The organism is Methylibium rhizosphaerae (assembly GCF_006386545.1).
Lineage (GTDB): Bacteria > Pseudomonadota > Gammaproteobacteria > Burkholderiales > Burkholderiaceae_C > Pseudorivibacter > Pseudorivibacter rhizosphaerae.
Genome location: NZ_SWAR01000041.1, coordinates 1 through 48,729, shown reverse-complemented (window position 1 = coordinate 48,729; position 48,729 = coordinate 1). Strand labels below are relative to the sequence as shown.

Annotated in this window: 34 protein-coding genes and 2 pseudogenes; 16 read left to right on the top strand and 20 right to left on the bottom strand. The window is 66.2% G+C overall.

The features are described 5' to 3' along the window. Positions 1-350: 350 nt before the first annotated feature. On the top strand, positions 351-1,229 hold the full coding sequence (locus E8D38_RS22860; protein WP_140635981.1) for a tyrosine-type recombinase/integrase: 879 nt from the start codon (positions 351-353) through the stop codon (positions 1,227-1,229). A 9-nt stretch (positions 1,230-1,238) separates the two neighbouring features. Then, positions 1,239-2,429, top strand: a complete 1,191-nt coding sequence (locus tag E8D38_RS22855) for an IS91 family transposase (RefSeq protein WP_140635978.1) — start codon at positions 1,239-1,241, stop codon at positions 2,427-2,429. A 571-nt stretch (positions 2,430-3,000) separates the two neighbouring features. On the opposite strand, the gene E8D38_RS22850 is transcribed toward E8D38_RS22855, so the two are convergent. Then, positions 3,001-3,303, bottom strand: a complete 303-nt coding sequence (locus E8D38_RS22850) for a hypothetical protein (protein WP_140635976.1) — start codon at positions 3,301-3,303, stop codon at positions 3,001-3,003. An 82-nt stretch (positions 3,304-3,385) separates the two neighbouring features. Here E8D38_RS22850 and E8D38_RS22845 point away from each other — a divergent pair, with 82 nt between their 5' ends. Further along, positions 3,386-3,622, top strand: coding sequence for a DEAD/DEAH box helicase family protein (locus E8D38_RS22845; RefSeq protein WP_140635974.1), 237 nt, complete (start codon positions 3,386-3,388; stop codon positions 3,620-3,622). Positions 3,623-3,712: 90 nt separating this feature from the next. On the opposite strand, the gene E8D38_RS28430 is transcribed toward E8D38_RS22845, so the two are convergent. Genes E8D38_RS28430 through E8D38_RS22830 form a run of 3 tightly spaced genes read right to left on the bottom strand, consistent with a single transcriptional unit; the run spans position 3,713 to position 6,445 of the window. Continuing rightward, positions 3,713-4,075, bottom strand: coding sequence for an MPN domain-containing protein (locus E8D38_RS28430; protein ID WP_181179371.1), 363 nt, complete (start codon positions 4,073-4,075; stop codon positions 3,713-3,715). Beyond that, positions 4,066-4,944, bottom strand: a complete 879-nt coding sequence (locus E8D38_RS22835; protein WP_140635972.1) for a hypothetical protein — start codon at positions 4,942-4,944, stop codon at positions 4,066-4,068. Before E8D38_RS22835 ends, E8D38_RS28430 begins: the two co-directional genes overlap by 10 nt. 31 nt (positions 4,945-4,975) lie before the next feature. Next, entirely contained in the window at positions 4,976-6,445 is a 1,470-nt protein-coding gene (locus E8D38_RS22830) for a hypothetical protein (RefSeq protein WP_140635970.1), read from the bottom strand. A gap of 115 nt (positions 6,446-6,560) precedes the next feature. On the opposite strand from E8D38_RS22830, the pseudogene E8D38_RS29115 reads away from it, so the two are divergent. Continuing rightward, a pseudogene (locus E8D38_RS29115) lies at positions 6,561-7,115 on the top strand (ECF-type sigma factor). A 468-nt stretch (positions 7,116-7,583) separates the two neighbouring features. On the opposite strand, the gene E8D38_RS22815 reads toward E8D38_RS29115, so the two are convergent. Continuing rightward, a complete protein-coding gene (locus E8D38_RS22815; protein WP_140635964.1) occupies positions 7,584-8,882 on the bottom strand; it encodes a choice-of-anchor tandem repeat GloVer-containing protein in 1,299 nt (432 codons plus the stop codon). A 233-nt stretch (positions 8,883-9,115) separates the two neighbouring features. Between E8D38_RS22815 and E8D38_RS22810 the strand changes: the two genes are divergently transcribed. Beyond that, the gene (locus E8D38_RS22810; protein WP_140635962.1) at positions 9,116-9,679 is read left to right on the top strand and encodes an ECF-type sigma factor; all 564 of its coding nucleotides are present in this window, start codon (positions 9,116-9,118) and stop codon (positions 9,677-9,679) included. Positions 9,680-9,688: 9 nt separating this feature from the next. Here E8D38_RS22810 and E8D38_RS22805 read toward each other — a convergent pair whose 3' ends face one another. Together E8D38_RS22805 and E8D38_RS22800 are read right to left on the bottom strand one after the other, a co-directional pair. Further along, entirely contained in the window at positions 9,689-11,332 is a 1,644-nt protein-coding gene (locus E8D38_RS22805) for a hypothetical protein (protein ID WP_140635960.1), read from the bottom strand. Positions 11,333-11,359: 27 nt separating this feature from the next. Further along, a complete protein-coding gene (locus tag E8D38_RS22800) occupies positions 11,360-13,678 on the bottom strand; it encodes a C1 family peptidase (RefSeq protein WP_181179369.1) in 2,319 nt (772 codons plus the stop codon). Between the two features lie 215 nt (positions 13,679-13,893). On the opposite strand from E8D38_RS22800, the gene E8D38_RS22795 reads away from it, so the two are divergent. Next, positions 13,894-16,917 (top strand): serine/threonine-protein kinase, encoded by a 3,024-nt coding sequence (locus E8D38_RS22795; RefSeq protein WP_181179367.1) that lies wholly within the window; start codon positions 13,894-13,896, stop codon positions 16,915-16,917. Between the two features lie 92 nt (positions 16,918-17,009). Continuing rightward, a complete protein-coding gene (locus E8D38_RS22790) occupies positions 17,010-17,369 on the top strand; it encodes a hypothetical protein (RefSeq protein WP_140635954.1) in 360 nt (119 codons plus the stop codon). A gap of 345 nt (positions 17,370-17,714) precedes the next feature. Here E8D38_RS22790 and E8D38_RS22785 read toward each other — a convergent pair whose 3' ends face one another. From E8D38_RS22785 to E8D38_RS22760, 6 genes and pseudogenes are all read right to left on the bottom strand, one after another. Continuing rightward, positions 17,715-21,314: a phospholipase D-like domain-containing protein gene (locus E8D38_RS22785; protein WP_140635952.1), complete on the bottom strand. Its 3,600-nt coding sequence runs from the start codon at positions 21,312-21,314 to the stop codon at positions 17,715-17,717. 7 nt (positions 21,315-21,321) lie between these two features. After that, positions 21,322-24,618: a hypothetical protein gene (locus E8D38_RS22780; protein ID WP_140635950.1), complete on the bottom strand. Its 3,297-nt coding sequence runs from the start codon at positions 24,616-24,618 to the stop codon at positions 21,322-21,324. A gap of 18 nt (positions 24,619-24,636) precedes the next feature. Beyond that, entirely contained in the window at positions 24,637-32,265 is a 7,629-nt protein-coding gene (locus tag E8D38_RS22775) for an OmpA family protein (RefSeq protein WP_140635948.1), read from the bottom strand. 718 nt (positions 32,266-32,983) lie between these two features. Further along, the gene (locus tag E8D38_RS29435) at positions 32,984-33,109 is read right to left on the bottom strand and encodes an AlpA family phage regulatory protein (protein WP_140635946.1); all 126 of its coding nucleotides are present in this window, start codon (positions 33,107-33,109) and stop codon (positions 32,984-32,986) included. Positions 33,110-33,750: 641 nt separating this feature from the next. Further along, positions 33,751-35,140, bottom strand: a pseudogene (locus E8D38_RS22765) (IS1182 family transposase). A gap of 246 nt (positions 35,141-35,386) precedes the next feature. Continuing rightward, a complete protein-coding gene (locus tag E8D38_RS22760; protein WP_181179365.1) occupies positions 35,387-36,565 on the bottom strand; it encodes a HEPN/Toprim-associated domain-containing protein in 1,179 nt (392 codons plus the stop codon). 684 nt (positions 36,566-37,249) lie between these two features. Here E8D38_RS22760 and E8D38_RS22755 point away from each other — a divergent pair. Then, positions 37,250-38,017 carry a hypothetical protein gene (locus tag E8D38_RS22755; RefSeq protein WP_140635942.1) on the top strand — a complete coding sequence of 256 codons (768 nt, stop codon included), beginning with the start codon at positions 37,250-37,252 and terminating at the stop codon, positions 38,015-38,017. Positions 38,018-38,064: 47 nt separating this feature from the next. After that, complete coding sequence (locus tag E8D38_RS22750) at positions 38,065-39,051, top strand: hypothetical protein (RefSeq protein ID WP_140635940.1); 987 nt, start codon at positions 38,065-38,067, stop codon at positions 39,049-39,051. Between the two features lie 646 nt (positions 39,052-39,697). Here the strand turns inward: E8D38_RS22750 and E8D38_RS22745 are convergent. Next, complete coding sequence (locus tag E8D38_RS22745) at positions 39,698-40,135, bottom strand: hypothetical protein (protein WP_181179363.1); 438 nt, start codon at positions 40,133-40,135, stop codon at positions 39,698-39,700. A 420-nt stretch (positions 40,136-40,555) separates the two neighbouring features. Here E8D38_RS22745 and E8D38_RS28425 point away from each other — a divergent pair, with 420 nt between their 5' ends. From E8D38_RS28425 to E8D38_RS22730, 3 genes are all read left to right on the top strand, one after another. Next, positions 40,556-40,732 carry a hypothetical protein gene (locus E8D38_RS28425; protein WP_181179361.1) on the top strand — a complete coding sequence of 59 codons (177 nt, stop codon included), beginning with the start codon at positions 40,556-40,558 and terminating at the stop codon, positions 40,730-40,732. A 51-nt stretch (positions 40,733-40,783) separates the two neighbouring features. Beyond that, positions 40,784-41,098, top strand: coding sequence for a hypothetical protein (locus tag E8D38_RS22735; RefSeq protein ID WP_140635933.1), 315 nt, complete (start codon positions 40,784-40,786; stop codon positions 41,096-41,098). A 292-nt stretch (positions 41,099-41,390) separates the two neighbouring features. Next, complete coding sequence (locus E8D38_RS22730; RefSeq protein WP_140635931.1) at positions 41,391-42,704, top strand: cation:proton antiporter; 1,314 nt, start codon at positions 41,391-41,393, stop codon at positions 42,702-42,704. A 4-nt stretch (positions 42,705-42,708) separates the two neighbouring features. On the opposite strand, the gene E8D38_RS22725 is transcribed toward E8D38_RS22730, so the two are convergent. Further along, positions 42,709-43,002 (bottom strand): hypothetical protein, encoded by a 294-nt coding sequence (locus tag E8D38_RS22725; protein ID WP_140635928.1) that lies wholly within the window; start codon positions 43,000-43,002, stop codon positions 42,709-42,711. Between the two features lie 130 nt (positions 43,003-43,132). Between E8D38_RS22725 and E8D38_RS22720 the strand changes: the two genes are divergently transcribed. Then, on the top strand, positions 43,133-43,870 hold the full coding sequence (locus tag E8D38_RS22720) for a Crp/Fnr family transcriptional regulator (RefSeq protein ID WP_140635985.1): 738 nt from the start codon (positions 43,133-43,135) through the stop codon (positions 43,868-43,870). Between the two features lie 75 nt (positions 43,871-43,945). Here the strand turns inward: E8D38_RS22720 and E8D38_RS22715 are convergent, their stop codons facing one another. Together E8D38_RS22715 and E8D38_RS22710 are read right to left on the bottom strand one after the other, a co-directional pair. Then, a complete protein-coding gene (locus tag E8D38_RS22715; protein WP_140635926.1) occupies positions 43,946-44,809 on the bottom strand; it encodes a transglutaminase-like domain-containing protein in 864 nt (287 codons plus the stop codon). Between the two features lies 1 nt (position 44,810). After that, entirely contained in the window at positions 44,811-45,128 is a 318-nt protein-coding gene (locus E8D38_RS22710) for a hypothetical protein (protein ID WP_246099617.1), read from the bottom strand. Between the two features lie 218 nt (positions 45,129-45,346). Here E8D38_RS22710 and E8D38_RS22705 point away from each other — a divergent pair, with 218 nt between their 5' ends. Continuing rightward, entirely contained in the window at positions 45,347-45,700 is a 354-nt protein-coding gene (locus E8D38_RS22705; RefSeq protein ID WP_140635924.1) for a hypothetical protein, read from the top strand. Between the two features lie 35 nt (positions 45,701-45,735). On the opposite strand, the gene E8D38_RS22700 is transcribed toward E8D38_RS22705, so the two are convergent. From E8D38_RS22700 to E8D38_RS22690, 3 genes are all read right to left on the bottom strand, one after another. Beyond that, the gene (locus tag E8D38_RS22700; RefSeq protein WP_140635921.1) at positions 45,736-46,137 is read right to left on the bottom strand and encodes a response regulator; all 402 of its coding nucleotides are present in this window, start codon (positions 46,135-46,137) and stop codon (positions 45,736-45,738) included. After that, positions 46,137-46,364, bottom strand: a complete 228-nt coding sequence (locus tag E8D38_RS22695; RefSeq protein ID WP_140635919.1) for a CsbD family protein — start codon at positions 46,362-46,364, stop codon at positions 46,137-46,139. The genes E8D38_RS22700 and E8D38_RS22695 overlap by 1 nt, the downstream gene beginning before the upstream one ends. Positions 46,365-46,614: 250 nt before the next feature. Continuing rightward, the gene (locus E8D38_RS22690) at positions 46,615-46,773 is read right to left on the bottom strand and encodes a DUF3309 family protein (protein ID WP_140635917.1); all 159 of its coding nucleotides are present in this window, start codon (positions 46,771-46,773) and stop codon (positions 46,615-46,617) included. A 159-nt stretch (positions 46,774-46,932) separates the two neighbouring features. Here E8D38_RS22690 and E8D38_RS22685 point away from each other — a divergent pair, with 159 nt between their 5' ends. Further along, positions 46,933-47,355 (top strand): hypothetical protein, encoded by a 423-nt coding sequence (locus E8D38_RS22685; protein ID WP_140635915.1) that lies wholly within the window; start codon positions 46,933-46,935, stop codon positions 47,353-47,355. 129 nt (positions 47,356-47,484) lie between these two features. Continuing rightward, entirely contained in the window at positions 47,485-48,180 is a 696-nt protein-coding gene (locus E8D38_RS22680; protein WP_140635913.1) for a Crp/Fnr family transcriptional regulator, read from the top strand. Positions 48,181-48,729 lie beyond the last annotated feature (549 nt).

Below are 48,729 nucleotides of genomic sequence, written 5' to 3'. Positions count from 1 at the left end.
GAGTACAACGAGCAGCGCCCTCACGACGCCCTGGGCGGCCTGCCTCCAAGGCTGTTCATGCCCAGGCTCACAACCGCCGCAGACTCCAGTTCCGGGATGTCTACTTGACGGGGGAGCTTACGGCCGGGCCTGAAAATTCGACGAGTTCGTCGAGAGCTGCCGTTGGCCGTCGCGGGCAGGACGTCGAAGGTCCGCTCGCGGGTGTGACTACGGAATAGCGGTCGCGGCCAGAGGACTAAACCGCTCGCGCGGTAGCCGCTTGAGTGAGGCCGTGGCGTCGCGTGGCGCCGTGGGTTCTGCCAAGTTGAAGGGTGAGGCAATCCGCCTCGCTCTTCGACTGGAGCAGAGCCATGAACCCATCGACGACATCGACCGTCTCGCCGCTGCGCCAGCGCATGCTGGACGACATGCGCCTGCGCAAGCTCGACGCCAAGACGCAGAGCACCTACATCCGCGCCGTGCGCCGCCTGGCCATGTTCCTCGGGCGCTCACCCGACACGGTGAGCGGCGAGGACTTGCGCAGCTTCCAATTGCACCTGGTCGACACCGGCATCTCGGCCATCACGATCAACGCCACCATCACGGGGCTGAAGTTCTTCTGCGAGGCGACGCTGCGTCGCCCCGAACTGATGACCCACATGCAGTCGGTGCGCGAGCCGCGCACGCTGCCGGTGGTGCTCAGCCGCAATGAAGTCGCGCGCCTGATCGCTGCAGCGTCGAACCTGAAGCACCGCACGGCGCTGTGCGTGGCGTACGGCGCGGGGCTACGCGCGAGCGAGGTCATCGCGCTGAAGGTCGGCGATGTCGACTCCCAGCGCATGACGCTGCGCGTGGAACAGGGCAAGGGCCGCAAGGACCGCTACGCGATGCTGTCGCCCGAGCTGCTGCAGCGGCTGCGCAGCTGGTACCGGGTGGCGCATGCCAAGGGCAAGATCTTGCCCAATGGATGGCTGTTCCCGGGGCTCGATCCGATGGATCCGATGAGCGCGCGCCAGCTCAACCGCGCCATCCATGCCGCGGCTGACGCCGCGCAGATCGACAAGCATGTGTCGATGCACACGCTGCGCCACAGCTTCGCCACGCACTTGCTGGAGCAGAAGGTCGATATCCGCGTGATCCAGGTGCTGCTGGGCCACAAGAAGCTGGAGACCACCTCGATGTACACGCACGTGGCCACGCAGCTGCTGCGCGAGGTCGTGGGTCCCTTGGAGCGACTGCCCGCGCCGTAGCCGGCTGCCGTGGGGCGAGCCGCCCTGGAGCTCGCCGACATCTTCCGCGCCCACGGCTCGGCGTGGCGTGAGCAGCAGCACGGCCACCTGAGCCTCGCGCAGCTCAAGGTGATGTCGGCCATCGAACAGTGCCGCACCGCGGCGCTGGGCGGACATCTGTTGCGCTGCGAAGGTTGCGGGACTGACCAGATCTCCTACAACTCTTGCCGCAGCCGGCATTGCCCGAAGTGCCAGAGCAGCGCGGCGCAGCGCTGGCTGGAGGCACGCCAAGCCGACCTGCTGCCGGTGGAGTATTACCACGTGGTGTTCACGCTGCCGGCGCCCATCGCCGACATCGCGTACCAGAACAAGGCGGTGCTCTACGGGCTGCTGTTCGACATGGCCGCCGAGACCCTGCTCACCATCGCCGGCGATCCCAAGCATCTCGGCGCGCGCATCGGCGCCACGCTGGTGCTGCACACATGGGGCTCGGCGCTCACGCACCATCCCCATGTGCACGGCATCGTTCCCGGCGGTGGCGTCGCGCCTGACGGGCCTCGCTGGGTCGCGTGTCGACCAGGCTTCTTCTTGCCCGTGCGTGTGCTGTCACGGTTGTTCCGACGGCGCTTCCTCGAAGCGCTGCTGGAGCTGCACCGCAACGGGCGACTGCAGTTCTTCGGCGAGCACGCCGCCCTGATCGACGCCCGCGCCTTCGCCCAGTGGCTCGCGCCCCTGCGCCAGTGCGAGTGGGTCGTTTACGCCAAGCGGCCGTTCGCAGGACCCGAGGCGGTGCTGGCCTATCTGTCGCGCTACACGCACCGCGTGGCGATCTCCAACAGCCGGCTGCTCGCCCTCGATGAGCACGGGGTGACCTTCCGCTGGAAGGACTACCGCGCCAAGGGGCGTACGCGGCACAAGACGATGACGCTCAGCGCCGGCGAGTTCATGCGGCGCTTCCTGCTGCACGTGCTGCCCACGGGCTTCCACCGCATTCGCCACTACGGGCTGCTGGCCAATGGCAGCCGCACATCGAGTCTGACGCTCGTGCGCACGCTGCTGCACGCGCCGGCGCCTGTGCAGCAGGTCGAGCACAGCGACGAGCACGACGCCGCAGCGCGCTCCACGTTCTTCTGCCCGCACTGCGGTCGGCCGATGCTCATTCTCGAGACCTTCGCGCCTGACCACACCATCCGCGCGCCGCCCGCTGAACAACGTCGATGAAGCCGTCCACCCTGCATGCCAGACCATCGACCCCAGCGCTTCGCGCTCGATCGACAGAGCGCCGTGCGTCCAGCGGCCTTCACCGCCTTGGGGCTCCCATCGCCGCACCGCTTCACTGCAGCGTCTCGCGCTTGCCACCAGACGCAGCTACGCCAGGTTCCCTCAGCTCACGAGTGCGCTCGGCAGCGTCAGGTCGCCTCGCAGCGCTGCAATCTCCATAGGCCGGCGCCACAACCACCACGGCGGCACGCGCCGCGGTTTCCTCCCCTGGGGCTTGTCCAACACCTGCCCTCACGCCAGCGTGGATCGTCACGTCGTCAACGTGCACGGGCAGGTATCGGACAACCCTAAACACTTCCAGACACTGACGACGGGCAGCTTTCTAGCAGGCTCGTACGGCTTCCTTTTGCCTCGTCCAGGACGCAGCGCTAAGCCAGATGCGGCGTATACCTTGAGGAAGGGCTCGACGTTGGTTCAGCTGTAGCCGGAGTCGCCGCCGCCCGTGCAGACCTCGGCGCGCTCCGGGGCCACCAGGGCGGTCAGGCTGCAGGTCGATCCGCTGCAGCTCTTGTCAGCCACCCAGACGGCCGTCCGGATGGGCTGGCCGTCGATCACCGAGTAGGTGGGTTTCGAGGACCGACACGATCTGCGGGAAGACGACCGGCGTCGTCATGTCCACGTCGAAGAAGCTGAGCGGATTGCCGTCCTGGGTGACGCGGAAGTGCTGCGCGGTGACGGCGCGGTCGGGCAGGCACTGCACATCCAGGCCCGTGCGGCCGGAGGACGCTGTACGTCGTCGCCGATCGCGGCGGTGCGCGCGCGGCTTCGTGCAACTCAAGTTCGATCCGAAGACGAGCACATCGATCGCCGGCACTTCGAGCCGAGTCGGTCGTATCCTCCGCGCGACCCGGCCGAACTCGTGAGCTTGGCTGAGGACGGTCCTCGGCTGGAGTCCGATGGACGCCGGCGTTTTCCGCGCGACGGCGTATCGGCTGCGGGCGGCGACGGACGTGTCGCTTTTCGTCGACGAGGTCCCCTGGCAGGCGCAGCCTCAGGGCCTCAAGCCGAACTCGGCGGCGATGGCGTCGCCGCGCATTGGGCGCTCGACGCGGCTGCGTCCAATTTTGTGCAACCCGCTGGGGGCGCAGCTGGGCTGGTTGGCGCGCAGCTTCCACCGCGTGCATCACGCATAGCCTCGGCGACCTGGCTGGAGCACGATGTGGGCGTGCCGGCAGGTCGCCGAGGGTCTGGTTCAGGCGGGCGCTGGCGGTGTCAGACGCGTGTCATGAGGGCGGCGGCGCGTGGACCGCGTAGTCGATGCCGCCCGGCCCCGCCGCCACGATGATCCACGGCAGTGTGCTGCGCTCCAGCCCCTTGCGATCGGCGCGGCTCAGCCCGGTCCCGCGTGGGTGCGAATGCACCAGGGCGGCGATGCGCAGCCGCCGGTCGGCCGCATGGGTCCGCACCAGCTGCCAGCCGGCGCGGCTCACGATGAACGCATCGGTCCGGGCCGACAGGTTCGGCAGCGACGCCAGCGATTGCCGGCCGGACGCATCGATCAGTAAGGCGGCCCAGACCTCGCCGCCCGCCTCGCCGAGCATCTCGGACAGCCGCGCCAGCGTCCCCGGCTGCAGGCTCAGGCACACAGCGCACCGCACTTGGAGGCAGGGATCAGCAGTGTCACGATGCACGCCGGCGCCGAGGCCGCGCAGGCCAGCACGGCGAAGATCGCCGCCAGTGCGCCGGCCACCACAGCAACCCAGAACGCGGGCGTGCCCGGCGCCGGCGAGGTCCCGCCGAAGCCGAGCGCGATGATCCCGAACAGCACGGCGAGCGCAAACAGCACAAACACGATCTCTGCCCCGAACGACCCCCGGAACACGGCGTCGGGCAGAGCCTCCTGCTCGCAGCGATCGGCGTGTAGCTGCTGCAGCGCCAGCCGCGCCGCAGCCGCGATGTGGTCGTGCGCATTGATCTCTTCGGCGGCAACTGTCGGCGCCCGCCACATCGACGCGACCAGGTCCGGCAACGACTGTGAACCGAAAACCGACTCCGGCGCCGCGTGCGCGACAGTCGGGCCACGGTCGACGAGGCGATGCTCGCCGTCGAGCCGGCCGACGTCCTTCAGCTGCAGCCGGATTTGCGCGTCATCCGCGCGCACCGTGCAATTGATCGGCGCGACGGCGTCCTTTGCGAACGCCCAGTCGCCATCGTTCAGGCCGAGCGCGCTGGACTCGGGCAGCTCGGATAGCCGCTGCCGCAGCAGCGCGACCAACTCGCCGAGGCGCAGCGGGCCGACGTCGGCGAGCGCCTTTGCGGCGCCCGGGACGTCGACGCGAAAGTCCGCGTCCGCAAGGCACTCGAGCCCGGCGAACAGGCCCAGGCGCGCTGCCGTCTCGGCACGGCGGGCGTGCTTGTCGGGTTGCCGGTGCACGAGCCCGGCTTGGCGCAGCGACGCCAGCACGAGCTCGAAGGGCTGGAGGAGCGAGCCCTCCGGGTACAGGGTCGTACTCATCGTGTTTCTCCGTGAAGGGTGGTGATGGGGCTCAGTCGGCGAATCGACCGGCGAACAGCGCGCGGCCGCGCACGCCATCGATGCGGATCGCTTCGATGTTCGGCGCCGTGGCCGCGGTCCAGTGCTCCAGCGGCCGCATCAGGCTTTCAAGGGCGCGGTGAAGTAGGCGCTGCAGCCCCGCGATCGCAGCTGCCGGTGACCACGGCGCGGCCACCGACGGCTGGCCTGACAGGTCGTAGTGGAATGCGCGCGTCGGCAGCTCAAGGCCGGGCGGCGGCAGGCTGCCATCGATGCCGCGCACCGATACGCCGGCCAGCGTTCCGCGCCCGCGAAAGCGCAAGCAGCCGCCGCGCGTCACCGAATCGACGGTGCAGGCGGCGACGTCCGGCGCATCCAGCGCGACGCGCACCGCCGTCGAATAGCGAGTCGGGGTTCCGGACGGGTCCGGCCGCTCCTCGACGACGTCCACCTCGAACGACCGGCCGAACTCCGGGCGAGACCACAGGTTGCGCACGACGGCCTGCACTGACGGCGTCGAATGGAGCACGGCGAAGGCGTGCGGCCCGACAAAGTGCTGCATGCGCGACATCGCCGCGGGCCGCGTCGCGGAGAAGTTCCAGCCGACCGCGAACGCCTCGCGCCCGCGTCGCCCGACCACGCCAACCTCCACCGCCGACACCAGCGAGTGCGCCGACTCGTGCGCCGGCGCGCGTCCGGCGATCGACAGCGCCGGCGTCAGCGGCACCACGCGGCGCCCGGCGAAGTTAGACACGAGCAGCGCGTGCTCCTCGGCCGCCACGACGCTTCGGTGGAACGGCAGGAAGTCGCCGGTCGCCCAACTGCTGCGCAGCACCAGCGACGCGGTCTCCATGACTATCGCGACGCGGACGTTGCCTGGCTCGATGCGAGCCACCCAGCGGGCGTCGACCATCGCTTCGTAGTCGCCGAGCGTCGCCGACGCAAAGAACACCGGCGGGCCCGGGACTGGCACGCCCTCGCCCTCAATGCGCACAACGTTCAGGATCCGGCCGAGCATCGCGCGGCCGCGAAGGCGCAGGCTCAACGTCCCGTCGGCCGATAGCCGTACTTGGTCGGCCTCGAGCCGCACCTCGACGACCGCCTCGTCGAGCGACCAGCCTGGATCGTTGAGATGCGGATTGGCGAACGGACGGCCGACCGCTAGCACGCTCTCTAGCTCCGACGAAGACAGGCCGCGGCGCAGTGCGAGCGGACTCCATCTGTTGAAACGGCGAAGACATTCGGCCGCCGAGACCTGGACCGCGGCGTCGAAGCCGCCGCTTGCCGCCTCAAGGTCCACGCGCCCGATGTCCCATGGGGTCTCAGCGCGTTCGAACGCTTCGGGCGGCGGGACCCTTAGGCCGGTTGCGTGCGAAGCCGCCGGTGCCGCGATCGGCAGGGCACCGGCCTCGATAGCTCGGGCCAGCAGGAACGCGGCGTCGGCGGCGGCAGGCGCCGTGAACGCGGTGATGTCACTTGGCATGGGAAGACTCCTTGCAGCAATCGGTGAAGGGGATGAAGCGATGCGGTCGCACCGCCACACCGGGGAATACGCGATCGCAGACAGATTTCCGCCATGACCTCATACTTCGCAGCCGATGAGCGTTATCAGCGCCCTCACTGCGTTGATAAGCGCCGCGTGCCACGGCGATGCGGGCGCGCTCGATCAGCTGTTCGAGACGCTCTATCTCGACCTGCGCCGGATCGCGCGCGCGAAGATGCGGCAGACGGACGAGCGGCTGCCGCTCGACACCACCGCGCTGGTACACGAGTGCTATCTGCGGCTGCTGAAGCTGTAGCGACTCGGCACGACCGACCGCGCCCACTTCCTCGCCTACGCCGCCCGGGTGATGCGCACGGTCGTGGTTGACATCGCGCGAGAGCAGCAGGCGCTGCGCCGCGGCGGCAATCAGCTGTTCGTCACGCTGGACACCGCCGCCGAGGGACTGGCCGGCACAGAGAACGTGGTGCTCGGCGTCCATGAAGCGCTCGGCGCCATCGACCCGCGGCTGGTGCGCGTTGTTGACATGCAGTATTTCGTCGGCTTGGACACTGACGATATCGCTGAGGCGTTGGGCGTCAGCACGCGCACGGTCGACCGCGACGGGGAGCGCGCGCGCAGCTTCCTGTATGAGGCGCTGAAGTCCCGCTGAGCGCTACAAACTAGGGGCACCGGGGGCCCGCCGTCCAGCCCAGCGCGCACGAGACCCCAGTCGGACAACCGGGTTGCCCGTTCAGAGACTGTGAACGCGTCCAGGCGCCGCACCTTTGCCGCCAGCGCGTCGTGGATGACATCCGCCTTCACCGCACTCTAATCGCGCCCTGGGCGTGGTCCTGGCGCGTCGGCGGGTTTGCTTTGCACCGCCGTGGAGATCGGCAAGCATCTTGCTCAAACACGCGGCGTGCAAGTCGGGGACGCAGTGGCGTAATTCACATGGCGCTAACCGACATGACCATGAGCACTAACGCTGAGATCTCCATGTTGCACTGCATGGCCCCCCACATGGCCAGCCCGGCCCACTCACCACTGACGGCGCAGCTCCACGCCTCTCCTGCTACTGCTTACCTCCCGGGGTCACGCACGCGGCTCATGCGGATGAAGGCTGAGGTTCCTAGGCCAGCTACGGCCGGACCCGGAACAGCACGCCGTAGCCGTACTTTCCACCACTCAGCGCCACACCATACAGGTTGCCCGCGGCGTCCCTCGTAAGGCCGGTGTACGGGTTCATTCCCTCATTGCACTCGTCGGGATGGGGGTCGCCGGTGCAGTTGTCGTCGGCGATGCCGTTGCGATTGATGTCGCCCAGCACGTGCAGAGTGTTCAGCCTGTGGGTGCCCAGGTCGAACTCCCAGATCGAGCCGAAGCGCATGTTCCCGAGGTCGCTTTCTGCGCGGGGTCGGCCCACGGTCGTGCCGTAGACCTTGTTCGACGTCTCGTCGACCACGACCACGCCTTCGGGTTGCGCGCCATCCGTATTCCGGAAGCCGTGCAGCGGCTCGTAGTCGTCCGACGGCTTGATCCGGTAGATGCCCCCGTAGCTGCGGACACCGAAGGCATTCACCCCGTACAGGCTTCCCGATGAACCTCGCGCCATGCCGCCGGCGAAGACGTAGCCATCCCGACCGTCGGTCAGCGAGCGGTGCACGATGCTGAAGGTCCCGCCTCCGGGCATCGTGGGGTCGAGCGCGAACTTGAACAGCGGCGAACCGTTGGCCGTCCCACCGTAGAGCACGTTGCCACGGCGGGCGAGGCGGCGGGGCGCGTATCCCCCGTCGGCCGGGGTGAAGGCATGCAGCATCGTGAAGGCGCCGCTTGCGTCGATCCGGAAGATCGTGCCGCAGCCGTGGACGCTGCAGGGCCTCGCTTCGGGTCGGAGCACGTAGGCGGGACCGCCCTGGATGGTGGTGCCATACAGGTTGCCCAGCGCATCGCGGACGACGCCATCGTGCGGGAAGGCGCCGTCCGTGCCGGAGAAGCGATGCAGCAGGCTCAGGCCGTGCTCCGTGTCCCATTTGTAGACCACGCCGAAACCCCGGCCGCCGTTTTCCGTCGTCCCGTAGAGGTTGCCGTGGGTGTCCGCCACCAACGCGCCGATCGGCCGATCGCCGTCGTTCGCGCTGCCGGTGAAATCGTGCAGAACCGTGTAGACGTTCGACTGCCACTTCCACAGCGTGCCGCGGTCATGCGCGCCGCCTGTTCGCGTCGTGCCGTAGATGGCGCCGCTGGCATCGATGACCGGCGTGTCGTAGGGGTTGCGTCCGTCGCGCGGTCGGCGAGCGCACTCCTCGAGCGTCATGCACGGGCCCCCGAAGTGGTGCAGTATCTCGTAGGTCGCCGCATGCGCGACCTGGAATGCGGCGGACAGCGCCGCCAATAGTGCCGCGACGGCGGCGCAGCGAAGCAATGAGCTGACTTGCATGGAAAGACCTCCTGGCAGCACGCCCCGTGCACCGCCGCCCGACTGTCGGCACCGATGGGGGCGCGATGGCGCATCGGTGGATGAGGAATACGACGTCCTCGCCTCACCTGAAACGGATCGCCGCCGCGGCGTCCGCCATCGCGCTCGCGTTCGCCGCGGCTTCAAGCTAGGGGGTGGCCTCGGATGCATACTTGCGGGCAATTCGCTTGAAGCCGGCAACAGGGAGCACAGCCATGAGCGAGCACGGCGAAGTGACCACGCTGCTGAATGCGGCGCAAGGCGGCGATGCAGGCGCGCTGGATCGCCTGTTCGCGCTGCTCTATCCGGACCTGCGTCGCATCGCGCACGCGAAGATGCTGCAGACCGACGAGCGCGTGGTGCTCAACACGACCTCGCTGGTGCACGAGTGCTACCTGCGGCTGCTCAAGCTGGAGCGCCTGGGCGCGCAGGACCGGGCGCACTTCCTGGCCTATGCCGCACGGGCCATGCGTTCGGTGGTGGTCGATATCGCGCGAGAGCGACAGGCCCTGCGGCGCGGTGGCGACCAAGTGTTCGTCACGCTGAACACCGCCGCCGAGAAGACGCCCGCGGGCGAAGATGACGTGCTCCTCGTGCATGAGGCGCTGCAGGAGCTGGCCGAGCTGGACCTGCGGCTGGTGCAGGTGGTCGAGATGCGCTACTTCGTCGGGCTGGACAACGGCGACATCGCAGACGCTCTGGGCGTCAGCACGCGCACGGTTGAGCGCGACTGGGAGCGCGCGCGCAGCTTCCTGTATGCGGCGCTCAAGCAGCGCTGACGCCCTGCATCAGCGCCGTACGGGCAACAGCAGGCTGGTGCGCAGCTTGGGTGCGCCGCGTGAAGGAAACTCGATCCAGGCGATCAGCAGGCGGCCCTGCGCGTTGCCGTCGTGATCCAGCCCAACCACCTCGTTGCCGGTAGCGGCGAAGTTGCTCGCACCTCCGTGCCAGCCGTCGTTCACGCGCAGGCGCTCGATGCGCAGATCGCTTCTAAGCGGGCGGGGACCTGCTACCGCCAGCGCAAGCACCCGCGAAACGACGGCTTGTGCATCCGCGGTCTCGCTCGCGAAGAGCACCCGATCTCCACTCACCGTACCGGCCAGCGCATCGAAGGGGGAGGCCGGCCCGTCGATCCAGCGCCCGCCGCCATCGCGGGTTGCCACCAGGCGCCGGTAGCGGCCATCGAGCTGCCGCGCCTCCAGCGCGGCACTGGCCTCACCCGACGGCGTCACCGCAAAGCCAAGCACGCGATTCCCCGAGGTATCCAGGGACAAGGCAGCACCGCCCGTCAGGCGCACGTTGGTCACCGCGGACCAGCGGCCACCTGACCACGATGCGCTGTGCCATCCGACGGCATCGGCCGCCGCGCTGGCCCAGCCCAGCATTAGCTGCCGCCCTCGCTGCGCAAAGCGGGGCGTGGTCAGCAACAGGCTACCGCTGGCCAGCGGGGCAGGTGCCGTCACGGTGTTGTCCGACAGCCTGTGCGACTGAGCGAACACGGAGCGCAGGCCGAGCGTGTCCTGCGTCGTCGCGACTTGCAGATCGCCTTCGGCGCCAATAGCGGCATCGAAGAAGTCCGGGGAGCCGACGGAAACCGGCATCGAGCTCAGCCGTTCGTCGCGTTGCCAAGCACCCGCCACGTGGCGCGCGAAGCAAAGCTCGGTCACGCCGGTGCCTATGCGGCCGAACAGCACCGCCGCATGGCCTGCCGGGCCGGTGCGGACCATGACCGTGCTCACGCCTCGGCCGGCCACAGGCGCGACGAGGTTGCCCGCCTCCCACGTGCCGCGATCCGCATCGAAGCGCTTCATCGAAACGCCGGCCACGCTGCCGGGCAGGCCGTCCCAATCGGTCCAGGCCGCATAGGCATTGCCGCTTGCGTCCATGGCCACATCGAGCGTTCCGGTGCAGTTGACGCCGATGGCCATCGGTGCCGACCACCGATCGGTCGTGGCTACATAGTGGCGGGCGTTGAGCGTGCGTATCGACGCATCGCGCTGCTCGCACCACAGCACGACGGCGTCGCCGTTGTCGGCCAGGGCTGCCTTCACCGTCGTGTAGAGGCTGCCGGTGGGCCACCATTCGGCGAGGTGCCACCGGTTGACGCGCAGCGTGGCCGGTGCGGACGAGCTGCTCTGGCCTTCGGCGGTCGCTGTGACGTCGAACCGCGCGCCATCGTCGGCCGCAGTCGCGATGCCGCTGACGCGCGCGCCGGTGGCGCCCGCGATCGGGGTGCCGTCGCGCCGCCACTGCAGGCTGGCGCTCTCCGGTTCGGTCTTGGCCATGAAGGCGAAGCTTTCGCCCTCCGCCACCGTCAGGTCCTGCGGGCTCGCGCTGAAGCTCGGTGCGGCACCGGCATCGGCACCGCCGCACCCGCAGAGCGCCAGCGACAGCGCCGTGATGGCCCAGAAGACGTATTGGTGAGGTCGCATGAAAACCTCCTGTTGGTCAGATAAAGGTCAGTTCGGGGCACAGGCCAGCGCGATCTCGCGCTGGGCTGTGTAGGGGGTGCTGAAGTTGCCTGCCGCGTCGCTGGCCACCAGCTCGATGCGCACGCGCTGTCCGCGACCGCGCTGGCACAGCGCTTCCGACAGAAAGCTGCCGAGCGGCGCAGTGGCGATGTTCCAGTCGATGTCAATGCCGCTGCCCAGTTCCAGCGGAGTGCCCAGCGCCATGCCGGCATCTGTCAGCCCGGTGGCGCGCCAGCGGGCGCTGATCGGCGTGCCCTCCGGGTCGACCACGTCGGCATGCAGGGCCAGCCGATCGCTGCCGGCGCTGGCACGCAGGTAGGGTGCGGCGCCGCGGTCGGGGCTGAGCGCGATGGTCCCGGTGGGCGGCGCGTCGGTGCGCTCCACGACCTCGACCACCACCGATGCCGCCGCCTGTGCGTCCACCCGCCGGTTGCGTGCCGTGAGCGAGATGACCGCTGATCGCCCGGCCTCGTTCAGCACGAAGCTGGCGGCCGGGCTCGTGCCAGCGGCCGGCGACCAGGCCAGCGTGCAGCAGTCGGACCCGCCGCCCTCCATCACTGCGCGCACCGTGAAGGGCACGCCGCGCACGACGCGGTTGCCGCCTTCCACCACCAGTGAAAGACGCGGCCGGAAGTCGCGTGCGACCCGCTCCCGCCAAGCGGTGGAGCGCTCGGCCGGAATCTGCAACTCGTGGATGCTGTGGAAGAAGCGTTGAGCCCAGCGCACCGGCACGTATATGTAGCCGCCGTCGCCGCTCCCGCAGCCCCACGAGTTCTTCAGCACGAACCAGCCACCGCCCGTGCCGCCTGAGAGCACGGGAGCGAACCCGCGCACCACGTCGTCGGAGGCGAAGCCGATCAGCGCTGTAACGTGCCCGCCTCTGATGCCGGCGTCGCTCAGATCGGTGACCCAACCCTGGTCGCGCCCCGGCTCCGTCGCGACCTCGAAGCCCCGAGAAACCTCGAAGCTCGCGATGAGCGGGATGCCTTGTTCGAGGCGCTGGCGAAGAATGTTCACCAGCAATGCGCCGCCGCCCCACAGCGGCGCAGTGCGGTTGGCCGTCACGGGGGACGTGCCGGCGTAGCGCACGGTCTCCGTGCCGCAGACCACATCGGCACCGCGGCGTACGCAGATGAGGGGATCCTGCGCCGAGTTCTCGCCGCAGAAGCCGTCGTAGCCGCGGCATACGCCGGTCTGCGTGGTGAGGCTGTCGCGCAGCAAGCTGCGGTTGTAGGTCCAGGCGCTTTCGAAGGCCACCGGCTGGCCGCGCTCGGCCAGCCGGTTCAGCACGACGTCGGCGAAACCGCCTTCCACCCCGTACCAGGCCGGCGGGCCGCCATGATCGAAGTTGACGACGAACTGCTCGGAGAGGTTGGGCGCGCTGCCGCGCGTGACCAGATCGCGCGACTCCAGCGCGGCCACCGCTGCAAAAGCCCAGCAGGTGACTCGCTGCCCCTGGTCGCGCACGGAGGTCTGGAAATCCTTCAGCGGCCAGTCCAGGCGCGCCATGATGCCGAAGGTGCGATAGCTGCCACAGGTGCCGGACATGTCGCTGCCGCTGCCGCTGCCCGCACCGCCCTCGCGGATGGTGACGGACTGCAGCCGCGCAGTCCGAGGCTTCGAGGTGCCTGCCGGCGCCTCCTGGACAGGCCGCATGCCGTCGAGGTCGGAGACGGTGGCAAGCACGGCATCCACGTCGGCCAACGCCGCGCGCAATGTCTCGAGCGATGCGTTCTCCAGGGTACGCGGCGTGGGCAAGGACTCACGCAGCGTATCGCCAAGACCGCCGTAGAGCTCGGCGTAGAGCGCGCGCAGGCGCTGCGGATCCTCCAGAGCCAGCTGGGTCTGCAGTCGTTGGTGCAGCCGCGCGGCGGGCGGCTGCAGCAGGACGCTGCGCTGCGTGCCATCCGCCAGGGTCAGCGTCATCTGCGGCGCCTGCAGCGGCGCCGCGCCGGCGTCGCCGAGCGCGCCCAGGTCCGCGTCGATCGGATCGACGCTGTTGCGCTCCCGCAGTTGTAGGGCCTCGCGCTGGAAGTCGGCCAGCTGCTCCTGGCGATTGTTCGCATCGCGTGCAGCCGAACGTATCGTGAGCTCGCCGGCTGCTACGCGTTGCGCAAACTCCGGCTCGTCGATCCAGGTCGCGCCGGCCGGCGCGTCGGCTCCGAACAGGTTGGCCGCCGTGAACAGGACCGCCTGCGGCGCAGCATCCTCCGGTGCAGACGATCCGCCACCGCAAGCTGCCAGCCAGCACACGGCGCCGGCAATACCGAGCCAGCCTTGCAGGCCGGCCCGTCGCTTCGCTTCCATCATGAGCTCCTTCGATGCAGGACCACAGCGGCCCCACCCTCCGATACGGCCGCCCGGCGCGTGGACCGCCAACACGGCGAGAACGGGGGGGGGGCCATCGATCCCGCGCCGCGCCGCGTGTCGGTTTCGCGGCGGCGATCGCGTATCCGCAGCGGAGCGCGATGCATACTTGCACGCGCAATGCGGGGCCCTCGGCCTGCACTGGGGAGGACGCGATGACCGAAACGGCGGCGCCGGCGGGAAAGACGAGCATCGAGCGTGCGCTCTGGGTCCGCGTGCTGCCGCTACTGGAGGTCGCGCTGGACCTAGCCGCCGCCGATCGCGCACGCTGGCTTGAAACCCTGGACGCCGACCGACCAATCCGCGCCGCGCTTGCACAACTGCTCGCAGACCGCCAGGAGATCGAGCGCTGCGATTTCCTCGGCGCGCCGCCCGTCATCGCTTGCGCGCCCGAGCCAGGGATGGGCTATGCGGCTTTGCAAGCCGGCCAGCGGGTGGGCGCGTACCGCCTCGTGCGCGAACTCGGGCAGGGTGGCATGAGCGTGGTGTGGCTGGCCGAGCGTGACGATGGCCAGCTGCGCCGCCAGGTGGCGCTCAAGATTCCCCATGCGGGGCCGGGCCACGCCCTGCTGGCCGAACGCCTGCGCCGCGAGCGGGACATCCTCGCCGGGCTGGCGCATCGGCACATCGCCCGCATCTACGACGTGGGCACGGCGGCGCAAGGCCTGCCGTTCCTCGTGCTCGAGTACATCGAAGGCGAACCGATCACCAGGTATTGCGACACGCGACGCCTGCCGCTGGCCCGGCGGCTCGCGCTGTTCACGCAGGTGCTGCAGGCGGTGCAGCACGCGCACGCGATGCTGGTCCTGCATCGCGACCTGAAGCCGGCCAACATCCTGGTGGATGCACACGGCGACGTGAAGCTACTGGATTTCGGCATCGCCAAGCTCCTGTCCGGCGACTCCGCCGAAGCGACCGCGCTGACGCGCCACGGCGGACGCGCGCTCACGCCGGACTACGCGGCGCCAGAGCAGATCTCCGGCCAGCCGCTGGGCACCGCCAGCGACGTATACGCGCTCGGTGTCGTGCTCTTCGAGCTGCTGACCGGTGCGCGTCCGTACCGGCTGCCGCGCGGCACGGTGGCGGCGCTGGAGGAAGCCATCCTGTCGGCGGAACCGATGCGCCCCAGCGACGTGTGGCGCGCCGCCGTCGACGCGCGAGCCTATGCGTCGACGCCGCGCCGCATGCGGCACGCGCTGCGTGGCGACCTCGACCTCATCGTGCTCACCGCGCTGCAGAAGGACGCGGCGCGCCGCTACTCGAGCGTCGAGGCTTTCGCCCAGGACATTCGCCGGCACCTCGGGCGCGAGCCGGTGCAGGCCCGGCCGGACAGCCGCTGGTACCGGACCGGCAAGTTCCTGCATCGCCATGCCGTGGCCATGGGCACGGCCGGCGCCGTGGTGCTCGCGCTGGCCGTCGGCCTGGGGAGCGCGCTGTGGCAGGCGCGCGAGGCCCGCCTCGAAGCGGCAAAGGCGAACGCCATCAAGGAGTTCCTCGTCGGGCTGTTCGAGAACAACAGCGTTGAGCGGAGCGATTCCCTACGCAAGCGCCGGCAGAGCGTGCAGAGCCTGCTGGAGCAAAGCGCGCAGGACCTGCAGACCGGCCTGACGGAGCAGCCGAGGATCCGCGCGGAGCTGCAGGGCGTCGTCAGCCGGCTGCTGCATGAGCTGGCGTTGGACGAGCCAGCGATGGCGCTGCGGCGCCAGCGCCTGGCGCTGCTGCAGTCCGCCGGCGCCGACGCGGCCGAGCGCGTGCAGGCGATGCACGATCTGGCTGGCAGCCTGTCGCGCCGCGGCGATGCGAAGGCTGCACGCGCGATGCTCGGGGAAGCCCTGGCGCTGTGCCGTGCGCAGCGCGGCGAGTGGCCCGCCGCCTGCTGGTCGGCGCAGGTGGCCCTCGGACTGGCGTTCGCCCGCGACTACGATCTCGCCGTCGCAGCCACCCACATCGAGCCGGCCGCGCAGGCGCTGATCCGCAAGGCGCCGCGCAGCGCCGAGGCCGCCGACGCGCTTGCCGCGCTGGGCGAGCTCCGCGGTACGCAGAACCGGCCGCAGGAAGGCTATTCGCTGTACCGGCAAGCGATGCAAATCCGCGAAGCGCTGTGGGGCCCGCACTCCGTGCGCCTGGCGCGAGAGCGCTATGCGATCGCGCTCAACCTGTGGGCGCAGCGCCGCCACGTGCTGGCGGAAGCCGAGCTGGCCAGCGCGCTCGACGCCACCCGCGCCGCGCTCGGGCCCGACCACATCAGCGCCGCGCTGGTCGAGCTGGAGCTAGGGCGCCTGCGGTCCTGGCTGCGCGGCGAAGGCTGGACCGAGATCCGCCATGCGGGCGAGGTTATCGCCCGGCATGCCGACCAGATCGACCCGGACAAGGCTTTCGATGCACGCATGGTGGTTGTCGAGGCACTGCTGTTCGACGGCCGCTTCGACGAGGCCGGGCGCGTGCTGCGCGAAGCGCTGGCGATGCCGCGCTCCGCCGGCGAAATCTCTAACATGGCCGACACCTTTCACGCGTGGCACCTGCAGGTCACCGGCCGCTACGACGAAGCGCGGGACGTGCTGGGCGCGCTGCGCCAGCGCCTGGCGGCCGATCTCGGGGAAGCGCATCCGTACGTCGCCGACGTCGAAGAGCGGTTGGCCGGCGTCGACCTCGCGGCCGGGCGGCTCGACGCCGCGGAGGCCGGGTTCCAGCGCGTGCTGCGGTCGCAGGACGGGCGCGAAGAGGCCTATGGCTCCACCAAGCACTACGCGGCCACCGGCTTGGCGCTGGTCGACCTCGAGCGCGGGCGCTTCGACCGCGCCTGGCCGGTGATCTCGGCCAACCATGACGCGGCTAGCAAGACAGCTGCAGCGGATCAGTTCCGCAGCAGCATCGACGCGCTGAACGAGCAGATGGGCCGGGCCTTGCTGGGCCTGGGACGGGCGGTCGAGGCGCGATCGTACCTGGAACGCACCGTCGCGTCCCTTCAGGCCGGGTATGCGCACAACCCCAGTCTGGCCGTCGCACGCGCCCGCTATGCCCACTGCCTGCTCGACCTCAAGCAACATACGCTGGCACGCCAGCAGCTGGCGGCGGCCGAAGAGGCGCTGCGCGGCGAGCCGGATGCCGCACCGCATTTCCGCAAGGTGGTCGCAGCCGCCCGCGCCCGGCTGTTGGCCGCCGACGCCGCGGCGAAATAGGCAGCCGCCATGTCGGTTTCGCAACAGGCGCTTCGTATTCCAGGCGAGCACGCATCGACTTGCTCATTCCACCCACCACGAGGAACGACAGCATGAAATCAACGCAAGCCATTTCGTTCGACGGCGCATCCCTGCGAGCGCTGCCAAGGGCAGTCGCGCTGGTCGCGGCCTTGCTCGCCGCACCGGCGGGCGCGGCGGAGAATGCACCGAAGGTCCCGGAGGTGATCGTCCCGGCCCCGCAGGCGCAGCCGGCTCACAAGGGCGCTGCGGTCCAGACCCCGCCGCCCAAGAGGACCAAGGGAAAAGCCGCCGAGCAAGGCGCTGAAGGCGCGAAGAAATGCGAGGTGCAGCTGGGAGGCCTGGATGACGCCAGCAAGGGCCGCGTGGGTCCGCGGCCACGGTGCGACGAACTGGCCACGATGCCGATCCAACCGAAAGGAATCAAGCAATGAACGTCTGTGTCCCGACCCGCTCTCGCCCAGCAGTCGCCGGAGCCCACTCGCGCGCGGCCGCGTCAGCGGGCTCCAGGCGAAATCGGCGCAAGTGCGGGGGCACGACCTCGAGCCGTTGCAGGATGCCGCTCGCGAGCTCGAGCGTCGCGAAGTACAAGGCCATCGGCCTGGCTTGGTCAAACGACATGTTCATCGACGAAGTCAACGACGGCGCGAGCGAGCGAGCTGCTGTAGTCCAGTGCGGTCAAGGGGGTGCTGAGGCGACAGAAAGCCGAACGCGGATCTCACGCCAAGTCCGCGTCCGCTCAAGGACAAACTCGCTCGGCGGCTGATGGAAGGTCGGGGTTAGCCATCCACAACGGCATGGTTGGTATCGGTCAAGGCCACCGCACTGGCAAACAATGCGGCAATGGACGTCAGGCTCAAACCGGACTTGCTGCCATCGGGGTGCCAGATGTCGATGTCGCCATTGGCTGGTGTAGTGGCCGGGCGCTCGATGGGCTTGACGGACAACTTGTTGCTGCCGCGCGTATCCAGGGCGCGAATGGCCTTGACCAACTCGGCGGGGTCGTTGGGCACACGGGTGGCGGGCATGCCTAGGCGGTCGGCCAGCAGTTGCAGGCGGAAGGCGCGGACATCGGTGGGGCGGCCATCGGTGAGCTGCTCGTCAAACACGGCGGCGGCCAAAGACGAATCCCAACTCAGGCCCCGACGCGTGAGGTGCGTGGTGCCGGTGAAGGCAATGGCATCGTCCACGATGATGGAGGTGCTGGCCAAGCGCAGTGCGCGGCCCGCGCCCACACCGGGCGAGAACAAGGCAAAGCGATCGGGATGCGCGTTGCGCATGGCTGTGACCGCGTCCATCAGGCAGTGGTTGCGCACGTCTTGCAGCATTCGTGGTGTGCCGAAAGCCAGCTTGGTTGGCACGCACAAGGCCACGCGCAGGCCTTTGCGGTTGTTCATTCGGGTGATCAGGCGTTGCCACCACCGCAGATTCTCACCCCCCGAATCGATAACGAGGTCGTCGACGCTGGGCGTCTCGATGTAGATGAAGTCCTGTGCGCGGTCAATGGCGGCCAGCAAGGCCGTCAACATCTCACGCGCACCAAAGGCGGAGCACAACAGGCGGCGGTCCAAAGCGCGTGTCATCGAATTGATGTTGGCCCCGGCAGCATTGCGCAACTGTGTGCCTGCCCCGCCAGCAATGGGGATCTGGGTGTTGAGCCAGGCTTCCAGCGCCAACTCGTTTTGGCTGAAGGGGAACAAGCTGGCACTCGCCATGGTGCCTTCGGCCACACCGGGCATGCCTTCCATGCCCAAGGCGTTGGTGCGCAACACGGCCACCACAGGGCCTGCGCCGCCGCCATCGGTGGGCAGTGGCAGCACAGGGTTGGCGGCTTCAGCGGCCACGGCCAATTCGCTTTGGATGGCCATGGAGCGCAAGGGCTCGGCCAAGCCCTGGATGAAGTTGAAGGACAAGCCCGCCGTGCGTTCACGCAGGTATTCGGCCACGGCCACGGCGGGGGATCCGTTCAGGTTGACGCCGGTGCCATGGGTCTCCATGGACGCAGGCACCCCGTAGTAGCCCAGGAACTGATTGGCCGTGGGCGATAAGCCCCATGGTGTGGGTGGGGCCGAGCCAATCACAGCCAACGGCCCGGCGGCGGGTTGCGTGGCTGCGGCCACTTCCAATCGGTCCATCAAGGCATAAGGCACGGACGAGGCTGTGACCCCGCTGAGCACGCCCCGGTTGAGCAGGTGCAAGCGGTTGCCCACCAGCAGGTTGTAGCCGCCCGCTGCAGTGCCACCTGTGCTGGGTGTGCGTGGCAAGGGCATGCCCGTCGCATCGGCGCGATCAGGTGCTGCATCAAAAGCCGGGCTGGTCAGCGACACGATGTCGGTGGCGCCTTGCATGCGGTTGATGACCGTGTTGTTATCCCACGAAATGGCCGCCACATTGGTCCGATCGACGATGGTGGGTGGGTTGGTGAGCAGGATCACGTGGCCACCCGGGGGGACGCTGGCATTGGTCAATCCCCCATTGCCGGTGACTCCGGTCTCACAGATCACCCAATTGCCAGCGACAGCCGCTGCTGCTGTGCCGCCCACAGGGGCGGGGCGGGCAAAGCGCCGGTCGGCGTAGTGGCGACGGGCCGCGATGGTGTTGCCCGCACCGGGCAGCAGCACCAGCATGTCCATTCCCAGCAAGCCCAAAGAGGCCACCAGGCCATTGGGCAACACCATGGTCAAGTGAGCCAGTCCATTGGTGTCGGCGCGGCCTGCGCCACCCGTCAACCGAAAGTGTTCACCTTGGCTCAAGTCAAAGCCCAATGGCCAAGCCCGCACCCATGCGCCTGCGTTGGCTGCACCCAGGTTGACTTGCACCAGCACCGTCTGCGGTGACGTGGTGGCGGCGCCACCACCCGTCAATGCCTGCACACGGTATTGATTGGCGGCCGCTGGGGCATTGCCTGCATCAGCCAAGGTGGCGGGCAAAGGGCCCGCACCGGGCGCAGCACCGGTGGCGGCGGGTGTACCACCCCAAGTGATGTCACTGATGCCCAGCACCATGCGTGTCGGTGCAGCGCCGTTGGGCAAGGCCAGCAAGGCATCGGCTGTGGCTTGGCTGTTGGCCAGCAGCACGCCTGCTGTGTTGTTGGTGCGGTTGACGTTGATGCGGGTACTGGGTCGGTTCTGCGCCGATTGCCTGCGGTCGTTGGGTGTGCTTGCGGCCAGGCGGCTATCGCGGCGAGTCACGCCGGTCAAGTGCGATTCTTCTTCCACCACGGCCACGCGGATGAAGTCGCGGTTCAAGCCCGCATGCACGGGCCCAGCCGGCCAGGGTTGGGCGGTGGTGCCGTAGTTGCCCACGGGCAGTATGGCCATCCGTGCGCGAGGGGCGTTGTCCACCTGAGGGTTGTCTGGCGGAGGTGGCGCAGCCGGTGCGGTCAAGGCAGAGAAGCTCAGATTGGGGCCATTGCCCGTGACCTGGATCAGGTTGCTTGTGACATTGGCCCCGCCGTTTTGCAAGCGGCCATTGATGAAGGGCGCGCCCAGTAGACCTTCGTGTGCATCGACCAAGTGTGCGGTTTGCTGGGCCACGAACTGCACCACCACGGGCTGGCCACCTTGCTGCGGATAAGTAGCGGCCGTGATGCCCGGTGCCAGCAATTGGATGTCGGCCGCACCGGTGGCCGGGTCATCGCCCACGCCGGTGTTGAGCAGCCAAGACCACCAGCAAGCGACGGCGCCGGGGTCGATGGCGCGGCCACGCCGGTCAAAGGCCCACAGGTCCACATTGCCATTCAGTCCGGCCAACAAGATGTCGCGGTCAGCCACCGCACCGCCAGGGCGTCGCAACCAGGTCATGGGCACAGGTCCGTTGACCACGTTGCCTCCATTGTTCAGGGCCATGCCCAAAGCCGCCATGCGTTCCTGATCGTTGTCGCCCGGCACATTGGCTTGTCCACCAAAGAAGGGGAAGATGTCGCCGGGCACGAAGTTGGGGCCGGCTGTGGGCAAGATCATGGCAAAGCTTCGTACCTGCGGGCGCGTGGGGGCGGCCAGGGTGTTGGGCAATGCACCACCAATGGGGGCGGCGTTGGCGGCAGGCACCAGGCCCATCAGCTCATGCAAGCGGGCTTCGACCTCGGGCAGCAGCCTGAAGTAAGCCACGATGCGGTTGTTGGGAAAGGGCCAGGCCCCGGTGCTGTCTTGCAAGGCGTCCAGCGCTGCGGGCGGATTAGCCCCATTGCTGATGAACAGGCTGAGCGTGCCCGCAGCCGGGGCATACCAATTCGTGGGGCTGGTGTAGTTCACCGTCAAGCCGAGGTTCTTGCCTGGGACGAGGGCGGGCAGGTTGACCGTGTTGACCGAGAACCAAGGGCCGAGCACAGGCGCCGTGATCCCCAAGGTGTTGGTGGCAGGTGCGAGGGTGATGGCCATGGCGGACTCAGATCTGGTTGGAAGGCCTGGCCTCGCTGCGGCGGCCGATGGGGTCGATCACGCTGACGGTGACATAGGTACCGGGCGGCGCGACCACGCCAGGGTCCACGGCTTCCCAGACGTCGCCTGCGCCACGTATGAAGAGCAACTCGCGCAGCGTGGGGCGTTTGCCGGGCTCCACGCGCCAGGTCTCAAAGCGATGGTCGCCCAGGGCCGTACTGATCAGGCTGATGGCTGCGGGGTGGTGCATGGTGACCTTCAATCCTTCGGCCACATTGGCCACGCTCACTGAGGTGGCCGCCGCAGGCTCGTCGGGCGGGATCACGGCCAATTGCGCGGTGGCGCTGGCCTCGCTCCATTCGCCGGGCAGGACTACTCCCACGGTGGGGGCTCCGGGCGGATCATCGGCTTGCACTTCGACGGCAAAGCGGTAATGGCGCCATGCCTTGAGCGGCTCGGACACGGTGATGTCAAAGCTGGTGCCATCGCGTTCTACGATGGGGCTGCTGACGCTGCCATGCGCCACGAGGTCCATGCGCAATGGGTCGCTCACGGGCACGCTGGCGCGACGCAAGCGCCAGGCTTTGGGCGCAGCCTTGGCGCGCGGCACCTTCACTCGCAGCTTGACACCGCTGGTGGTGGGGTCCAGGCCGGCATTGACCACAGCAATCTGTGGCCGTGCCGGTGCGCCCAGATTGGGCACGGCAAAGGGCACCAGCTCAGACTCGGTGATCTCTGACAGAACGCCGGTGGGGCCTTCGCCCAGCACGCGGTAGATGGTCAACACATCCAATGAACCCGAAACCCGATGCACAAAGCGTGTGGTACTGCTGGTGGCTTCAATGGGTTGCTTGGTCAGGTTCTCGAAGTGGTCCCAACCGAACAAGGCCTTGTATTGCTTGAACTTCATCGCACGCGGCGCGCCGGGCGCGGCACTGAGGATGTCGTTGCGAGCCGCCACATGGCCGTCGTTTTGCAGGGCTTTGAGCAAGATGGTCTCGTTGCTGGCAAACACGCGGTAGCGCGTGCCCACGGTGCTGCCAAAGTCCAGGTCGACGCGGGCATGGCCTTGCACATCGGGCCGGGCCGTGTAGCGCAACTCGGTAATGACAGGTGGCGCTTCGGGCGGACGTGGGTCCATGATCGTGCGCGAGGCTGGATCCGCATTGGGTGACACCAGGTTGAGCACATCGATCCAACGCGCGGTGTAGGTCACCTTCTTGCTGCCGCAGCGTGGCAGGTCCGGCCCATTGCGATGGATGACCAGGATGTCATGTGCTGGTGCAGGGTGCAGTTCCAAGGTGGCCCCGGCCAGACTGCCCAGGGTGTAGCTGGTCGTGGTGGTGGCCAAGCCTGCAAAGGTTTCGTCCAGGTCCAATCGCATCAAGGCGGATCCTCCCGCAGGCAAGTCTGGTGTGCGCGGGATGGGGATGCGCACTTCGATCGTGCCGTGCAGCAGGCCATTGGGGACTGGGCTGGGCACGGTGGGCGGTTGTGGATACAGCTCTATCGTGGGCTTCATAGGCACGGTGCGGGCCTTGGCCGGTGCTGTGCGGTGAGTCCAGCCGGACCAGCGGCCAAACCAATCGCCCTGGGCCAACTGGTAGTCCACGGCGCCAGCGGGCGCGTCGCGGTCTTCAAAGCGGCCTTCGCCCGGACCGGTGGCATCGACGGGACGCGACACGATCACAGGCAAAGGCGTGCCACTGGGCAAGGGCTTGCCAATGGTGATGCGACCCACTTTGGGGAAGGGGTGCAAGGTGCGCAGGCCATTGCCATCGGCGGCGGCCAAGGCGGACACGGCATGGGGCACGAAACCATTGGCCAGCAGACGCAAGGCGCGGCGCACATTGGGCGGCGGTGGTGCGGCCAGCCAGCCCCGGTCTTCGGTGGTGATCCAGTTCACACTGCCGGGCACATCGGGCGGGGTGCCCCTCATTGCCACGGCCATGGTGTGCAGGTCCACAAAGGGGCCCTCTTCTGTGGGGACGATGTCGAACTGTTTGAGTTCGGGGAAAAACTGCACAGCATCTTCCGGCTTGGCGCGCACCGCTGCTGAAAAGGCCGGGCGTTGGAAGATGTTCCAACGCTGGGGCGTCCAGCGCCACAAGCCGCGCACACGGTACAAGACCAAGGATCCATCGGCCGCAGGCACTTTGCTGTCCACGTCGCCAAAGGCCAGGTGGTGGCCCACATCCGGGTCCACGGCACCGGCCAGCATGAAAGGCTCGATAGGGATGCTGACGTTGCTCTTGGCCTGGCCCGTGATGCCGTGGGTGTCTTGCAGCTCCCACGTCGGGGCGCTCATGTCGTTGAGCAAGATGTCCAGCCAGCGCTGCAACTCGCCATCGACTTGGCCCACGCGAGCCAAGGCATCGGCGCCTGTGGCGGAGGGAGCGGCGGCAGGACCGGTTGCACCGTAGGCCACGTACATAGGCTGTTTGAGCACGGCTGCGCGGTTGACGCGGTCTTTGGCTTCCATGCGGGCATTGGCCGTGGGCACGTAGCGTGGCGTGGGCGTGTCGATGGGCAGGCTCCACACTTCCCACAATTCATCACGCTGGAATTCTTTGGCCCGCTCGAAGGCCAGCCAGCGGATGCCATTGACCGTGCCCTGTCCCACCACGCGCACCATGGGGATGGTCCAGGCTGCCAGCACGTAAGGCGCTTTGCTGCGCGACTGGAAGGCTGCGGGGCCTTGTGCTGTGGAGGTCAGGGCTTCAAAGCGCAAGGGGGCGGGCTTGCCAGCCGCCGCAGAGGCGATGCCGCCCGGGTTGACAGGCGTGGCGATCGTGGCGGAAGTGACGGTGGCAGACGGTGAGGCTGTGGCCGTTGAGAGGGCTGGGGTTGTCGTTGCCGCGGTGGAGGCGGCCGCTGTGGCGACCATGCGGCTGACCGGCACCGTCAAGCGCGGTGTGAGCCTGCCCGCCGTGGGCGTGATCTCATGAATGGGGATCAATGGCGATGGAGTGTTCGGCAGGATGGCCGGCACGGCGTTCAGCTCGGCCCAGATCACGTCGGGCCGCGGAAAGTAGCCGTATACCGGGTTGTCGGGCGTGACCTGGAAGGGCTCGGTCAAGTGCTGGCCTTGGCTGTCCACCCAGATCACGCCACCGCTCAGTGCCAGGCGCTTGACATGGTCGGGTGTCAGCACCGATCGGTACACGGCCAAGGGCGTGGCGGGGATGCCCAGTTGGGGCGAGGGCAGCGCACGCACATGCACGCCGGCTGGCAAGTGGGTGTCGCCCACACCATCGATAGCTTCCGCGGTGAATGCCCATGCAGGGGCCTGAATGCTGCTCATGTAGGTCCTCCTGTCGCGTCAAGCGCCTTCTTGGGCCACGATCAATGGCCGATCGAACAAGGGCAAGCGGCCCAAGGCGCCATCGCTACCGTTTTCTTTGAATTGCAGCTCAAGGTCATACAAGCGTCCTCCCATGACTTCGATGGGTGTGGTCGGCACGAAGATGCAGCGTGTGCCGGCGGCGTTGCGCACGCGTTCGGTCAAGCTACCCAAGGCATCCCGCGTGGTGACCCAAGTAAAGGTGAAGGGGCCGGGGAAGTGCGGCACCAGCTTCTTCTTCTCGTAGGTCTTGAACAGTTGCAAGGTCTTGACCTCCAAACGGGCGGACGGCTCGGTCTCGCCTTGCGCACCGGTCTTGAAGCCCGCGCGATGTACGGGCTCGTCGGCCTCGACCAAGATGCCTGCTAGCTTCCATGGTTGCCCAGCAGATGCGGGGCGCAGCCAGATGGCCGTGGTGCGGGGACCTGCGGGCAAGGGCCAGGGGTCCAGTCCCAAGGTGGTCAAGGCCGCATCCAGTTCGGTGTCGCCCACTTGCAAAGATCCGCTGGCCAACGGTGCGGCGGCAATGGCATCGTTGGGGGCCATCAAGCCCATGGCGGGCGCAAAGCCCAAGGCACGCAGCATCTCCGTGGGGTTGCGATAGCGCGAAGTGCGGAAGTGGCTGCGTGCCACGGCCACCTCGGACGATGCATTGACCGTCTTGGGCGCCACGTTGAGCAGCAGGTCGTATTCAGACAACGGTTCCAGATCGGCCTTGACCGACACGGACGACGAGCCCACTGCGGGCGCGCCGTTGATGCAAGGTGCGGCGGCGCTGGCTTCGATGAAGCGGTAGTCGGCAGGGAACCAGGCCAGGGTGTCCACGGCCCAGTTCACCGAAACGGTCACATCCAAGATGTGGACATCACCGGGGATGTGAAGCGGAGAGGCATGCAACGAGCCCACATCAGGCCGTGTATGCAAGACCTTGACTTGCAAGATGCGGTCGTATTTTTCGACCAGAGGCTGCAAGTGGTCGACCATGAACCAGAAGCCGACGTGATCGTCCAGGAAGTGCGGTGGGTCTTCGTGTGTGGGCTGCACTTGCGTCACGTAGCGCGACAGGCCGCGTGGGTCGAAAGTGCGTTCGTCGTAACCTGGGCCGCCTTGTGCAGGGTCCACATCCAGGCTGGTGTTCTGCGCCAGTGCAGGTGCCACGGCCAAACCAAAGTTGGCGGTGTGGAAGCGAAAGCGGTCTTGCTTGCTTGCATCCTTCCAGGTACCGCTGGATGTGGCTGGCGGTTCGTCACCAGGGTGTGCCGGGCGGAAGCCTTGGTATTGCCAGTCGGCACGGATTTCGTACAACTGGTTGGCATCCAGATAGACCTGGTGCGTCGGCTTATTGTCGGCCGCGGCTTGGATCAACTCCAGCAACAGACCTTGCAGCGAGCCACGGTAGTCGGTGTCATGCGCCTGGGCTTGTGCGGCTTCCAGCGTGACACCGCAGAAGGCCACCAAAGCCACGTCGCCACGCGACCAGGGGGCGATCTGTACATTGGTCCAACCCGCGCCTTGTGTCGAACCCTTGGGCAACACATAACGCAGCTTGGGGCAGCGCGCCACCACCACGGTAGCCGTAGGTGGTGGCATGTCCACAGGCTCGCCGGTGAGCACAAAGACCTTGCCATCGGAGTTGGTGGCAATGACCTGCGGCGCAGGCAAGATTTGCAATTGGATCAACTCGGCAATAGCCAGGTGCTGTGCATGCCCCCAGCACACCTTGTAGACAACAGCTTCTGCATCGGCCTTGATGCTCATGCGCACGATGCCTGCACCTTCGACACGCAGCCACTGGCGGCCGGGGCCTTGTGTGCGGGCTTGGCCCACCATGCTGCCATCGGCCGCGAAGGCCGTCAGCACCGTGATCTTGTCAACCGGGTCGAGGTCGGCCGACACCGCATCGATGGCGCCGGGGTAGCTGCCGAACAAGCTGTGCTGGGTCAGGGCCAAGGCCCGTTCACCGCCGGCATCGAAGGCCTTGCCCACCCCTTCGTACTTGGTGCCGCTTTGACCCGTGAACCCACCCACGGATCCATCTTGCGCCGGCATGCTGTCGCAGCCGCCGGGTTGGGTTGTGGGCACATCGCGTTGTTCCAGGCACACCTCCAGCACCACTTCGCCTTCGATCAAAGGCTTGCTGGGCGTCAGGCTCATGGGCGCGGTGGCCATGATCTGCCCCATCTTGCGCCACGATGGGAAGCGCCAGCCTTCGCTCAAGGCCACGCCATGGTGAACGATGCCACCATGCAAAGGCACCACGGCACCAGGCAACCAGGTCCAGCCCGCGTCAGCGCCCAATGCCACCAACGTGGCCACATCGAGGCCATTGGGCAAGTGGGCAACAACGTTGAAGCGACTGGGGAAGGCCGATCCCGCTGCCGGCGTGGCTTTGAACAGACCAAAGTTGCCCGTGCTGTGCACGCGGCCCTTGCCATAGGCGCACGATGGGTCTGCGGGACTGTTTTCTTCGCAGATGTCTTCCACGGTTTGCGCGGGGTCGCCCGGCACGTTCTGCGCGCCTTCGCCCAGCCAGCGCGACCAGGCACGCGGATCCCAACTGAACAGGCCCAACTCGCGGCCCTCTTCGGTGCTGGGTGGGATGGCATCGGGGCTGTTTTCAATGATGGCCTTGCGGTGCGTGGGCATCCACCAGGCTGAATCAAAGGGGCCACTGATCTTGGTCCAGTTGCCATCGACGCTGGGGTCGCCGCCGGTCAACTTCCACAGTGCCAAGGTCTTGAGGCGATAGGCGTACTTCAGTTCGGTCGAACCATTCCAAGGCGACAAGGCCGCGGGCGAGATCAGCTTGCGATCGAAGTCGCTGCCCGCGCCCAAGCCGTCTTCCACGTAGTGACTGCAACGCAGAACGGCCACAGTGTCGGGCCAGACCACAGGCACTTCTTCGGCCGCCTTGCGCGAGGCCTTGCCCTTGACGCAGGCCAAGTGGTCGCACAGATCCAGGCCGAGCAAGGGCGATTCGGGCTCGGGGATATTGAGCGGCGGGTCGTCGCCAATGCGGATGTCGACGCAGCCGGAGACCTCGAAGAAAAACAGGTCCACATGTCCGCAGAAGTGGCCTTCGATGTAGTTGTAGTCATCCGAAATGTGGAAGTGGATCATGCCGTCCACGCCCACCGAGATGACGACCAGATCCAGCTCGCCCTTGATGCCCGCAGCGCCGGCAAACAGCAAGGGCTTGGTGCCCATGCCCACCAGCAAGAAGGCGGTGACCTCCAGCGAGAAGGGGCCGGCTTCCCACTTCAGATCAAAGCCTGCGCCCATGCCGATGGAGAAACCATCGAAGTCCAGCGGGTAGATGTTGAGGTCTGCCGGCACCAGCGTGCCGCCCAGGTGGTGCAGTTGGCGCTCTTCGATCAACACAAAGGCCCAGGCGCGCACGTCCAGCGTGCCGGGCAACAAGGTGATGGTGACGGGGCTGCCGGGCCGTGTCGCATCGTTGTCGGTGCCGATGCGGATGTACCAGGCCAGCCCGCCTGCCAAGGGGAAGAAGGCGGAGATGGGGATCTCCAGCTTGAGCACCTTCGGGATCTCGTACGAGGCGCGCACGGCCAGCATGATCGAATCGGGTTCGATCAGCACCATGCCCAGGATACGCATCGAGGCATTGTTGGCGGTGCCTTGCTCGGTGGCCTGGCTCTTGCGCTGGCTGATCAAGTGCGCATCGATGCCGAAGATCACCGACACATCGGGGAAGCCAATGGTCAATGAACCTTCGGCGTTGAAGGTGAAAGCGCCATCGGGCAGCGTGCCAATGACTGCTCCCACACCAAAGGCAAACTGACCGGACTTGCGTTTGTACTTGTCTTGCGGCGGAAGTGCATACCAGCCCAATTGCTTTTGAACGGGGTCGGCATTGCTCAAGCCATTGGTGTTGCGCGTGCCATTGGCCACGAAGCGGCCCATGAAGCCGAAGATGCCGAAGCCTGTGCCGCCCAATGGGATGCCCACGGGCAACTGCACACCCACTTCCACGGCCACGAAGTCCTGGTCAACGGCCAGAGAACCATAGGCACTGAGCTTGGCAGGGATCACCTCCAAAGCCATCAACGCGCGGAAGGAGCCGCCATCACCGATGGTGACCGAGCCCTTGCCCTTCAGCGTGGCCGGGATGTCCACCGACGCCGTTAGGCCGCGGAACTCGACCTTGAAGGGCTCCAGCCCCAGGCGGATGGTGGCGCCTTCCAGTCGCACCACGCCCAGGTTGAGCGCGAACTCCAGGTCGAACTCCATCCACTGCGAACCATTGCCCATGCGGGATGCGGCAATGCGGATCAGGTTGCCCAAGGGGCCGCCCAAGCTCCAGGTGCCGGGGTCGACCACCTCGACGCTCATGCTGTCGTAGGTCAATGCCACGCCCGACAAGCCGCCACCGGGCGCACCGTCAAACCGCAGGCCCACGGCTTTGTACTTCATGCGCAGATGGCCCACCAAGGACCCGGCGCCCGCCACGCTGACATTGACACGCAGGTCAACCGTGTAGTCGACCGTGGCCGACACACGTGGTGCGCCATTCCATTTGTAGGAGATGGCGACCTTGTCCAGGTCCACACTGCTCGCTGGCCCGCCGCCTGTGTTGATCAACTCGCCAATGGCGGCACCCACCGCCAAGATGGCCGCTGCCGCGACGAATTGACCCAATGGGTCGTTGATTGCATCGGCTGGATTTGCCAGCGCCGTGATGGCCGGACCAAATGCCAAAGCACCGGCCAAGGCATCGCTGCTGATGTTGACTGCACCATCGGGCAGGCTCAAGGCACCGCTGGCTTCGGTCTGCCCCGTGCGTGCGTCATAAGCCCAACGCAACAAGATCTCCCAGAAGTCTTGTCCGGGTGGCGATGGGGGGGGAGCCGGGATGGCCGGTGGGTTGCCCGATGCCGATGGCGGCAACTCGATGGCGGCCTTTTTCCAGGCCACCAGAGCTTCGGCCTCGGTGGGGATGGCATCGGCGACACTGACCACCGTTGGGCTGTCCCACTTGGCGCGCAGGCGCACGCGGTAATCAGTGGGTGGAGGCGCGGTGTTCGTGGTGCTCAGGCCAGCAGGCGGCGCACCATCGGGCCCCGGTACCAACATGCGCGTGGGCACACCTAGGTTGGCCGGTGCAGGCGCAGGGGCCGGTGCAGGCGCGGCACCGCTGTCTGCGGCATAGATCTCGGCGCAGCGGTAAGGCGGGCGGTTGGCATCGTTGCGCGCCGCCATATGCGTGGTCCAGTCGGCGGCATCGGGGTTCCAACTGCTGTTCCACACTGGCAGCGTGGCCCCGGAGGGATGCGTCTTGCGCGAAGCGGGCAAGGCCAAGCGGCCCACCGCAATGATGCGTGGCGGTGGGGTGTTGGCATCGACCACCGGCGGGGGCGATGCAAAGGCCTCTGTTTCGTGCCGCACGATGATGTCTGTCGTAGGCACGCCCGCGTTGATCAACGCGGTCTTGGCTGCATTGGCACGCCGATCGGCCAGATCGTTGTTGTAGCTGTTGTTGTCGGCCTCGGTGGCGTTGTATTTCAGGTCGTCGGTGCGGCCCACCACATAGAACTTGCGTGTGCCTGAGGGCGTGCCCAGGGCATTGATCCAGTTGCGCAAGCGGCTGGTGGCATCGGTGCCATCGGGGTGATCGCGCGACGCATCGAAGTGCAGGGCCAATGGCCAGGCATCTTGTTCATGCTTGACGCCGTTGGTCGTGTCGCTGCCCGTGTAGGGGTACAGCACCCCCAGTGGGTCGACCGAGTCCCAATCGAAATGCATCTGCACCACGCGCGACACGTTGGTGACGACGGGAACTGGCACAGGCAAGGGGTCGGCATCGCCACGCGGAATGGGCACCTCCACCTCGGCATCGGTGCCGGCGGGTACGGTGACTTGCGTGCCTGCAATCGTGGCCGCAGTGGGTGCAGATGCGCGGTCACTGTTGACGTGAAAGGGCCGTGCCAAGAAGGTGTCGACGACCGACGTGGGTGTCGCATCACCCCCATCCGTGCCCACCACAGTGACCACCGCAGGCGACGAGGCCGTGCTGGACACCTGATGGCCCACAGCCAATGGCCCTTGCGGCACCACCTCGACACGGATACGGCGTTGGCCATTGGTGTCAATGACGACGACGTCGGCGCTGGTGGTGCCTTGCGCAATGGCTGGGATGGTGAAGGTGTTGGCCGCAGGCACCGTGACAGGTGCGCTGCCCGTGCCCATGCGCCAAGCCACGTTGCCACCACCACGTTTGGTCAACACAACGCCTTGCAGCCGTTCACGCGGGCCACGCAGGTGCAGTACGTTGTTGAAGGTCGTGGCACCCACGGTGGCGTCCACCATGGGCCCGATGCCCGATGGGCTGCCCGCTTGACGCGGGAAGCTGACGTTCACCTCCATCAGCTCGCGCTGCTGGTTGGGGATGGCGCTGGCTTGCGATGGCTGCGGGGACAAAACGGCAGGGTCACCCACGCGCAAACGGTAACGCAGCAAGTTGGTGGTGGGGGCGTTGAACCAAGGTGTCGACGCGGTGTTGCCCTCGGTGCCATCGGGCAACTTCCACCACACGCCTTTCACGGCCAGGTCGGTATGGCCGGGAACGAACTGATCGTCGCCCACTGCGAAGACGGCGCGGACGCGCTGCGGCGTGTCACCCGGGCCGGTGGTGATCGCGTACTGCAAAGCCGTGCCACGCGGTGCCGGCGTGGTTTCGGCCACGTCGGTTTCGGTGCCGTTGCTCTGGTACTGCTTAATCGTCAGCCGCGTATTGAACACGTCGTTGAAGTCTTGACCAAACTCCAGCGCCAATTCGCCTTGCAAGCCACCGGGGCTGCCGATGATCACATCGCGAGTGCTTACCGACAGGCTGTGCACCAGCGGCGTGTCGGGCGGGAAATAGAACGTGGCCTCTTTGTAAGACACGCCTTCCCATGTCTCGTCATGCCCGCGCGCTTCGATGTCGGCTGGCGTGAAGTTTTGCGACAGGTCCAACACCACGCTGTCCAAGGTCATGCCGTATTGGCTGGACCCGAACAAGAAGCTCGATGGCTTGGCCGTCAGGCGGATAACCGAGCCCGTGGGTGCGGTGGGATCGAACGGATCAGGCGCATCGACCAGTTGCACCTGTGTGGGCGTGGCGCCCGGGCCGCCTGATATGCGCACCACGCCTTGCGCCACCAAATGCACTTGCTGTTGTGCCGGTGTGTTGCCGGTTGGCTGCAAAGTCAAAGGGGTGACACCGGTGCCGCCGGTCTTGCGTGCCGCACGCACGCCAGGGATCAGCACCTCCACGTCCCACACTTCAATGTCAAGGGTCCACAGACCGGGGGCGCCTTCTTGTGCGGTGTTGTTGGCCGCCAGCGCGCGGTTCACGGCCAAGCGGAAGGGCAACCCGTGTGTCAGGCCTGGAATGCGCAAGAGCCACTGCGCGGTATTGATGTCCAACGCATCGGCCAAGGATTGCAGCGTACCTTCGTGCAAGAAGAAGTCGTTGCTGGTGGTACTCCGATGGTCCAGCACCGTCAAGATGCCGATCTGCTCCACGATGCCATCGGGAATCTGTGTGGCCACGCCTGTGGTTTGCGGCAGCAGGTCGAGGATGCTGATACCCCGGCGAACGCTCATGTCTTTCCTCCCTTTGATCTGACTGGCACGCGAGCAGAGCGCGCACCTTTAGGCAGTCGGGCCGGAGCGTAGGAGGGGGGGGACAAAAGTACCTATCCCTAAGGATTGGGGGAGGCTGCCACAGCATCGAGGTCAAGAAAGTGAGTTGCGAACGGGTCTTGTCATGCGGGCTCCGGCTGTCGGGCAGAGGCCGGCTCGGGCAGAGCCGGCATGCTGAGTCACGCTCCCAGGTGGCAGCGCCAGCCGAGCGAACTTGGGGAGCCAACGGAACCCCGACTGCGATCGGTTGCGAGTTGAGGTCGTCAGCTACCAGCGGGAACTGGCCGCAGTGGTGGAAGGCGGTCCCAGTACATGGGAAGGACCTCGTTGAGGCGGCGGCCCTTCTGCGGATTGCCGGTGAGGTTCGGCAGCATCACCGCGCTCATCGTGCCAAGCGCGTTCGAGATCTGGATGACCTGCAGGACAAGCAGGAGCGGGAAACCGTGCTCGCCTCACTGCAGCGCGTGTATATCGCTGTGCACGAACGAGTTAAGCGGCCTCGACATGTTGGTAAGCGAGCGGACGAGCGGCATGGCTTGGTGCGGCGCTATCGCCTCGCAACGGCAAAGGGTCGTGCCCGTGCCATCGGCCGCGACGCGCTCGTACAGGTTGTCGAGGACATGGTCCCTGCACTGCAGCGCGTCGCCGCTGGCGGTCGCGAAGAGTGGGATGGCCCGAATCACGTGGGCCGCATGAGCGAGGATGCGGCGGATGCCGCGTTGGTGGTCGAGGTGGCCAGCGACTCGTACCAGCCGATTGCACGCGGTCCGATTCGCACCGAGAGCGGGAACTTGTCTGTGGCCATGAGTCGATAGAGCGTCGACCTACCCAGCCGCTGCTCTTGGCTGGCGTCAGGGCCAGACGTTCGGGAAGTGCGACTACGCGCCGTCCAGAGCGATTGAGACGCCGACCAGCGGGCTCATGGCGTGCCTCACCCTTACCGCTTCGCACCATGCATCGCCGCAGCGCAGCCTCAGGAACCCGTGCGCGAGGCTTCCGCCCTCAAGGAAGGCGTCAAACTTTTTCTTTGATGAATCGAGGCAGCACAGCCTGTGCTTGCCTGGATGTGTGCGCCCGCCTTTGGTCGCGCTCAACCAGCAGCTTTGCGGCAATGAGATCAGGCCGTCGAGTGACTGCTATGAGGTCAGCACTGCCAGTTCGCGCGGCAGGGAAGCGGTCGGCTGGCTGCACGACACCAAGCGCTTCGGTAGCGTCCTGCGGCTGCACTACCGCGCACAGCTGTCGTTCGGACCGGCACTCGGCTGCCAAGCCCAACGGCTGCTTGGTGCAAGCCAGGGTGAGTACGTCGGCCGAACGTCACTGACAGCAACCGCTGGATTCTGTTGAAAAACAGGCTTGGCGAATCGAGGTCTGCGAGTGGCGCAGCCTGTGCGATGAGAGCGATCGCAGGAGGCAACGCCTTCTGCTCTGGCCGCGGCCGACCTTCTAGGCCGGCACTGGGGATCTTTGCTTCGCTTCCAGCAACCGCTTCGCCATCCGTCGTAGGTTCTGCGCAGTTGCCGCAAGCAGGAATTCGTCTCTGGCACCGGACAACCCTCGCAAGCGCAGTCGGTCCAGCTTCAAGATGCGCTTCAAGTGCGCGAAGAGCATCTCGACGCTGCCGCTTCGATTGGGCGTACTCCGCTGTCTTGGCGATCGCACGCCCCACGTCTCGCGCGTCCTCATGCACGCTCCGCGCGATCTTGCGAATCGGCGTGTTCGGGCAGCAGCGTTGCTTCAGCGCGCATCCAGAGCAGTCTTGTTGGCTGGCGCGATAGATGATCGTGCCTTCCTTGGTCACGTGATCGCGTGGCTGCTTGAAGTTGCGGTGTTCGCTGCGAAGCGCAAAGCCTTGTGGGCACCGGTATTCGTCAGACTGCCCGTCCCAGACAAAGTCGCTGACTGACAGCGATCCATCCTTTCGCTCGGTCCTATCCCAGACCGGCACGTGAGGCGCGATGTGCTTCTCATTGACCATCCAGGACAGCATCTCCGCCGTGCCGTATGCGGTGTCGCCGACGAGACGCCGAGGCTTGATGCCAAAGCGCTGTTCGACACGATCGATCATCGCCTTTGTTGACTCCACCTCCTGCGTTCGATGCGCCGGCGTCGCTTCAACATCGACGATGATCCCGGCATCCAGGTCAATCAAGTAGTTGGTCGAGTAGGCGTACTGCGGCGGTCCACCTGGCGCAGCAGTCCAGTGCGCTGCCGGACCGGTGAGTGAGACGTTCCTCCCCGGCGGCGTTGGAACAACGTCGTCGTCCTCGGCTACGGGGTTAGTCTTCTCCAAGCCATCCAGGTGCTCACGCACAGCGCGACTCGGCTCCTCCCACTCGGGCATCTGGTCTTTGGGTACCCCGCGCGTCCGATTGGCGTCGGCCCTGATGAAGCTGGCGTCTGCAGCGAAGCCTTCTCCGCCGACCAGTCCCTCGCTCATGCATCGCCGGAGCACTGTCTCGAACAAGCTTCGCAAGGTGTCGCCCGCACGGAAGCGCCCGTGACGATTCTTCGAGAACGTGGAGTGGTTCGGTACCGGCTCATCGAGCTCGAGACGGCAGAACCATCGATACGCCAGATTCAGATGCACCTCCTCGCATAGCCGACGCTCTGAGCGAATACCAAAGCAGTAGCCGACGATGAGCATGCGCAGAATCAGCTCGGGGTCGATCGAGGGTCGTCCCGTGTGACTGTAGAACTGGGCAAGTTGTGCGCGTAGCTCGCGAAGGTCGAGGACTTGATCGATGCCTCGAAGCAGGTGGCACTGTGGGACATGATCGTCGAGACTGAAGCTGTAGAAGAGTTTGTCTTGTGCTTCCGGTCGCTGTCCCATCATGGCGATGTGCTCCCCCGACGTTGCACTCAACATAGGCGACAACCGCCGATTTGCCAGGGGAGTTTTTCAACAGAATCGACCCAATCCTGTCCTACGCCGTTCCAAGTTGAATAACCGGTTTGTGACGGCATTCGAGGATCAGGCTCATGAGTTCTCTCCAGACCGACGTGCTACATCACAGGATGTCAAAGCGGGACCGTGCGTCTAGTGACACTGCGCTGGAGAGAACTCGGTGCTGCTCCTGATTTAGGCGACGTAGGGGGACGCCGTCGTCGAACTAGTGCAGCGGCTGATGAGGTGATCCCACAGCCTGATCAGCTTCGACGTGTCGTACTCCGTACCCTCCTTCCCGAAGCGGGCCTTGAAGTCCGCGACATAGGCATCCTTGCTCACCAACTCCCCCTGGTAGGCGGACTGCTTGGACATGTAGGTTGTCCAGCGCACGGCGGGTGTCCCCTGTACCTTGCGGAAGTCAAGGAAGCACTCGATGGAGCTTGCGCGCCCATTGATATCTTCGAGGTTTTTTCCCGCCGGACCCAATGTTTTGAACGCGCGGAGTTCCTCCAAATCCGGCAGACACGTGGCAACGAAGCTGGTTGGCATGCCCAGGGTCTGGATCTCGGCGAGCGCTGCGCGTCCGGCCGCGTCGTTGTCGAGGACGACAAGCATATGGCCGGTGTATCGGACCCGGCTTAGACCACGACAGAAGCTGACAATGCTGCCGACGCCGGGGAATGGGTTGCCCGTAGACATATCAATGAAGTCGAAGAAGTCCGCGATGTCGGGGTGGGTGACCTCGAGTGATCGTGCGAGAACGAACGCGTCGGAAGTCCCTTCGGTCACGAGCATCCATCTTGCAGCCGGCGGGCTGGGATCGAAGTTGGAATCGTCTACGTAGCCACCGTCCTTCACGTCGGCGTAGTTCCAGCACACAGGCAGATCCGAGTACTCAGGCATGTCCGCCAGCACACGCAAAACCAAGTACGGGTCGAGCCTACGCTCCCAGGCAATCATGGAAGGCAATTTCCCCTCGGGGACATTGGCCCCCGGCGCCGCTGCGTAGGCCTCGCGGATGGCCTCGTCGAAGTCGACGTATTCGCCTCGCTCGCGCCACTCGAACGAGCGAAGCGCGTGACGAAAGGCCTCCATAGACGCCACTAGACCGCCTTCTTCGTCAGCTATCCAGTTCACCAGCATTGCCTCGCACGCAGGCAACGTGTAGCCCAATAACTCTAGGCGCGGAGCGACCCTGCTCAGAGGCCGCCGGAGGGCCTCCTGCACCTCGATGTGGGGCGTTCCATCGTCGTTGACGTAGTCGTACTCATTGACGCTGCGATCTCCTTGTTGGAAGAGATGAGCGTGATTCTGGAAATACTCGTTCTTGCCGTAGTCGATATTGATCTGACCGACGCTCAGCGAAATCATTGATCCCATGCGCGGCACTGTAGCCTCAGCAAGCCGCTTCCGGCCCTGGCCGGACATTCACCAGGCAACCCGTCAATGTCCGGTCATGGCCGGGGCCGTGATTCCGTCCTCACGCTGCGAAGCTGACCTCCAGTGCGAGGCGTCGGTCTCAGTAGAGCTTGACGAGAATGGCGCTCCGTCGAGACGAGAGCGCGTCCTGCGTGGCCCTCAGCTCGATGGAGACCATCATGGGAATCGCAGCCAATGCCGCTCATCGCGAGCCGTGGGACAAGGGCAAGCTCGTCGCGTGATGCCGCACTTTCAACGACACCGGGCCGCAGCCGCGCAGCTTGCTGTCGATGCCCGGTTGAGCAATGCCAGATCGCGCGGTCGACGTTGCTGCTGTAGCCGCACGCGCAAGGCGCAGATGGCCTTCGTGAAGGTGCCGGCACGCCAGGCTTCATCGGCAGCTCCGGCTGCGTACGGTTCAGCGCCTGGACCAAGGCTGCGAAGCGTCGGGCGGGCAGTCGCCACCGCTACCTGCTCGGGGCCGTCGGTCTCGTAGACACGTCCGACGCATCGGGCCAGAATGAGTCGATGCCAGCACGGGCCCGACCTCGCCATCCCCAGACTTGATGACGCGTTAGGGCCAGCGCTCGCGCAAGATTTGCTCGACATTCACTGGCGCTGCGCGGGAGGTGGTCCATGATCAGTCGTAGCCTGAGGTCCATCGGCATCGCGGCGTGCGCCGGGTTGATCGCGGCGTGCGCGCAGATCCAGCAGCCCGAACAGTTGGTTGGCCCCGGTGGTGAACCGAACGCCCTGGCCCTGCGCGAGGCCTTGCCGGCCGAACTCGTCGCCCTGCGCGACGCGGGCCTCGCGCTACGCGGCGAGCGAGTCGAGTTCGATGGTGAGTTCGCTTTCCCACCCAGGCTGAAGGGGGTGCCGGTGACGTCCGGCGTGCGGCCGGCGATCGTGCCGGGCACGCGGCCGTCGCGGGCGGAATCGCGTCAGGCGATGCGGGTGGTGGCGCTGTCCAGCCCGCGCGTCCGCAGTGTGCTCGGAGATCGCTTCGCCCTGCTCAGGAGCGGCTGGCTGGACGACGACAAGGAGGCCTCGGCGACCTCGGCCGATCGCTACCAGCTGATCTTCTATAACTACGCGAGCAACGAGGTTGTGACCGTGATCACGTCGCCCGCTCGCGAGGTGATCGACGTCAAATCGGCCGCCGCCGAAGTGCAACCGGCCGAGTCGCGCGAGGAGGTCGACGCGGCGATCGCCATCTTGCGGCGCGACGAACGTTACGCACATTCGATCAAGGACCTGCGCGGGCGCGGCATCCTCACGCCCGGCCCCGGTCGCGACCGCTACCTCTACCTGCTGTTCTATCGCGAGCCGCGCACGCCGGCGCTGTTCGAAGCCACCGTCAACATGTCCAGCGGCAAGGTCGTGGACGCACGCCCGCTGCGCTGAGCTGTCTGCGTCAACCGCCACCACCCGAAGACCCGGAGGGCCCAACCATGCTCGCGAAGAAACTGCGCGTTGTCTGCACCCGTGCGGCGGCTACGCTGCTGCTCGCTTGCGCGTCGCTGGCGTACGCGCAACCGCTTCTGCCGATGCCCGACTCGGGCAGCACCACGTTCGGCGACTGGAGCTTTTCTTGGGAGATCGGCAATGCCAACGACGAAGGCCTAGTGCTCAAGAACGTGCGCTGGAAAGGCGTGAAGGTCCTGCACAAGGCGAGCATGCCGGTCATCCGCGTGAAGTACCGCGGCGATGCTTCCGGCATCGACGCCGGCTGCGGACCGTACAACGACAAGATCCATTCCGGCAACCTCGAGCGCTTCAGCGGTCAGACCACCGACGTCATCGCACGCTTCTTCGGCGACAACCTGATGGAGATCGCGGTCTTCTCCGAGATCGGCGGCTACGACCTCTACCAAGCCTATTACTTCCACCGCTCGGGTCGCTTCGAGCCGATGCTTTACAGCAGCGGCTGGTCCTGCTCGGACAACCCGAAGTCGCGCAACGACCACAAGCACCATCCGTACTGGCGGCTCGACTTCGACGTCGACAGCGTCACCAACAGGGTCCGCCACGCGCTGACGGTCTCGGGGGGCAGCATGAGCTTCGCCGCCTACACGAGCGAAAGCGGCTTCACCGTGCCGGCAAACGCCACCGCCACGGTGTGGACCGTTGCCCATCCGAACTCGGGGCGCACCGTGCGCATCCAGTCACCGTCGAACGAACGCGCCGATGTCGGCGGCAGCCCGTGGTTCGGCTTCGGCTCGCGCGACGTGCACGTTCGGCGCTATAAGGGCGCGGAGGACGTCGGCTGGGCATTCTCCGCCACCTCGCAGCTTGGTTGGTTCACGCCCGCCGAGGTTACCGAGAACCAGGACGTGGTGTTCTGGTCGATCGGGCACCTTACGCACCTATGGACCCAGGCCGACGAGGACAACCCGCACTGGCACTCGCGTGGCTGGATCGTCGACGTGACTTGGTAGTGCGGCATCGCTTGCTATGCCTCCACCAGCACGAGCGCCCCGGTGCAATGTCGTGCACGACGAAGCTGCCAACGTGCGCAGGTTCCCGTTTGGGTGCTACGTCATCTTCTAAGCGCTCGTCAGCGACGGGAGCGATGTGGTCAGGGTGCTCCACAGCGCCCGCGACAGCGACGCAGTCTTCAGTGAGGAAGCGAGCGCCTCTCCTCGCTCGTTGAGGGTCCGGTGAGCGGTTCTTGCTTGCTCGCCGGTCTGGTGAGCGCGGCGCCGCAACGTGTCCAGATTGCCGATGTTGATCTTTCGGTTCTCGGGCCCAAGTGCATCCACTCGAGCAGCGCGTGCGGCTGCTTGAGACTGAACCCGGTCAGTCGCGTTCAACGGTCGAGCGACAGCATCGACTAACAGCTGTCCTTCGAAGATCGAAGCGTCGACCGACCGTTGGACCTCCGTCACCGGTCGATCAACAGCGCCTCCCCAGTTCGGACTTGAACGACGGCTGGCGAATCCGGTGGCGGGCAGTGCAAGCCCCCTGAGCGCGATTGACCTCCTGATTGATCAGCTGTCAAGCGCACGCCATTGAACCAGGCCACAACGGTGTCACCGCTGGCAGTCGCGAAAGTTGGCGGCGTCGCTCGCCCCGGCTTGACGTTCAAGACCGGTGCTCGCCGTTGGCATCGCGGCGCCTGCTCGCCAGTCTTGCGTAGAGCACTGCGTCCGGCAGTCGGTCATACCGGTAGCTCTCGAACTCGAACCCACCGGCCCCGAAGTGGATGTCCAGCGCCGCCATGAGCTCGCGCTCGGCAGCGGTCGGCGCTGCAAAGTTCCTTTGCTTCACGACGAGCGGCAGCGGATGCTCAGGCAAGCGCGGCGAAGGCATCGGCTCTTCGCGCGGCGCCGAGGGTTGCACTCGGCCGCCTTCTGCGGTGAAGACGTCCACCGCTTCCTCGTACAGGCGCCTGTCCAGTGCCTTGCGTTGGATGTTTGTCATGGTGATCTCCTTCGGTCTGCGTGACTGGACCTTTGATGCGGCTGCCATCACCTTTTCAAGGTAGCCCTGCGGGAAGATCTCCTCTGTGCGCTGGAGCACACGCGGTTCCAACATGCTCTTGTGTTTTTATGACAACGGGGGCCGAGAACTCCCTGCCCACAGCGGCCCAGGCATAGTAGTAGTTGCTGCGGCACTGATCGCTGAGATTGTCAACATCGACATGACCGACGGCGTCGCAGGGAAACGCATATCCCCTTCCCCTGTTGAACAGGCCGGCAAAGCGCAAGGTGCAGTACGTCGGGCTGGCCGCAGCTTGTTGTGAATCACCCATGGCACTTCTCCTGGCGCTGTATCAATGTGCGCGGCGTGTGTCGTGCGTCTGTGCTCTACCGAACCAAACACGCATGCTGGAGGGGCGCGGTCGTCATCTTCACAGTGCGGCGGCGCACAGACTGCAAGGCAGGTGGCACTTAGAGTGACTACAGAGCCAACGAGTGCCGGTGTGGCCAAGGAGCCGTCATGACATCACTGAAGCAGGAGGTCGAGATGCTTGAGAGTCGACTCGCCAAGGCCGAGAGCGATCGAGACACCTGGCGTGTTGCGGGGCGCGAGGAGAAGTACCTCGAAGCCTACTTTCTCGTCCAAGCCCTGGAGCTTCAGCTGGAGCAGCGGCGCCAGTTGCATGAACCACATTGACGTGAACCGCGGCATGCCATGCATCGAACACGCAACAACCAGACTGCTGTCATGAACACTCGCTTGCCGCCGGACGTTGCTGCCAACGCTGACCGCGCCATGGTGCTCGAAGAAGGAGTTCCGGCCGGCGGAAGCGGTGCGCCGTTCCTGTCCGCGGCCGACCGTCTGCTGCTGCAATGCCTGGGCACGGCGCTGGTCAATGAGTGGAACAACCTCTCCATGCCGTTGCGGCGGGTGCTCTATGCCCGCGCTGTGGAGAGGGCGGGATCAGGCCCTGACACGACGCTCAAGCGGCGCATGGCACGCTTCCTCCACGATCACAAGCGGCCCCCCGGCGTGCAAAACCCGCCCGCTGATAGCGAATGAACATGACACTCGCCGGCATGGCACCTGTCGAACCAAGGTGAAGTACTGGTGGATCGAGTGGCTCATCACGCCACGGGAGATTGCTCCAAGGGCACAAAACCCCTTCCTCCAGCTTCGCTCGAAACCCGCCTCGTGCGGGTTTCGCCATGTTGGTTGAGCCGTTGAGCGCGTTTCCGCGCGGCCCGTCATTGACGACACCGTGCAGGACGAGCCGGATCGCTTCTGGCAACGGTCGCAAGATGCGGCCATTTGGACTTGGCGAGTCTCCGGCGGCGATGCCGAGGAGCCTTCGATGTCCTTCGCCGAGTGGTCACTGTTCGTCGGCTTGCTGCTGATCACCATGGTGCTTGCCAGCACGCTGCCCGGGCGCCTGCCGTTGAGCAGCGCCATGGTGTACCTGGCGCTGGGCTGCGTGCTCGGGCCAATCGGGGTGGATGTGCTGCAGCCTGATCCGAGGTTGCACGCCGACCTGCTGGAAAGGTTTGCAGAGGTCGGGCTGCTGATCTCCCTGTTTTCGGTCGGCCTGCGGCTCGGAGTGCCCCTGCGGGACCGTCGCTGGTACCTGCCCTTGCGCTTGGCCTTCCTGTCGATGGCCGCCATGGTGGCCATGGTGGCAGTCGTCGGGATCTGGCTGCTCGGACTGTCACCGGGCGCAGCCGTGCTGCTCGGTGCCGTCCTGGCGCCCACTGACCCGGTGTTGGCCTCCGGCATGCACTCCGACTCGACTTCGCGACCAGACCGCCTCGGCTTCGGCCTCGCCGGCGAGGGCGGCCTCAACGACGGGGCGGCGTTCCCCTTCGTGATGCTGGGCCTGGGACTGCTCGGGTTGCATGACCTCGGTGCGGGCCTTGTACGCTGGTGGATCCTCGACCTCGCGTGGGCGACCCTGGGCGGCACGGTGATCGGCGGCCTGCTCGGCGCGGCCACCGGCCGCCTTGTGGTGTACCTGCGCAGCCGGCACGCTGAAGCGGTCGGGCTGGATGAGTTTCTTTCGCTCGGGCTGGTCGCCATGGCCTATGGCGTTGCGCAGCTTTGCCTGGCGTCCGGATTCCTTGCCGTGTTTGCCGCGGGGCTCGCACTCAAGCGCGTGCGTGAACGACCATTGCCCGACACCCTGCCGTTGGCCGCAGAAGGCCACTCCTACACGACGCGAGCGACCCACTCTCACCATGCCAGCGCCACCATGCGCGACTCCGTGCAGGCGTTCAACGAGCCACTGGAAAAGCTGGCCGAGCTGGCGCTGGTCCTGATGGTGGGCGCGATGCTCGCGTACGCACCGCCCCTGCCGGCCGTCCATTGGTTCGTTCCTCTGGCCCTGCTGGTGTTGCGGCCGCTGTCCGTCATCGTCGCGCTGCCTCGCGAACAGCTGAGCTGGCCGCAACATGCTTTGGCCGGCTGGTTCGGCATTCGCGGCATTGGGTCGGTCTTCTACCTGCTGTTCGCGCTGCGCCACGGGGTCGATGGTGCGCTCGCCGACACCCTCACCTCGCTGGTGCTGTGGACTGTTGCCGCCTCGATCGTCGGCCACGGGCTAACGGCACAGCCGCTGATGCGTCGCTACGTCGCCTGGCGCGACCGGCTGCCGCCGCGCGATGGGGATGGGTGATCCCTCAACCGCCTGCGGCTCGTTGCGTGGGCACATGCTCGACGGGATGCCAGTTGGCCACGGTGTCGGCAAAGTCTGCATCTGGGGCGAGCAGGCTGGGCGCTGACGCGCGCCCGGCAGGCCGCATTGCGGAGCGCCATAGCTTTGTCGCAGCCCAAGGCAGCCACAAGATCGAGGCCGCAGCGAGCAAGCCCTGCGTATCGTCGAAGGGGTGAGGTCTCGACCATCCCATGGGGAAGGCCAGCGCGGTGAGCACGCTCAAGACCACAGTGAACATGTGGAAGGCATAGCGTCCCATGGCAGTGGTGCTTGCAGTAGTGAATGAAGGCTTGCAGCCTTGCGGGGAGCACAGGATGCCCCGCTATCGCTCCCGCCGTTTGTGCGCTACCGTACCAATGCACGCAGAACTGCGTGACAAACCCATGTCTATGAACGTGAAACCCGCCCCCTCGATCCTGCACGCGTCGCGCCAGAACCGGCTGCTCCAGGTGCTGCCAGACGACGCGTGGGAACGCCTGTCTGCGCACCTCGAACTGATCGAGCTGCCGCTGGGCCGCGTGCTCTACGAGTCGGGCGTGCGGCTGCAGCATGTGTACCTGCCGACCAGCGCCATCGTTTCGTTGCTGTACGTGATGGCCGACGGGGCATCCGCCGAGATTGCGGTCGTAGGCTTCGAGGGCATCGTGGGGGTATCGCTGTTCATGGGCGGCGAGACCACCCCCAGCCGTGCGGTTGTGCAAAGCGCAGGGCACGCGTTTCGCCTGCCGGCGCAAGTGCTCAAACAGGAGTTCGACCGTTCCGGACCGGTGATGCATCTGCTGCTGCGCTACACGCAGTCGCTCATCACGCAGATGTCGCAGACGGCGGTGTGCAATCGGCACCACTCCTTGCAGCAGCAACTGTGCCGCTGGTTGCTGCTGAGCCTGGACCGGCTGAATGGCAACGAACTGGTGATGACTCAGGAGCTGATCGCCAACATGCTGGGCGTTCGGCGCGAGGGGGTTACCGAAGCGGCAGGCAAGCTGCAGCAGGCGGGCGCCATTCGCTACAGCCGCGGTCGCATCACGGTGCTGGACCGCAGCGCGCTCGAGCGCCAGGTTTGCGAGTGCTACGAAGTCGTCAAACGGGAAACGGATCGGTTGCTGCCCGACTGCCTGGCCACTTGAGCGTGCTGTCCGGCCACCGCTTGGGGATGTTCACGCCATGCGGCCGTACACGCGTTGGGGTCGTTGGGCGCAGGCCTACCCATCGGTCGATAGCGCCGAGCTGCAGTGGTGGGGAGTGACGACGCGCCCGTCGGCGCCCGCGATGGCCTCGATGGCGATGCGCGGCGCTGATGAGATGACCGTTCCGAAGATCGTCGCGAACGCGACGTCGGCAGCATCGCGGCCGGTGCCGAGTCGCACGAAGCCCATCGGAATCGCGGTGCCCGACGGATCGAACAGGTACCAGCGGTCGCCGAGATAGGCCTCGACATAGGCATGAAAGTCGGGTGGGCCGAGCGCAGGGTCGGCGCCGTAGTCGATGCCCGTCGTGAAGCGCGCTGGAATGTTTATGGCCCGGCACAGCGCGATCATCACGTGTGCGAAGTCCCGGCACACACCCTCCGTCTCGAGCAGCGTGTCGATCGACGACGTGTTCGAGTTCGACGAGTTCGACGCGAAGGTCGTCCGCTGCAGCACCCAGTCGCGGATCCCCTGCACGCGGCTGTACCCCTGCCACTCTTGGCCGAACTCGCGCATTGCCATCTTGTGCAGCCGATCCGATTGGCAGTAGCGGCTCGGATACAGGTAGCTCAGTACTTGCGCGGGCAGGCGCGAAATCGGCACTTCTGCGATGCGGCTCGGCTCTTCGACGTGGTGCGAGAGGTCGACGGTGGCGCCATATGCGAGCTTCAGCGGTCCCGCCTGTGCCCTCACGCGGAGGTAGCGGCTGCGGGTCGCCGGGTCGGTCTCGACGCTCGGCTGCAGGTCCTGGCTGAGCGTCAGCGCTTCTTCGACCACGTGCTGCCGGTGCGTATCCGCTGCGTGGATGTTGAAGATGAAATCGCAACCGTGCTCGGCAATGTCGTAGTCGAGTTCGAGTGCGAGCCGCAGCCTGATCATGTCACTTCAATCGGACCCGTATCTGTTCGCTGATGCTCCTGCCGATCGCAGTCAGGCGCAGGGCACCACCACTCCATTCAAGCCAGTGAAGCGCCACGTAGTCTTCGATGAAGCCTTCTGGCACGAGGTCGGCGCGGCGCCGATCCAGGGAATCGACCGTGCTGAGGAGTTCGCGACGCAACTGCTCGCGCCTCGTGACGTAGGTCGGCAATGCTGTGACCTCAACCGTGGTGTCGATGCTCTGTGACGGTGGGGGTCGGATGCTCACGAAAAACTCCAGTGCGGTTCGCTGCTCGCTTGCCTGCACGCTTGTGGTCATGAGGCGTGCCAAGGGGATCGGGGCCTGCGGTTTGTCGTCATGGCACAACCTTGACGGAACAGCCGGGCCTCGTCTGTTCGGTGCCGAACGCAACGCTATGTGCTCTAGCAGACAGACGACAGGAGACCATGCTCGTACCTTCAAGTCAGCGGAGTCCGACAGGCGCGCAGGTTCTGCACACCCGCTGATCGGTCCGCATTCCTGGAAAGGACCCTGTCATGAACATTCCCAGCGAAACCAAGCCCGCCCTCTGGGGTATTGCGGGCGGAGCAGTCGCACTGGCGATCGCCGGATTCACTTGGGGCGGATGGGTCACCGGCGGTACCGCGAAATCCAACGCGCTGCAGCAGGCGAATGATGCCGTCGTGGCCGCGCTCGCTCCCGTGTGCGTCGACAAGTTCCAGCGCTCGGGCGATGCCTCGGCCAACCTGGCAGAGCTCAAGAAGGTCAGCACATGGTCGCAGGGCGAGTTCGTCGAGAAAGGCGGCTGGGCGATGGTGCCGGGCACCCATGCCGCAGAGCGCGTGTCGGCCGTCGCCCAAGCATGTGCGGTGCTGCTGGCAAGCGGCTGAGGCAGCGATCGACGCGATCGCGGTAGCCGCGGCCTCTAATGGGCGGCAGTGTCGGAAAAGGGCTTGCGTCGGATCACAGAGCGCACGACATAGCCAAGCCGGTGGCAGTCGGCGCGCTCCTTCAGGATGAACTGCTGCACACCCCGTTCGATCGCCTGTAGTTCGCCAGTTTCTCGGATCGCCCCCGCGACCACCAGCAGCGGCACATGTGGCGCTGCGGAGTGCAGCGCCAGGAGCGTGTCATTGCCTTCGCTGTCCGGCAGCGACAGGTCCAGCAACACGACGTCGATGCCGCCATGCGTCAGCCGCTCCACGCCTTCGGCGAGCGATGTTGCGTACTCCACATGCGACGAGCCGGCGCTGGTGATGGCCAGCGTCTGGCAAATCACCACCACGTCGGCACGTTCATCTCCGATTACGAGGGCGTTGATGTTCATCAGCGGTCGTCGTCGTTGAATAAGTAGTCCTTCACCCTGCGCTTCCAGGCGACAAAGTGCCGTTCAGCCTCTTCCTCGGCGAGCCCACTGCGCTCCTGGAGCTTTCCGGCAAGCCAGTCGCGGCGGCCGGCAGCGACGGCCAATTGGTCATGGGTCAGCGTGCCCCATCGTTCTCGCACCCTGCCGATGTGTTGCTTCCAGTAACCCCTCATGCGATCCCAGTTCACTTCGACTTCCTTGCTGGCCCTGTCATGGGCGGACGGCGATCTGATTCTTGACCGACTTCACACCGTCGACCTTCCACGCGCGGGGCGGGGTCGGGTCTCGACAGTTTTCAAAGAGTAGGTGCTCTCACGCAGGTGGTCTGTGCGCAAGCGCACTGATGACGGGTTGTTGGCAATCGCGGTCTGCGCAGGTCGCAGCGTCGGAGCGAGGGCCGATCGCACGCATCGCCTTGTGAAGCTGGGACAGCGAACGTCACAGCCGCCCGAGCATCATCAGTAGAACGACGACGACCAACAGTACCCCCAGGCCGCTGACGGGTGCATAGCCCCATGTCTTGCTGTGCGGCCAAGTCGGAACCGCGCCGAGCAGCATCAGGACCACGACGATCAACAGGATGGTTCCTAGGCTCATGAGCTTCCCCTCGAAGAGTGCGTCCGAGGAATGATCGAGCGGTCCACAGCCTGCGTCGGTGCTCCAGCGCACAGACACGATGGATGGAGTGCCTCAGATTAGAAGCCACCGCCAGCCCTCGAAGTCAGCGGGGCGAGGGCCGATGGAAGGAGGCTGAACATGAGCACGATCAGTGGCACGACGCTGGAGCGGAAACGGCATTGCCACGATGAAGAGGACACGTGGGATCCAGGCTGCCTGGCAGGATCGGCGCAGCCCGAGCTCGAACTCGAGCACGTCATGGCGAAGTACGCCATCCGCTACGATGGTCGCCACTACGAATACAACCACTATCGCTACGACCATCTGTCGGATGCCGTGGCCTACGCGCGGTTGATGCGCTCGCGGCTTCCGCAAGTCGACATGGGCGGCCCGTTGTGGCCCGGCGAGCGGGTGGACTCGCCGCCGGACGACGCGGACCGCGAGCTCATGGTGGCGCTTGGCATCTCTTTCAAAGCGGGCACGTTTCGGTTCGAGAACTTCCGCTACGACCACCTTGCAGACGCGGTGAATTATGCGAAGCGGATGGCAGGCGGTCGGTGAAGGCGGCTTGATGACCCGAAGGCGAAGGCCGGCGAGGCACGGCCGTGTGTGCGGTAGCAGACAGTCCAGCCGACGCGCCGCGTCCCACACTGCAATCAGTCGCCCGCTGCAAAGGGTGCGGAGTGTGTCGTGGCCGCCGTCGCCGAAAATCATCTGATCGCGCTGCTCCCCAGACGGGATCGCTCGCGGCTACTTGGCATCTGCGAGTCGGTGCAGCTGGAACTCGGCAGGGTGCTGTGCAGCCCCGGCGAATCCACGCGCCACGTCTACTTTCCGAACGACTGCTTCATTTCGCTGGCGACGGGCATCGAGGACGAGCCAGGGATCGAGGTCGGCATGGTGGGCCGCGAGGGCATGCTGGGCGCTCAGCTCGCCCTCGGCGTGGGCACCGTGCCACTGCATGCGCTGGTGCAAGGCGCAGGCACGGCGCGGCGCATCGCAGCGGCGCCGTTCCGTCGCGAGTTGGGGGCGAGCAGGGCGCTGCAGCGAGCCCTGAACCGCTACGTCTGCGTGCTGATGGCGCAGCTGGCCACGTCGAGCGCGTGCACGCGCTTTCACCGGGTGGGCCCGAGGCTCGCGCGCTGGTTGCTGATGAGCCAGGATCGCGCGCACTCGGACAGCTTCCATGTGACCCACGAGTTCCTCGCCTTCATGCTCGGCGTTCGCCGCGTCGGCATCACCCGTGCCGCTGGCGATCTGCAGCGGCACGGCTTCATCCGCTATCACCGCGGTGACATCACCGTGCTCGATCGTGCCGCACTCGAAGCGGCGGCATGCAGCTGCTACGCCGCGGATCAACACGCCTACGAGCGGCTGCTCGGCTGATGGGTGCCACCGTGAGCATCCCCGCACGCTGCTCTGAACGGGGCGCATCGATGAGCGCATGCGCATGTTGCGGGTTTCCGGCGCACATTCAAGAACGCAACAGTCGCCGGCGCGGCGCGAACCGCTTGGTCAAAGTTGTACGGCCGCACGACGTCGTACAGCCGACGTTCGTGCCAGCGCTGTTGCACAGTTCAACGACTGGCCAGATGTCGGCCAACGTGAGCAGGACCGCCGGAGGCCACCGTCGGCAATCGCTGCGGACTTGTCGCTCGCGTCCAAGCTACGTACGAAGGTCGGCAAAGGTCGCGAGCGGGTATCAGCACCTGCCGGCCGAGCGTTTCGGAACCAGCCACAGCACGGGCTCGCCGAAGAGCCTTTCGCTCTCCAATTCAAGCGAAGACCTTTAGGCGCCTTGCGCTGCGTGATGTGCGCGACGGGGCTTGATTCCGCGACGGCGACCTCTACCGTCGCCGCATGCTCACGCGCCAGGAAACCGCCGACCTCGAACGCTTTGTCGACGCCGTGAAGGCGTCACTGCCCGGTTACCGG

Coding starts and splice junctions, on each gene's coding strand:
- E8D38_RS22860 (WP_140635981.1), top strand. CDS start 351: ATGAACCCATCGACGACATCGACCGTCTCGCCGCTGCGCCAGCGCATG.
- E8D38_RS22845 (WP_140635974.1), top strand. CDS start 3,386: ATGGACGCCGGCGTTTTCCGCGCGACGGCGTATCGGCTGCGGGCGGCG.
- E8D38_RS22835 (WP_140635972.1), bottom strand. CDS start 4,944: ATGAGTACGACCCTGTACCCGGAGGGCTCGCTCCTCCAGCCCTTCGAG.
- E8D38_RS22830 (WP_140635970.1), bottom strand. CDS start 6,445: ATGCCAAGTGACATCACCGCGTTCACGGCGCCTGCCGCCGCCGACGCC.
- E8D38_RS22815 (WP_140635964.1), bottom strand. CDS start 8,882: ATGCAAGTCAGCTCATTGCTTCGCTGCGCCGCCGTCGCGGCACTATTG.
- E8D38_RS22810 (WP_140635962.1), top strand. CDS start 9,116: ATGAGCGAGCACGGCGAAGTGACCACGCTGCTGAATGCGGCGCAAGGC.
- E8D38_RS22805 (WP_140635960.1), bottom strand. CDS start 11,332: ATGCGACCTCACCAATACGTCTTCTGGGCCATCACGGCGCTGTCGCTG.
- E8D38_RS22800 (WP_181179369.1), bottom strand. CDS start 13,678: ATGGAAGCGAAGCGACGGGCCGGCCTGCAAGGCTGGCTCGGTATTGCC.
- E8D38_RS22795 (WP_181179367.1), top strand. CDS start 13,894: ATGACCGAAACGGCGGCGCCGGCGGGAAAGACGAGCATCGAGCGTGCG.
- E8D38_RS22790 (WP_140635954.1), top strand. CDS start 17,010: ATGAAATCAACGCAAGCCATTTCGTTCGACGGCGCATCCCTGCGAGCG.
- E8D38_RS22785 (WP_140635952.1), bottom strand. CDS start 21,314: ATGGCCATCACCCTCGCACCTGCCACCAACACCTTGGGGATCACGGCG.
- E8D38_RS22780 (WP_140635950.1), bottom strand. CDS start 24,618: ATGAGCAGCATTCAGGCCCCTGCATGGGCATTCACCGCGGAAGCTATC.
- E8D38_RS22775 (WP_140635948.1), bottom strand. CDS start 32,265: ATGAGCGTTCGCCGGGGTATCAGCATCCTCGACCTGCTGCCGCAAACC.
- E8D38_RS29435 (WP_140635946.1), bottom strand. CDS start 33,109: ATGGCCACAGACAAGTTCCCGCTCTCGGTGCGAATCGGACCGCGTGCA.
- E8D38_RS22760 (WP_181179365.1), bottom strand. CDS start 36,565: ATGATTTCGCTGAGCGTCGGTCAGATCAATATCGACTACGGCAAGAAC.
- E8D38_RS22755 (WP_140635942.1), top strand. CDS start 37,250: ATGATCAGTCGTAGCCTGAGGTCCATCGGCATCGCGGCGTGCGCCGGG.
- E8D38_RS22750 (WP_140635940.1), top strand. CDS start 38,065: ATGCTCGCGAAGAAACTGCGCGTTGTCTGCACCCGTGCGGCGGCTACG.
- E8D38_RS28425 (WP_181179361.1), top strand. CDS start 40,556: ATGACATCACTGAAGCAGGAGGTCGAGATGCTTGAGAGTCGACTCGCC.
- E8D38_RS22735 (WP_140635933.1), top strand. CDS start 40,784: ATGAACACTCGCTTGCCGCCGGACGTTGCTGCCAACGCTGACCGCGCC.
- E8D38_RS22730 (WP_140635931.1), top strand. CDS start 41,391: ATGTCCTTCGCCGAGTGGTCACTGTTCGTCGGCTTGCTGCTGATCACC.
- E8D38_RS22725 (WP_140635928.1), bottom strand. CDS start 43,002: ATGGGACGCTATGCCTTCCACATGTTCACTGTGGTCTTGAGCGTGCTC.
- E8D38_RS22720 (WP_140635985.1), top strand. CDS start 43,133: ATGAACGTGAAACCCGCCCCCTCGATCCTGCACGCGTCGCGCCAGAAC.
- E8D38_RS22715 (WP_140635926.1), bottom strand. CDS start 44,809: ATGATCAGGCTGCGGCTCGCACTCGAACTCGACTACGACATTGCCGAG.
- E8D38_RS22710 (WP_246099617.1), bottom strand. CDS start 45,128: ATGACCACAAGCGTGCAGGCAAGCGAGCAGCGAACCGCACTGGAGTTT.
- E8D38_RS22705 (WP_140635924.1), top strand. CDS start 45,347: ATGAACATTCCCAGCGAAACCAAGCCCGCCCTCTGGGGTATTGCGGGC.
- E8D38_RS22700 (WP_140635921.1), bottom strand. CDS start 46,137: ATGAACATCAACGCCCTCGTAATCGGAGATGAACGTGCCGACGTGGTG.
- E8D38_RS22690 (WP_140635917.1), bottom strand. CDS start 46,773: ATGAGCCTAGGAACCATCCTGTTGATCGTCGTGGTCCTGATGCTGCTC.
- E8D38_RS22685 (WP_140635915.1), top strand. CDS start 46,933: ATGAGCACGATCAGTGGCACGACGCTGGAGCGGAAACGGCATTGCCAC.